Annotated in this window: 46 protein-coding genes and 2 pseudogenes (2 of these 48 running past the window's edge); 26 read left to right on the forward strand and 22 right to left on the reverse strand. The window is 73.2% G+C overall.

The genetic code is table 11. The features are described from left to right. Positions 1 to 196: the beginning of a sodium:solute symporter family protein gene (locus tag LN251_RS39045; RefSeq protein ID WP_458248888.1), read on the reverse strand. Its footprint begins 1,463 nt before the window's first position; only the first 196 of its 1,659 coding nucleotides appear in the window; the start codon lies at positions 194 to 196; the stop codon falls past the left edge of the window. Here LN251_RS39045 and LN251_RS39050 point away from each other — a divergent pair. From LN251_RS39050 to LN251_RS39065, 4 genes and pseudogenes are all read left to right on the forward strand, one after another. Continuing rightward, positions 141 to 749, forward strand: a complete 609-nt coding sequence (locus tag LN251_RS39050) for a class II aldolase/adducin family protein (RefSeq protein WP_458248889.1) — start codon at positions 141 to 143, stop codon at positions 747 to 749. The genes LN251_RS39045 and LN251_RS39050 overlap by 56 nt on opposite strands. A gap of 225 nt (positions 750 to 974) precedes the next feature. After that, positions 975 to 1,460: pseudogene (locus tag LN251_RS39055) on the forward strand (hypothetical protein); the annotation flags it as partial. A gap of 101 nt (positions 1,461 to 1,561) precedes the next feature. After that, on the forward strand, positions 1,562 to 2,218 hold the full coding sequence (locus LN251_RS39060; RefSeq protein WP_458248890.1) for a vitamin K epoxide reductase family protein: 657 nt from the start codon (positions 1,562 to 1,564) through the stop codon (positions 2,216 to 2,218). 47 nt (positions 2,219 to 2,265) lie between these two features. After that, entirely contained in the window at positions 2,266 to 2,982 is a 717-nt protein-coding gene (locus tag LN251_RS39065) for a response regulator (RefSeq protein WP_458248891.1), read from the forward strand. An 11-nt stretch (positions 2,983 to 2,993) separates the two neighbouring features. Here the strand turns inward: LN251_RS39065 and LN251_RS39070 are convergent, their stop codons facing one another. Continuing rightward, positions 2,994 to 4,607, reverse strand: a complete 1,614-nt coding sequence (locus LN251_RS39070; RefSeq protein WP_458249521.1) for a GAF domain-containing protein — start codon at positions 4,605 to 4,607, stop codon at positions 2,994 to 2,996. A 325-nt stretch (positions 4,608 to 4,932) separates the two neighbouring features. Between LN251_RS39070 and ctaD the strand changes: the two genes are divergently transcribed. Together ctaD and LN251_RS39080 are read left to right on the forward strand one after the other, a co-directional pair. Continuing rightward, a complete protein-coding gene (gene ctaD / locus LN251_RS39075; protein WP_458248892.1) occupies positions 4,933 to 6,630 on the forward strand; it encodes an aa3-type cytochrome oxidase subunit I in 1,698 nt (565 codons plus the stop codon). 1 nt (position 6,631) lies between these two features. After that, entirely contained in the window at positions 6,632 to 7,198 is a 567-nt protein-coding gene (locus tag LN251_RS39080; protein WP_458248893.1) for a hypothetical protein, read from the forward strand. 28 nt (positions 7,199 to 7,226) lie between these two features. Here LN251_RS39080 and LN251_RS39085 read toward each other — a convergent pair whose 3' ends face one another. Together LN251_RS39085 and LN251_RS39090 are read right to left on the reverse strand one after the other, a co-directional pair. Beyond that, the gene (locus tag LN251_RS39085; protein ID WP_458248894.1) at positions 7,227 to 8,357 is read right to left on the reverse strand and encodes an SGNH/GDSL hydrolase family protein; all 1,131 of its coding nucleotides are present in this window, start codon (positions 8,355 to 8,357) and stop codon (positions 7,227 to 7,229) included. Positions 8,358 to 8,864: 507 nt separating this feature from the next. Continuing rightward, positions 8,865 to 10,673 carry a stealth family protein gene (locus LN251_RS39090; protein ID WP_458248895.1) on the reverse strand — a complete coding sequence of 603 codons (1,809 nt, stop codon included), beginning with the start codon at positions 10,671 to 10,673 and terminating at the stop codon, positions 8,865 to 8,867. Positions 10,674 to 10,912: 239 nt separating this feature from the next. On the opposite strand from LN251_RS39090, the gene LN251_RS39095 reads away from it, so the two are divergent. Continuing rightward, on the forward strand, positions 10,913 to 11,494 hold the full coding sequence (locus tag LN251_RS39095) for a hypothetical protein (protein ID WP_458248896.1): 582 nt from the start codon (positions 10,913 to 10,915) through the stop codon (positions 11,492 to 11,494). A gap of 63 nt (positions 11,495 to 11,557) precedes the next feature. Here LN251_RS39095 and LN251_RS39100 read toward each other — a convergent pair whose 3' ends face one another. Continuing rightward, positions 11,558 to 13,549 carry a hypothetical protein gene (locus LN251_RS39100; RefSeq protein WP_458248897.1) on the reverse strand — a complete coding sequence of 664 codons (1,992 nt, stop codon included), beginning with the start codon at positions 13,547 to 13,549 and terminating at the stop codon, positions 11,558 to 11,560. A gap of 288 nt (positions 13,550 to 13,837) precedes the next feature. On the opposite strand from LN251_RS39100, the gene LN251_RS39105 reads away from it, so the two are divergent. The 3 genes and pseudogenes from LN251_RS39105 (at position 13,838) to LN251_RS39115 (ending at position 17,589) form a co-directional block, all read left to right on the forward strand. Further along, positions 13,838 to 15,592 carry a SpoIIE family protein phosphatase gene (locus LN251_RS39105; RefSeq protein WP_458248898.1) on the forward strand — a complete coding sequence of 585 codons (1,755 nt, stop codon included), beginning with the start codon at positions 13,838 to 13,840 and terminating at the stop codon, positions 15,590 to 15,592. A gap of 56 nt (positions 15,593 to 15,648) precedes the next feature. Beyond that, positions 15,649 to 15,864 carry a hypothetical protein gene (locus tag LN251_RS39110; protein WP_458248899.1) on the forward strand — a complete coding sequence of 72 codons (216 nt, stop codon included), beginning with the start codon at positions 15,649 to 15,651 and terminating at the stop codon, positions 15,862 to 15,864. Positions 15,865 to 15,872: 8 nt separating this feature from the next. Next, a pseudogene (locus LN251_RS39115) lies at positions 15,873 to 17,589 on the forward strand (RecQ family ATP-dependent DNA helicase). 24 nt (positions 17,590 to 17,613) lie between these two features. On the opposite strand, the gene LN251_RS39120 reads toward LN251_RS39115, so the two are convergent. The 3 genes from LN251_RS39120 to LN251_RS39130 form a co-directional block, all read right to left on the reverse strand. Then, the gene (locus tag LN251_RS39120; RefSeq protein ID WP_458248900.1) at positions 17,614 to 19,077 is read right to left on the reverse strand and encodes an aminotransferase class I/II-fold pyridoxal phosphate-dependent enzyme; all 1,464 of its coding nucleotides are present in this window, start codon (positions 19,075 to 19,077) and stop codon (positions 17,614 to 17,616) included. A 137-nt stretch (positions 19,078 to 19,214) separates the two neighbouring features. After that, positions 19,215 to 19,946 (reverse strand): ANTAR domain-containing protein, encoded by a 732-nt coding sequence (locus LN251_RS39125; RefSeq protein ID WP_458248901.1) that lies wholly within the window; start codon positions 19,944 to 19,946, stop codon positions 19,215 to 19,217. Positions 19,947 to 20,257: 311 nt separating this feature from the next. Next, positions 20,258 to 20,950: an ANTAR domain-containing protein gene (locus LN251_RS39130; RefSeq protein WP_458248902.1), complete on the reverse strand. Its 693-nt coding sequence runs from the start codon at positions 20,948 to 20,950 to the stop codon at positions 20,258 to 20,260. 196 nt (positions 20,951 to 21,146) lie between these two features. Between LN251_RS39130 and LN251_RS39135 the strand changes: the two genes are divergently transcribed. Beyond that, on the forward strand, positions 21,147 to 21,446 hold the full coding sequence (locus LN251_RS39135; RefSeq protein ID WP_458248903.1) for a hypothetical protein: 300 nt from the start codon (positions 21,147 to 21,149) through the stop codon (positions 21,444 to 21,446). Between the two features lie 78 nt (positions 21,447 to 21,524). Further along, the gene (locus LN251_RS39140) at positions 21,525 to 22,268 is read left to right on the forward strand and encodes an SAM-dependent methyltransferase (protein ID WP_458248904.1); all 744 of its coding nucleotides are present in this window, start codon (positions 21,525 to 21,527) and stop codon (positions 22,266 to 22,268) included. A gap of 92 nt (positions 22,269 to 22,360) precedes the next feature. Here the strand turns inward: LN251_RS39140 and rph are convergent, their stop codons facing one another. After that, on the reverse strand, positions 22,361 to 24,958 hold the full coding sequence (gene rph / locus LN251_RS39145; protein WP_458248905.1) for a rifamycin-inactivating phosphotransferase: 2,598 nt from the start codon (positions 24,956 to 24,958) through the stop codon (positions 22,361 to 22,363). 264 nt (positions 24,959 to 25,222) lie between these two features. Further along, positions 25,223 to 26,098 (reverse strand): LysR family transcriptional regulator, encoded by an 876-nt coding sequence (locus LN251_RS39150; RefSeq protein WP_458248906.1) that lies wholly within the window; start codon positions 26,096 to 26,098, stop codon positions 25,223 to 25,225. 83 nt (positions 26,099 to 26,181) lie between these two features. Here LN251_RS39150 and LN251_RS39155 point away from each other — a divergent pair, with 83 nt between their 5' ends. Further along, on the forward strand, positions 26,182 to 26,907 hold the full coding sequence (locus tag LN251_RS39155; protein ID WP_458248907.1) for an SDR family oxidoreductase: 726 nt from the start codon (positions 26,182 to 26,184) through the stop codon (positions 26,905 to 26,907). 148 nt (positions 26,908 to 27,055) lie between these two features. Here LN251_RS39155 and LN251_RS39160 read toward each other — a convergent pair whose 3' ends face one another. The 3 genes from LN251_RS39160 to LN251_RS39170 form a co-directional block, all read right to left on the reverse strand. Continuing rightward, positions 27,056 to 28,714 carry a serine/threonine-protein kinase gene (locus LN251_RS39160; protein ID WP_458248908.1) on the reverse strand — a complete coding sequence of 553 codons (1,659 nt, stop codon included), beginning with the start codon at positions 28,712 to 28,714 and terminating at the stop codon, positions 27,056 to 27,058. Between the two features lie 146 nt (positions 28,715 to 28,860). Continuing rightward, positions 28,861 to 29,634 (reverse strand): polysaccharide deacetylase family protein, encoded by a 774-nt coding sequence (locus tag LN251_RS39165; protein ID WP_058927951.1) that lies wholly within the window; start codon positions 29,632 to 29,634, stop codon positions 28,861 to 28,863. 187 nt (positions 29,635 to 29,821) lie between these two features. Then, positions 29,822 to 30,961 (reverse strand): endonuclease/exonuclease/phosphatase family protein, encoded by a 1,140-nt coding sequence (locus tag LN251_RS39170; RefSeq protein WP_458248909.1) that lies wholly within the window; start codon positions 30,959 to 30,961, stop codon positions 29,822 to 29,824. Positions 30,962 to 31,047: 86 nt separating this feature from the next. Here LN251_RS39170 and LN251_RS39175 point away from each other — a divergent pair, with 86 nt between their 5' ends. From LN251_RS39175 to LN251_RS39190, 4 genes are all read left to right on the forward strand, one after another. Further along, complete coding sequence (locus LN251_RS39175) at positions 31,048 to 31,743, forward strand: response regulator transcription factor (protein WP_458248910.1); 696 nt, start codon at positions 31,048 to 31,050, stop codon at positions 31,741 to 31,743. 10 nt (positions 31,744 to 31,753) lie between these two features. Continuing rightward, entirely contained in the window at positions 31,754 to 32,926 is a 1,173-nt protein-coding gene (locus LN251_RS39180; protein ID WP_458249522.1) for a sensor histidine kinase, read from the forward strand. 63 nt (positions 32,927 to 32,989) lie between these two features. Further along, positions 32,990 to 35,320, forward strand: coding sequence for a heavy metal translocating P-type ATPase (locus LN251_RS39185; RefSeq protein ID WP_458248911.1), 2,331 nt, complete (start codon positions 32,990 to 32,992; stop codon positions 35,318 to 35,320). A gap of 127 nt (positions 35,321 to 35,447) precedes the next feature. Further along, positions 35,448 to 35,714, forward strand: coding sequence for a 2TM domain-containing protein (locus tag LN251_RS39190; protein WP_458248912.1), 267 nt, complete (start codon positions 35,448 to 35,450; stop codon positions 35,712 to 35,714). Between the two features lie 21 nt (positions 35,715 to 35,735). Here LN251_RS39190 and LN251_RS39195 read toward each other — a convergent pair whose 3' ends face one another. From LN251_RS39195 to LN251_RS39230, 8 genes are all read right to left on the reverse strand, one after another. Then, on the reverse strand, positions 35,736 to 37,244 hold the full coding sequence (locus LN251_RS39195) for a hypothetical protein (protein WP_458248913.1): 1,509 nt from the start codon (positions 37,242 to 37,244) through the stop codon (positions 35,736 to 35,738). 169 nt (positions 37,245 to 37,413) lie between these two features. Next, entirely contained in the window at positions 37,414 to 38,298 is an 885-nt protein-coding gene (locus LN251_RS39200; protein WP_458248914.1) for a metallophosphoesterase family protein, read from the reverse strand. A gap of 65 nt (positions 38,299 to 38,363) precedes the next feature. Next, positions 38,364 to 40,805 (reverse strand): ABC transporter permease, encoded by a 2,442-nt coding sequence (locus tag LN251_RS39205; RefSeq protein ID WP_458248915.1) that lies wholly within the window; start codon positions 40,803 to 40,805, stop codon positions 38,364 to 38,366. Between the two features lie 21 nt (positions 40,806 to 40,826). Beyond that, a complete protein-coding gene (locus LN251_RS39210; protein ID WP_458248916.1) occupies positions 40,827 to 41,576 on the reverse strand; it encodes an ABC transporter ATP-binding protein in 750 nt (249 codons plus the stop codon). 155 nt (positions 41,577 to 41,731) lie between these two features. Then, positions 41,732 to 44,446, reverse strand: a complete 2,715-nt coding sequence (locus tag LN251_RS39215; RefSeq protein ID WP_458248917.1) for a cation-translocating P-type ATPase — start codon at positions 44,444 to 44,446, stop codon at positions 41,732 to 41,734. 2 nt (positions 44,447 to 44,448) lie between these two features. Then, positions 44,449 to 45,330 carry a universal stress protein gene (locus LN251_RS39220; protein WP_458248918.1) on the reverse strand — a complete coding sequence of 294 codons (882 nt, stop codon included), beginning with the start codon at positions 45,328 to 45,330 and terminating at the stop codon, positions 44,449 to 44,451. A 180-nt stretch (positions 45,331 to 45,510) separates the two neighbouring features. Beyond that, positions 45,511 to 46,398 (reverse strand): universal stress protein, encoded by an 888-nt coding sequence (locus LN251_RS39225; RefSeq protein WP_458249523.1) that lies wholly within the window; start codon positions 46,396 to 46,398, stop codon positions 45,511 to 45,513. A 436-nt stretch (positions 46,399 to 46,834) separates the two neighbouring features. Continuing rightward, complete coding sequence (locus LN251_RS39230) at positions 46,835 to 48,094, reverse strand: MFS transporter (RefSeq protein WP_458248919.1); 1,260 nt, start codon at positions 48,092 to 48,094, stop codon at positions 46,835 to 46,837. An 89-nt stretch (positions 48,095 to 48,183) separates the two neighbouring features. Between LN251_RS39230 and LN251_RS39235 the strand changes: the two genes are divergently transcribed. Beyond that, positions 48,184 to 48,861, forward strand: coding sequence for an ArsR/SmtB family transcription factor (locus tag LN251_RS39235; protein WP_458248920.1), 678 nt, complete (start codon positions 48,184 to 48,186; stop codon positions 48,859 to 48,861). A gap of 102 nt (positions 48,862 to 48,963) precedes the next feature. After that, positions 48,964 to 49,485 carry a DinB family protein gene (locus tag LN251_RS39240; protein ID WP_458248921.1) on the forward strand — a complete coding sequence of 174 codons (522 nt, stop codon included), beginning with the start codon at positions 48,964 to 48,966 and terminating at the stop codon, positions 49,483 to 49,485. A 2-nt stretch (positions 49,486 to 49,487) separates the two neighbouring features. Here the strand turns inward: LN251_RS39240 and LN251_RS39245 are convergent, their stop codons facing one another. Continuing rightward, entirely contained in the window at positions 49,488 to 50,171 is a 684-nt protein-coding gene (locus tag LN251_RS39245; protein ID WP_458248922.1) for a DUF2202 domain-containing protein, read from the reverse strand. Between the two features lie 174 nt (positions 50,172 to 50,345). Between LN251_RS39245 and LN251_RS39250 the strand changes: the two genes are divergently transcribed. The 7 genes from LN251_RS39250 to LN251_RS39280 all read left to right on the forward strand — a co-directional run. After that, positions 50,346 to 51,041, forward strand: coding sequence for a response regulator transcription factor (locus LN251_RS39250; protein ID WP_458248923.1), 696 nt, complete (start codon positions 50,346 to 50,348; stop codon positions 51,039 to 51,041). Beyond that, entirely contained in the window at positions 51,031 to 52,563 is a 1,533-nt protein-coding gene (locus LN251_RS39255; protein WP_458248924.1) for a sensor histidine kinase, read from the forward strand. The genes LN251_RS39250 and LN251_RS39255 overlap by 11 nt, the downstream gene beginning before the upstream one ends. Before the next feature lie 68 nt (positions 52,564 to 52,631). Beyond that, a complete protein-coding gene (locus tag LN251_RS39260) occupies positions 52,632 to 52,958 on the forward strand; it encodes a rhodanese-like domain-containing protein (protein ID WP_458248925.1) in 327 nt (108 codons plus the stop codon). Between the two features lie 59 nt (positions 52,959 to 53,017). Beyond that, a complete protein-coding gene (locus LN251_RS39265) occupies positions 53,018 to 54,244 on the forward strand; it encodes an FAD-dependent oxidoreductase (RefSeq protein WP_458248926.1) in 1,227 nt (408 codons plus the stop codon). Between the two features lie 136 nt (positions 54,245 to 54,380). Continuing rightward, positions 54,381 to 55,766 carry a rhodanese-like domain-containing protein gene (locus tag LN251_RS39270; RefSeq protein WP_458248927.1) on the forward strand — a complete coding sequence of 462 codons (1,386 nt, stop codon included), beginning with the start codon at positions 54,381 to 54,383 and terminating at the stop codon, positions 55,764 to 55,766. A gap of 75 nt (positions 55,767 to 55,841) precedes the next feature. Continuing rightward, the gene (locus LN251_RS39275) at positions 55,842 to 56,447 is read left to right on the forward strand and encodes a class I SAM-dependent methyltransferase (RefSeq protein ID WP_458248928.1); all 606 of its coding nucleotides are present in this window, start codon (positions 55,842 to 55,844) and stop codon (positions 56,445 to 56,447) included. 130 nt (positions 56,448 to 56,577) lie between these two features. After that, positions 56,578 to 57,671 carry the 5' portion of an aminotransferase class V-fold PLP-dependent enzyme gene (locus tag LN251_RS39280; RefSeq protein WP_458248929.1) on the forward strand. The gene runs 628 nt beyond the window's last position, so the window shows 1,094 of its 1,722 coding nt (coding positions 1-1,094); the start codon lies at positions 56,578 to 56,580; its stop codon lies beyond the right edge, outside the window.

Genomic DNA, 57,671 nt, shown 5'->3' on the forward strand with positions numbered 1-57,671 from the left:
CCGCCGCGGGTACGGCGACGAACGTGTAGGCGGTGTAGACGTCGCCGCCGAGCAGGAACCAGGTGATCCAGGTGTCGAACGACCGTCCGCCCAGGCCCCATTCGTCGAGGGCGTGTTCGCTGGCCGGGGGAACCGTCCTGGTGACCGGCTCCGGGCGCCGACTGCGCCAACTCGCCGGGGACCCGCCGGCCGGCATCGGCGCCGTACGCATCCACCCGGACGGGTCGACGGCCACCCTGCGCACCTCGGCGCACCGCCGCTTCACCCGCCTGACCAGCGAGCTGAACTCGCATCTGGCGGTCCACCAGGACCAGGTGGCGCGGCGTGGCACGGCCTTCCACGCCGCGGTCCACGCCCAGCCCCCGCACCTGACCTATCTCAGCCACATCCCCGCCTACCGCGATACGGCGGCCCTCACCTCCCGCATCCTGCGCTGGGAGCCGGAAGCGGTGGTCAGCCTGCCGGAGGGGGTCGTGGTGCTCGACTTCATGGTCCCCGGCTCGGCGGAGCTCATGGCGGCCACCGTCGAGGGGCTGCGCGAGGCGCAGGTGGTGCTGTGGAGCAAGCACGGGGTGATGGCCCGCTCCGACGTGTCGGTCACCCACGCCGTCGACCGGATCGAGTACGCCGAGACCGGTGCGCGCTACGAGTACCTGGACCTGGTGGCCGGGCGCCGGGCCGAGGGCCTGACCGCGGACGAGATCAAGCGCGTCGCCACCACCTTCTCCATCGCCTCGCCCTGGGCCTGAGCACGCGTCCACGCCGGCCGTGTCGCCGGACGGCGGCGCGAGGACCTTCGGCCCTTGTCGGCCTCTAGTCGCGCTGGCTTCACTGAGCCCGCGGGCCTGTCCATGGGACTCGTCCGCCGCCCGTGAGCAGAGCCCGGCGGCTCCTGCGCCAGGCGGTGGCGAGCGGGGCCGCGCGGTGCGAGGGCACCGGGACACGTGAACGTCGCAGGGCGGGAGGCTGGCGGAATGATCGCGGCGGTGGGGCACACCGATCTGACCGGGGACACGCTGGAACGGGTGGAGTCCGAGCTGCGGGCGGCCCTGGCCCGTCTGCCCGGTCCCGCGCAGGGGCTGGTGCGGGCGGGGGCCGGTGTGCCGGTGGCGTTCGGCCGGGCCGCGCGGGCGAGCGGACACGACCTGGTCGTCGTGACGCCCACCCAGGGGCTCGTTCCGGCGCTGCTGCCCGAGCGGGACCGGCCGGCGACCGGCGAGTTGCTGCTGCTCGCCTGCCAAGTGCGGCTGCTGCCCTACGACCCGGCGGACCGGGACGCCTGTGTCGCGGCGGACGAGCGGATGATCGCGGAATGCCGGCACCTGTTCGCCGTCTGGGACGGCTCGCCCTCCAACGGCCGCGACGCCACCGCCCACTTGGTGGCCTACGCCCGCGCCCACGGCATCGAGGTCGAGGTCGTCTGGCCCGAGAACGCGGCCCGCGAGACGACGCCCGTCTCGTCGCCGAGGCCCGTCGGCAGGCGTCCGCACGCGGTCGCCCGCCCCGCCGCCGTCGTGGGCTCGGCGCCCGTCCTGGCCACCGGCAGGGCGGAACACCGTCGATGAGCAGCACCACCACCGCCGCCCCCGAGGCCCGACGGGCGCGGGAGGCCGACCGGCGGATCGCCGCACGCGGCGCGAGTGGTTCCTCGCGTGCCTTCGCGTGGCTGCTGATCGTCTCCGGCGCGCTCGGCTCCCTCGTCTCCTTCGTGATCACGATCGACAAGATCCGGCTTCTGCAGGACCCCCTGTTCTCCCCCTCGTGCGATCTCAGCCCGGTTCTGTCCTGCGGCAGCGTCATGAAGAGCGCCCAGGCGTCCGTGTTCGGCTTCCCCAACCCGGTGCTCGGCCTGCTCGCCTACCCGGCGGTGGTCACCGTCGGCGTCGCGCTGCTGGCCGGCGCCCGTTTCCGGCGCTGGTTCTGGCTGGGGCTGAACGCCGGCACGCTGCTGGGCGCGGCCTTCTGCATGTGGCTGATGACGCAGGCGCTGTACGAGATCGGTGCGCTGTGCCTGTGGTGCTGCCTGGCCTGGGCGGCCACCATCGCGATGTTCTGGTACACCACGGCGCACAATCTCCGGCACGGCGTGATCGGCGCTCCGCGCGCGGTGGTCGCGGGGGTGCCGGAGTTCCACTGGGTGGTTCCGGTCACCTGGTGTCTGAGCATCGTGATGCTGATCGCCACCCGCTGGTGGGACTACTGGCAGTCCCTGCTCTGACTCCTCCGCACGCCCGCCCCGTCGTCCGACCCTCCGTGGAAGCTCCCATGCACACCGACTCCGCCCGCTCCCCCGCACCCGCCGCACCGCTGCGCGTGTTCATCCTCGACGACCACGAGGTGGTACGCCGGGGGGTGCGCGACCTGCTGGAGGCCGAACCGGACATCACCGTGGCCGGGGAGGCGGCGACCGCCCAGGAGGCGCTCGCCCGGGTGCCCGCCGTCCGCCCGCGCGTCGCCGTGCTGGACGTGCGGCTGGGCGACGACGGCAGCGGCGACCGCGCGGGGGTCGAGGTCTGCCGGGAACTGCGGGCGAGACTGCCCGAGTTGGCCTGTCTGATGCTGACCTCGTTCGACGACGACGAGGCGCTGTTCGACGCGATCATGGCGGGCGCGGCCGGGTACGTGCTCAAGCGGATCGACGGCTCCGACCTCGTGGACGCGGTGCGCAAGGTGGCGGGCGGGCAGTCCCTGCTGGACCCTCGGGCGACCGCGCGGGTGATGGCGAGGCTGCGGGCCCCGCTGCCGGAACCGGAGCCGGCCGTGTCGCCCGAGTTGGAGCGGCTGTCACCGCGCGAGCAGGAGATCCTGGACCTGATCGGCGAAGGGTTGACGAACCGTCAGATCGCCGAGCGGCTGTTCCTCGCCGAGAAGACGATCAAGAATCGGGTCTCGTCCATCCTGGCCAAACTGGGCGTCGACCGCCGGGTCCAGGCGGCGCTGCTGGCCGGCCGGCTGCGCGAGCGACAGGGGCCCTCGCGGTAGGTGGCGGCCGTTCAGTCGGCGGGCAACTGCCGATGCCACACCAGTCGGTTGCCGCTGTCCGCCGAGGACTCGACGCTCAGCGTCCCGCCATGGTGCTCGGCACCCACGGGCGGCCCGTCACCGGCCGTGTCCGCGGGCGGGGCCGTGCCGTCGTCCGTCACGGTGAGGGTGAGGCGGTCCCCGGTCATCGGCACCGCCAGGACCACATCCGCCCGGGTGGCGCCGGTGTGCCGGGCGACGCCGGCGAGCGCCTCGCCGGTCACGGCGAGCACCTGCTCGGCGACCTCGGCGGGAACCGTGGAGTCCACCGGGCCCTCGATCCGCAGAGCGGGGCTGAACCCGAGGACCCCGGCCGCGAGCCGCACGGTCTCGGGCATACGGCGGCGCAGCCCCGCTCCGCCCCGGTCGTCACCGGCGGACCGCAGTTCGAAGATGGCCGTACGGATGATCTCGACGGTGGTGTCCAGGTCCCGCACCGCCCGTCCCACGCGTTCGGCGGCGTCCGCGCCGCCCAGGGTGCGCGTGGTGCTCCGCAGGGTCATGCCGGTGGCGAAGAGCCGCTGAACGGCGAGGTCGTGCAGGTCGCGGGCGATGCGGTCGCGTTCGCGCAGGACGGCGAGTTCCCCGGACTCGGCGCGGCGCCGGGCGAGTTCGAGGGCGAGGGCGGCCTGGTCGGCGAACCGGGAGACGAGCTGGACCTCGGATTCGTCGAAGGCCGCCCGTCCGCTGCGCCGGCTCAGCCGCAACGCGCCGCCGGCCGCGCCGTCGAGAGGCAGCGGGACCGCGACGACGGGCCCGTACAGAGCCGTGCCGTCCGCGGCGGCGAGTGGCCGTACCCGGGGGTCGTTCTCGGCGTCCGCGGTGGCCGCGGCTCTGCCGGTGCGCGCGGCCTGCCCGGCGAGGGAACCGTCCGCCGGGAAGGACCGGCCGCGCAGCCCCTCGGCGTCGGCGCCGTGCGCGGTCTCGACGGTGAGCCGGTTTGCGCGGGGGCCGGACGGGAGCAGGACGACGGCCTGGTCGGCGTCGGCCAGCTCACTCGCGCGCCGGGCGATCAGTCCCAGGACCGCGCGCGCCTCGGTGCCGGCGAGCAGACTGCGGCTGATCTCGCCGAGCGCCTCCAGCCACTGCTCCCGGCGACGGCTGTCGTGATACCGGCGGGCGTTGTCGATGGCCACCCCGGCCGCGTTGGCCAGCGTCGTCAGGACGGCCTCGTCGTCGGCGTCGAAGTCCGCGCCGCCGCGCTTCTCGGTCAGATACAGGTTGCCGAACACCTCGTGCCGCACGCGGATGGGCACACCCAGGAAGCCGCGCATCGGCGGATGGTGTTCGGGGAGGGGGACGCTGCCGGGGTGCCGGGTCAGGTCGGTCAGGCGCAGCGGAGCCGGGTGGCGGATCAGTTCGCCGAGGAGGCCCCGCCCGCGAGGGGGCCGGCCGATCCGGTCCGCCGAGTTCTCGGAGATGCCGACGGTCAGGAACTGCGACAGCCGCCGTCCCTCGCCGATCACGCCCAGGGCGCCGTACCGGGCGTCGGTGAGTTCGACGGCCGCCTCCACGATGCCGCGCAGCACCTGGGACAGCTCCAGCCCGCGCCCCAGGTTCATGACCGCTCTGAGAAGACCGTGCATGCGTTCCGGCACGTCGAGGCGTGGGTGCGACGGCGGCGCCGCCTGCGCTGGTGATTCGGACATACCCGCCGTTCCTGGGCCGGTGTGGTGCTCAGCAGCGTACGACAGGCGAGGTCCTGACCCGGGGGTCCGCAGGCCCGCCCGTGCGAAGAGGGGCCGTTGGGCCCCCTCGGGGTCCCTGGCGCGGGGGCCTTTGGACCCTATCGGGACGGGGTACCCCTCGGTCGATCATGTGGCGGCGGCCCGGAAGGCCCGGTCACATCCCTCGTCCGTGGCCCTTCCCGGCCCGTCGCACGACATGAGCAGATCGGGAGGACGCCGTCCGGTGGACGAGGCACAGATACAGCAGGTGGCAACCGCGCGCCCCAAGGCCGTGGTCGCCGTGGCGGGACGGCCGGCCGGACCGGCGGAGAGCCGGCCGTCCTGGACGGAGTGGCTGACGACCACCGACCACAAGAAGATCGGGACGATGTACCTCGTCACGGCCTTCGTGTTCTTCCTGGTGGGCGGTGTGATGGCGCTGCTGATGCGCGCGGAGCTCGCGCGGCCCGGGATGCAGATCATGTCGCAGGAGCAGTTCAACCAGGCGTTCACGATGCACGGTTCGATCATGCTGCTGATGTTCGCCATGCCCCTGTTCACCGGCTTCGCCAACTGGATCATGCCGCTGCAGATCGGCGCCCCGGACGTCGCCTTCCCGCGGCTGAACATGCTGGCCTACTGGCTCTTCCTGTTCGGCTCCTCGATCGCCGCGTTCGGCTTCCTCACCCCGGGCGGTGCCGCCGACTTCGGGTGGTTCCTGTACGCCCCGCTGTCCGACGCGGTCCACTCGCCGGGGCTCGGCGCCGACCTGTGGATCATGGGCGTGGCGCTGTCCGGCTTCGGGTCGATCCTGGGCGCGGTCAACTTCATCACCACCATCGTCTGCATGCGCGCGCCGGGCATGACGATGTTCCGCATGCCGATCTTCGTGTGGAACGTGCTGCTGACCGCGGTGCTGGTCCTCATCGTGTTCCCGGTGCTGGCCGCCGCGCTGTTCGCGCTGGAGGCGGACCGCAAGTTCGGCGCACACGTCTTCGACGCCGCGAACGGCGGGGCGCTGCTGTGGCAGCACCTGTTCTGGTTCTTCGGCCATCCGGAGGTGTACATCCTGGCGCTGCCGTTCTTCGGGATCGTCTCCGAGGTCGTCCCGGTCTTCTCCCGTAAGCCGATGTTCGGCTACATGGGCCTGATCGGCGCGACCATCGCGATCGCGGGTCTGTCGGTGACGGTGTGGGCGCACCACATGTACGTCACCGGCGGTGTGCTGCTGCCGTTCTTCTCGTTCATGACGTTCCTCATCGCCGTACCCACGGGCGTGAAGTTCTTCAACTGGATCGGCACGATGTGGAAGGGGTCCTTGAGTTTCGAGACCCCGATGCTGTGGACCACCGGCTTCCTCATCACGTTCGTCTTCGGCGGCCTGACCGGCGTCATCCTCGCCTCGCCGCCGATGGACTTCCACCTCTCCGACTCCTATTTCGTGGTCGCGCACTTCCACTACACGGTCTTCGGCACGGTCGTGTACGCGATGTTCGCCGGCTTCCACTTCTGGTGGCCGAAGATGACCGGCAAGATGCTCGACGAGCGCCTCGGCAAGATCACGTTCTGGACCCTGACCATCGGCTTCCACACCACGTTCCTGGTGCAGCACTGGCTGGGCGCCGAGGGCATGCCCCGCCGCTACGCCGACTACCTGGCGGCCGACGGCTTCACCGCCCTCAACACGGTCTCGACGATCGGCTCGTTCCTGCTCGGCATGTCGATCCTGCCGTTCCTCTACAACGTGTGGAAGACGGCCAAGTACGGCAAGCCGGTCGGCGTCGACGACCCCTGGGGCTACGGCCGTTCGCTGGAGTGGGCGACGTCCTGCCCGCCCCCGCGCCACAACTTCGCCTCGCTGCCCCGCATCCGGTCCGAGTCCCCGGCGTTCGACCTGCACCACCCGGAGATCGCCGCGCTCGAGGCCGAGGCGGTGAGGTGACATGGCACAGGCCGTCCTGGCGGTCGGCACCGCCCTGGTGACCGCGTCCGGCTGTGTCTGGTACGTCCCCGCCCTCGTCGACCTGCGGGCGGGAGCCGACCGCCCGGACTCCCGCCGCCTGGCCGCGGCGGCCTGTCTGAGCGGCTGGGGCACCGCGGGCCTCGTCGCCGTCCTGCTGTTCGTGGTCGAGACATGGTGGCTGGTGGCCGGGACGGTCGCGGCGGGCGCGGCCGTCACGGCCGGCTTCCGCGTCCGTGCACTCGTCCGGCGCCGGGACGAGCGGCGCGAAGTGGCCCGGCAGTGGGCGGCGTTGAGCCCGGGCCCGCCCCGGCACGGCAGAGGTGACGACAGCGCCCGGTATGTCTTCGCCGTCCTTCTGGGCTCCGCCCTGGCCGTCGCCGCGGTCGCCGCCGCCGTCACGGTGAGCCCGGCGACGGGCGGCGGGATCGACTGGCTGGTGGCCGCGGCGCCGGTCGCGGTCGCGGGCCTGATCCTCGTCCTCGCGGCCACACACGCGCGGACGGCCCGCCGCCGCCCGGCGCCAGGCCGCACGCACCCCCCGGGTTGAAGGGCGTCCGGGACGGGCGGCTGTCCGGCTACCAGCGCAGCGGAAGAGCGGCGAGATGCTCGTCGAGCAGACCGGAGATGATCCGGTGGTCGTGGACCGAGGGGTGCCAGTCGCAGCCCAGGTAGTCCAGGCCCGCGCCGTCGTAGTACCAGTGGCCGACCCGGTCGTCGCCCCGGTCGTTGCGGGTTCGTACGATCCGCCGGGTCGTCTCGGCGAACACCGTGGTGTCGGCGAGCCGCGTGGCGCTGACCAAGAGGAACGTCCCGGGGCCGTACTGGGCGCGCAGTTTGTCGAGGAAGCCGTGGTACGCGCGCTCGTAGTCGGCGACGAGCTCGGCGGCCGTGCTCCAGCGCTCGCCCGGGTTGAGGGGGGTGGAGAAGTCGTTGATGCCCAGTCCGATCACGACGACCTGCGGCCGCCAGCCGGCCGGCCTGGTCCAGACGTCGCCCTCGACGTTCAGCAGCGCACGGTCGTAGTAGGTGCGGAAGTCGGTGCCGGGGCTGCTGCCGTTGTAGTTACGGACCATGCCGCGGCCGGAGAAGGCGTTGATCTGGTGATCGGCGTCGAGGCGGCGCGCGGTCAGGGCGCCGAAGGCCAGGTCGGCGTCGCTGTTCCGGTTGACGCCGCCGTTGCCCGAACAGTCGCGCGTGCCGGAGAGGTTGCCGTAGCCGGCGGTGTACGAGTCGCCGATGAACTCGATCTGCCGTCTGCGGGGGCGGGGCGCGGGCAGGACCGCGCCTTCGGGAACGGCGACGAAGCCGCCGAACCGGCCCGCGGCCCACGGGCTCTCGGTCCGTTTGACGAGCCGTACGCTGTGCACGGCGTCCGCCAGGCCCCGGATCCAGAAGGTGGTCCGGCCCGGGGTGACGAGTGTGGCCGCGGTCCTCGCGTCGATCGACACGTCGTAGTCGTTGTCGGCGTCGTCGAGGACGATGCCCACACCGGTGCCGCGGAACCGTCCCTCGAACCAGACGCCGGGCCACGTGTACTGGACGAAGCCGTCGGCGGCCTGCTCGACCCGGCCCGCGGTGTGGAAGCGCGCCGGTGCGGTGTCCGCCGATGCGGTGTCCGCCCGCGCGGGAGACGCGACCGCGGCGGCCAGGCCCGCGGCGACGCCGGTCAGCAGGGTCCTGCGGGATAAGCAGGGTGTCGAAAGCATCGGCATGAGGGCATCCTCCGGTCGGTCGGTGACGGCGGTCCGAGCGAGCTGGGACGCCACGGTGGGAGCGCTCCCATAGTGGCGTCGTCCCACGGTGACCGTCCCACCGGCCCGGGTCAACCCCTTGTGAGCGGCCATCGACTTCGAGGAGGGACCCTCGGGGAAGGCAGGCAGGGCCGCATGGCCCTGTCCAGGGCGGGGCGCCGATGATTGGGTTGAGGGGACGGGGAGGGCCCCGTACAGAGACGCGGAGGAGCAGCGGGGGGCTGCGCACCGCGTAATCAGGGACCACGAGAAGTGGTCGGGGCCCTCCCCGTCGACGTCATGGGCGGCCCGGACCGGACCCGGCTCGTGCGGGGAATGGGCGGGGCGGCGCACGACCTCCCCAGGACCGCGCCGCCCCACTCCGGTGACACGGCGCCCGTATACCCCGGCCCGCCGCGATCAATCCCCCGATCGGAACGCGATCGTCCGGCGAACTTCAAGTGGGCTGCTGGACAAGGGAGTTCAGCTCCGATTCTCGTAGGGACCGGGAAGCGGGAAGTACGCCTGCAGGAACCGGACCAGCAGGTCCTCCTGGGCCGGCAGGTCCTGTGCCTGGGAGACGGTGTCGTTGAGGCAGAACACGTGCCGGTCCCGACGCGCCAGCAGGCTGCCCAGGCGGGCGGCGAGCGCCGGGTGGGAGAGGTCGAGGTAGGCGTAGCGAAGGCGGCCGGGGACGGCACGGGCGGTGTGGAAGGCGTAGTAGTGGTGCAGGGAGGAGACGATCGACACGTCGTCGAGGCTGCGCACCCGGTGGCTCGCGGTGGCGTGGTGCTGGACGGGGAACCGCTCCTCGATCTCGTACAGGACGCTGCGCCGCAGCGCGTGCGGGGTGTGCTTCATCTTCTGGCTGATCGTGGTGCCGAACGCGGCCTCGATCAGGGCCCGGTTGTTCTTGCCCGCGGCGGCCACGGGCGGGTCCTCGTCCGTCGGCGGGCCCTGCGGGATGAGGGCGGTCGAAGGGAAGAACTTGGTGAGGCCGTTGGCGAGGAAGAAGTCCTGGGGCGTGGTGGGCCGGCCGAGGAAGACGTCGTCGTTGAAGTAGAGGAAGTGCTCGGACAGGCCGTCGAGGTGGTGCAGTTGGCTTTCGATGGCGTGCGAGTTGTACGTGGGCAGCAGGCTCGGGTCGTCGAAGATGTCCTTGTGGCTGACGACGCGCAGACCGGGCACGCCGAGGTCCAGCCAGGAGGGGCTCTGCTCGTCGGTGACGAGGTAGACGGTGCGCACCCAGGGCGCGTAGAGGTGCAAGGACCTGAGTGAGTAGCGCAGTTCGTCGCGGTTGAGGTAGCGCGCCGCGTTCGCGGCCTCCTCGTGGTAGCCCTGCCCCGTGCAGGCCGCGCGGCGGCGCAGCCACTCCGGGTCGTCGCCGTCGACCCAGGTGTACACGGCGTCCACGGGGAAGCGGATGTCGTCGGGCGCGGGGCGGGCGAACTCCCTGCGCGTACGCACCCGCGGCAACGGCGGTTCGGCGGGGGCGAGCCAGGTGAACAGGGAGTCGGAGGCGTACACCGGGGCGTCCGTGCGCGGTACCCGGTCGGCCGTGTGGTTGGGGCGCGGGGCGAGCAGCACGTCGCCTTCGCGGGGCCAGAACTCCACGTCGCAGCCGTATTTGGGCCCCAGCGTCAGCCGACCGTCCGGGTCACCGTGGTACCAGGTCACGCGGATGACGTCGGCGAGGGCCAGGCGGCGCCAGGCGGCACGGTGGAAGCCGGGCCGGGTGGCCCTGCGGTCGTTCCACCGCGTGTCGAGGGAGCAGACGTAGCCCGGCCGGGCACGGCACGCCGCGGCCAGGGCGCGCAGGACGGGCCGGCGGTCGTCGGCTGCGACCGCGACGGCCGCCGCGGTGTGGCTGCGGCCGCGGACGCAGAAGTAGTCGATGCCCGCGTCGTCGAGGGTGCGGCGCACCGCCGCCGCGTTGGCGTCGCGTGCCGCCAGCGGTGAGACGTCCGGCAAAACGAAGACCGCCTTGGGGACGTCCCGGACCAGACGCACGGCGCGGTCCGGGCCGCGGTACAGGCTCGGTCGCAGGCACCGCAATACGTACGCGCGCGTCCTGCCCAGAAGGTGCCGCAGGGACGGCACCACCGCGAGGTACTGCTTCATCCGCGCACGGGCCGCGAGGGACGTACGGGCCACGACGGCGCGTCTGACCCGGCCGGGAACGAGGCGGCGGTATGCGCGCAGCAGGGCGGAGCCCTCGAGACTGCGGTGGACCGCGAATCCCGCCGGCGCCGCCTCGGACGTCCTGCGTCTGTGGGGAGTTGCCGTCCTCATGATGTTGTCCCCCCATGCGTCACATGTTCTCCCTGCTCACTGTCCCGCCGTGGAGGGCGCCGGCGCGGGGGCCCGCCGTCCTTGATCGAGGGCCGGACGGGCAGACAACCGGGGGACGTTCGGATGCTCACGGCCCCGCGGGCCGTGCGTGTCGTGCGGGCGCGGTCGGACGTCTGGCGGCTTCGTCGGGGAACGCGGAGCATGCTGGGAGGAACACGAACGAGCCGGGAGGTACGCGCATGCGGTGGTGGACCGGAGCGTGGATGCTCGCCGCGGTGCTGGCGCTGGCCGCGTGCGGCTCGTCGGACGGCGGTGGGCGGCCGTCCGGCAGCCCCTCGGGCAGCCCCTCCACGGGGCCTTCGTCCGGCACCCCGGCGCGGCCCTCCCCGACGCCCTCGTCCTCCGTACCGTCCTCGTCCTCCGTACCGTCCTCGTCCTCCGCACCGCCCGCGTCGGCGGCCTCGCCCTCGCCGTCGGCCACCGGCTGTGTGGCGGGGCTGACCAGGGTCACCGTCGAGCCGGGCGACCCGGTTCAGCGGCGGTTGTGCGTACGACCGGGGACCGTGATCTCCCTGGTGCTGCGGCCGCGGGTGGACGACAAACGGTGGACGGACGTGCGCAGTTCGGCGCCGGTCTTCGTCGTGGTGACCGGCTGGCGTCTGGACGCCGACGGCACCGCGCACGCCACCTTGCGGTGCGCCGGGACCCGGGGCGGCGGCGCCCGCGTCACCGCGCCGGCGAAGGCACCGGACGTGGCGGGCGCGGCGCGGGTCGCCTTCACCCTGGACGTGACCGTCACCCCGTACCCGCGCGAGGGCTGAGCCGGGCGGCGCCCAGGACCGGCCCTGCGTCGGCCGGCCCTGAGGCGTGTATGCCCTGTTCACTCACCCGACGAGGTCGGTGGATTCCCACAGTGTCCGGTCTTCGGCGAGCTCCGCCGCGCCCTTGTCGGCCAGGGCGTCGACGGCGGCGTTGAACCGCGCCATGGAGGTGGGGTGGTCCGGGCCCAGGACGTACTCCTTGAGCGTGCGGCGCTCAGGGGCCATGAGGTCCAGCCGCGGCTCACGCACCGCGCGCAGGATCTCCGGGAGGCGATCGCAGGCACGGTCCAGCAGATAGGCGCCGCCCGCCGTGGTGTAGGCGGCCCTGAACTCCTCGTCCGGCAGGTCGTGGGCATTGGTCAGCACGTACGGCTTGAGACTGGCGACGAAGTCGGCGACGACCGACGACACGTCGCTGATGAGCACGTCGGCCTGGTTGAAGCACTCGTACAAGGAGGGCAGTTGCTCCACGACCACGTGGTGCGCGACCGGGCCGCGGCTCTCCCAGAAGAGCCGGTGCCACTCGGCGTGCAGGGCGTGCCACTCGGCCGCGTCGTCGTGCTCGGGCGGACGCGCCTGCCGGGTCTGCTGGGCGTCGTCGCCGGCCTGCCGTCCGGTCAGTTCGTCGATCCGGGACCGGATCGAGGCCAGCCGTGAGCGGACCGCGGCGGACGCCGCCCGCGACGGCGCGGCCTCCCGGCGCTCGTTGTCGGCGTCCAGCAGTTCACGGATCGCCCGGTCCGCGGCGGCCGCCTCGGCCGAACGCCTGCCGGTGAGCGGATGCGGCTTGTAGAGGATCCGGACGTCGTCGGCGAGGAGCTTCTCGATGAGGGGAACGCCCATCGGGATCAGGGAGGTGTGGCAGTCGTCGTCGCTCCAGCCCTCCCAGGTGGGGGCGTACATGACGACCGGCCGCGGGCCCGGTGTGTGGTCGGCGTGCAGCCGGATCGGCGCCAGCTGCGGGCGCCCCACCTCGACGATGGCCTCCTCGCTGATGGCGTGCCGGACGCGCCGGTAGCGGTCGCGTCCGGCCCGGCCGGCCACCCAGATCTCGTCGTAGACCTTGCTGACCCGGTTGCTGCTGGCCAGCTTGTCGCTGTCGCCGTGGCCGATGAAGACGTGCTTGGCCTCGGCCACGCGCAGCATGTGCACGTTCTTGCCGGCGTTGCCGGGATACAGCACGACCCGGATTCCGGACAGGTCGAGCTCGGCGAGGTCGTCGGCCTTGGGCACGCAGAGCACCGGGAGCCGGGTACGGCTGAGATGGTGGAACGAGGCCCGCTCACGCAGGATGATCAGCGGGCGCCGGTCGAGCCGCTCCAGCGTCTCGATCCACATGTTGACCTGGTACATGAAGTCCCGGGACACCGCGGCGAAGCTGAAGTACAGGGCCACCTCGGGGCGGTGAGCGGCGAGTCGGCGATCGACCTCGGCGAGGATCTCCTCTCGCGAGGGCATCCGGCGCACCCGGACGTACTGCCCCAGCAGCGCGGTCACCGCCGCCGCGGTCACGCCGACGGTCACGGCGAATCCGGCGTACGCCGGCTCCCAGGTGCCGGTGGCCAGCGCGGCCAGGAGTCCGGCGTGGGCGGCCAGGTCCAGATGGAGGAGCTTGCGCAGGAAGCGCCGGAACAGGAAGGCGGGCGGCTGCTTCGGGATGGGCAGCGCGCTCATGTCGAGGTTGCGCACCACCAGCGGCAGCACCCGCCGTCTGCGGATCGCGTGATGCAGCGCCGTGAACAGCATCACCAGCGCGAAATGAGCGCTGAAGACGGCGAGCGCGGTGATCAGCACGGCGTCGGGCGCGTCCATCCGGTCGGCGAGGGCGAGCAGCATCACCGTGCGGACGGCGAACCGCAGCGTGCGGTCGAGCTGCAGCGTCGCCAGCCGGCGGACGAAACCGGGAGCACGGACGTGCAGCGCCTCGTCCGCGAGATAACTCACGGTCGACGCCACGGCGAAGCCGCCCAGCGACGGCACCAGCGCACAGACGGGCAGGGCCGCGAAACCGGCGGCCAGCAGAAGAACGAGAAGCAGGTCAGTCGTCCCGCGCACGCGCAGGACACCACACAACCGACGGGCCATCATGGACAAGGTTCCCCCCACGGAACTGACTACGGGCGGTAGCACCGCGCATGCCAGTTCGACCTGGACCGAGGGCGCAGGGTTGTGCACCCGGAGATCGGAATTTGTTCACCGTCGATTCACACCGGTTCTCACTCCGCTTCGCGCGGGCTTCGGGCAGGAGTTCGAAGCGGTGTGCACTTCCGCTCCGGAAGGGCATACGGGAAGGGCACCCGGGGCCGGGGGCAGCTGCGGCGCGAACGACGAGAAGGTGAAGACATGGCCGAGCCGGTGAACAGGCGGACCGCACGGCGCGAGGCCGTGCCGGCGCCGTCCGCCGAGCTGACCACGGCACTGGAGGCCATCGGAGCCGGGGCCTACGTCGTGGACGACGAGGGACGCATCATCGCCGCCAACGTGCTCGCCGAGCGGATGCTGGCCTGGCCGGCCGAGGATCTGCTGGGCCACGACGCACACGAGCTGCTGCACCGCGGACCGCGCGGCCAGACGCTGCCGAGGACGCAGTGCAGGATGCGCCAGGCGTTCCACGACAGGCGCCCCGCCCAGGCCGACATCGACTACTTCGCGCGCGCGGACGGCACCCTGCTGCCCATCTCCTGGATGATCACGCCGTACGACGTCGCCGCCGACGGGGGCCGCACCCTCATCGTCTTCCACACCGCCGAGGACCCGCTGGAGCCGCTGCCGCAGCCGCAGCCGGCGGCCGGGCCGATGCCGGAGCTGGAACGGCTGGCCCTGCTGGCCGAGACCACCGCGCGCCTCACGTCCACGCTGGACACCGAGGAGACGCTGCGCCGGCTGGTGGAGCTGGTCGTGCCCCGGCTGGCGGACTGGGCGGTCGTCGACCTGATCAGCGAGCGCGACGAGGTGTGGCGCACGGTCGTGGTCCACGCCGAGGACGACGGCACCCTGGTCGACCGGGAGGACCTGCAGGGCCCGATGCCGCCGGTCCCCGAGGAGTCCCCCATGCCGCTCTCCCGCGCCCTGCGCGGGGTCGCCTCGACCCTGGCCGACCAGCAGACGTACCAGAAGCCACCGGACGCCGGCATCGCGGTCGAGCAGCGCCGCCTGTTCGAGGCCACGGGCATACACTCCGCGGCCATCGCGCCCATCCGCAGCACACGCGACGTACTGGGCGCCCTGACGGTGGGCCGCTCCGAGAACCCGGTGGCCTTCACCTCCGCCGAACTCCCGCTGATCGAGGACATCGCCCGCCGCGCCGGTCTCGCGCTGGACAACGCCCGCCTCTACCAGCGACAGCGCAAGGTCGCCGAGACCATGCAGAACCATCTGCTGCCCCAGATGCCGGGCGTGCCGGACCTGCAGATGACGGTTCGCTACCTGCCCGCGCCGCACGCCTCGCAGGTGGGCGGCGACTGGTACGACGCCTTCCGCCTGTCGGACGGCTCCACCGCCCTGGCCATCGGAGACGTCGTCGGCCACGACCTGGAGGCCGCGGCCGGCATGGCCCAGGTCCGCAACATGCTCCGCGCCTACGCCTGGTCCCAGCAGGAACCGCCCAGCCGTATCGTCGAACGGCTCGACGAGGCGATCCAGCACATCACCGACGTCTCCATGGCCACCGTGATCTTCGGCCGGCTCGTGGCCGCGGAGGAAGGCCACTGGCGGCTGTCCTGGACCAACGCGGGCCACCCGCCGCCGTTGCTGATCAGCCGCGACGGCCTGACCCACTACCTCACCCAGGGCCACGGCCTCCTCCTGGGCACCGGTGCCCGGACCAACCGTTCCGACGCCACGGTCTCCCTCCCTCCCGGCTCCACCCTGGTGCTCTACACCGACGGACTGGTCGAAGCGCGCGGCCACACCCTGGACGTGGGCCTGAACCGGCTGCGCCGGCACGCCGCCGCCCTGGCCCACCGCCCCCTCGGGCCGTTCACCGACCAGCTGCTGCGCCGCGTCCGGCCGGCCGAGAACGACGACGACGTCGCCCTGCTGGCCCTGCGCACCCCCGGCCACGCGACGGACTGGAGCGCTTCCGGCCACCGGCGGTGAGCCGCCCCGGTTCGGGTACTCGCGCCGCGCCGAGTTCTTCGACCGGAGGTGACCGCATGACCGACCCCGACGACGGACGGCCCGACCGGGCACGCGAGGACCAGGGCGACGAGCCCACGACCGCGGACGGCGCCGGCGTCATGGAGGAGGAGCCCTCGGTACATGGGGCCATCGAGCACGACACGAGCGCCGCCGCGTTCACGGTGCACGACGCCGAGGACCGGGGACCGCTCGCGCCCGAGTTCCGGGAACCGACGGAAGACTCCGAGTGAGAGAGCGCATGACGAACGAGAGCGACGACCGAGCCGGGGAACGGCTGCGGCGGACGGCCGCCGAGGTGTTCGGCTGGCCTGAGCTGCGGCCGGGCCAGCAGACCGCGATAGGGGCCGTCCTCCAGGGGCGCGACGCCCTGGTCGTCATGCCGACCGGTGCCGGGAAGTCGGCGGTGTACCAGGTGGCCGGGTTGCTGTTGCCCGGTCCCACCGTCGTGGTCTCCCCGCTCATCGCCCTCCAGCGGGACCAGATCGCCGGCCTGCTCGGCCACCGGCGGGCGCCGGGCGCCGTCGCCGTCAACTCGGCGCAGGGCCGCCGGCGAGACGGCGGCCGCCTGGGACGCCGTACGCCACGGCGACGCCGAGTTCCTGTTCCTCTCCCCCGAACAGCTGGCCAAGGACGACGTGGTCGAGCGGCTGGCCGCGGCCGGGCCGTCCCTGTTCGTCGTGGACGAGGCCCAGTGCGTGGCCGCGTGGGGGCACGACTTCCGTCCCGACTATCTGCGCCTGTCCCAGGCGATCCAGCGCGTGGGCCGGCCCGCGGTCCTCGCCCTGACGGCCACCGCCGCGCCCCCCGTACGCGAGGAGATCGTGCGGCGGCTGGACATGGACGACCCCGCGCTCGTCGTCGCCGGCTTCGACCGGCCGAACATCGCGTTGGAGGTGCGCCGCTTCCAGGAGGACGCGGACAAGCGGCGGGCCGTGGTGGAGCGCGCCGCGGCGGAACCCAAGCCGGGCATCGTCTACACCGCCACGCGCCGCGACGCCGAGGAGTACGCGGCCGACCTCGCCGGACTCGGCCTGTCCGCCGCCGCCTACCACGCCGGTCTCGCGTCCGGTGAGCGCTCCCGGGTGCACGACGCCTTCCTGGCCGGTGAGACCGATGTGGTGGTCGCCACCAGCGCCTTCGGCATGGGCATCGACAAGGAGTACGTGCGGTTCGTGCTCCACGCCTCCGTGCCGGGGTCGCTCGACGCCTACTACCAGGAGATCGGCCGCGCGGGCCGCGACGGGGAGCCCGCGGTCGCCGTCCTGCACTACCGGCCCCAGGACAGCGCCCTGCAGCACCTCTTCGCCCACCGCGTGCCCGACGAGGAGACGCTCGGCACCGTGGTGGAGAAGGTCCACGAGCACGGCGGGTGGCTGCCGCTGGACGACATCGGCGAGCGGACCGACCTCACGCACCGGCGGGTGACGGCCGCGGTCAACCTCCTCGACGAGGCGGGTGCCGTGCGGGCCGACGACCAGGGGCGGGTGCACGTGGTCGACGGCACGACGCCCGAGGACGCCACCGCACGCGCCGCGGAGGAGGCCCGCGCCCGCGGCCGGCTGGAGCGGTCCAGGCTGGAGATGGTGCTGGGATACGCCGAGGCGACGGGCTGCCGCCGGCGTTTCCTGCTCGGCTACTTCGGCGAGCCGTACGAGGCGCCCTGCGGCGCCTGCGACGTGTGCGCGCCCGCATCGGGCGCTGCCTCCGCCTCCGCGGAGGACACGGTCGTCGACGGGGTCGGCGAGAGCGACGGCGACCGGCCGGCCCATCCCGCGGCCCCGTCCTATCCGGCGGGCGCCCTGGTGCGGCACAGGGAATGGGGCGACGGCACGGTGATGAGCGAGGAGGGCGACCGCATCACCGTGCTGTTCGACTCCATGGGCTACCGGACGCTGTCCCTGGCCGCGATCGCCGACCAGGAACTGCTCACGGCGCGCGAAGGCGACCAGCGCTGACCTGGCCCGGTCCCGTGAGCGGCGTCAGCGCCGCGCCACGACGCGCAGTGTCTTCACCGTGGGGTCCGCGGCGTCGGGGATGAGCACCCCGTGCTCGACGCCGCTGCGCAGGTAGTCGAGCACGTCGGCGGTGATGACCTCGCCGGGGGCGATGGCCGGCACGCCCGGCGGGTAGGGGCTGATCATCTCCGCGGCGATGCGTCCGGGGGCCTGTTCCGCCGGCACGTGGTCGACCTCGGCGAAGAAGGCCTCGCGCGGCAGAATGGCCTGCTCCAGCTCCAGGGTGGAGGGCTCGGGCAGGTGCACCGGAGGCCGGCGCTCGATGGTGTGGGCGCGGTCGACGAGGGCGCGCAGGGCGTCCAGCAGCACCTTCTCGGTCTCGTCGTCGTCGGCGTGTGTGATGGATGCGCTGATGCGGCAGGTGTCGGAGCCGCCGACGTCCACGTGCCGTTCGGCGCGCAGCCACTCGGCGGCCTGCATGCCGCTGACGCCGAGTTCGCGCACGTCGATCACGATCTTCAGCGGATCGAAGTCCGCGGCCAGCCCCTCGTCCACGATCTCCCCGCCCATGGGCCGCAGGCCCGGCAGGTCGCCGGCCGCCGCGCGCACGCGTTCCGCGCGGCGCAGGGCGGCGTCCAGGAGCTCGTGTCCCTGCTCGACCATCTGGCGCCGCCAGCCGTCGAGGGTGGCGTACACCAGGGTCGAGGCACTGGTGGTGCCCAGCAGGTCCTCACGCTGTTTGAGCGCCTCGGGCGAGACCCGGTCGTACTGGAGGTGGAAGACCGAGCTCTGCTCGATCGCACCGCCCATCTTGTGGACGCTGGTGAGCACCAGATCCGCCTCGGCGTCCATGCCCCAGGCGGGCAGCTCGGGGTGGAAGGGCAGGTGGGCACCCCATGCCTCGTCGACGATGAGGGGGACGCCGGCCTCGTGACACACCCGGGCCACACCCCTGATGTCGGCGCAGGTACCCCAGTCGGTGGGTGTGATCAGCAGCATGCCCTTGGCGTCCGGGTGCTCCTGCAGACGCCGCCGTACGTCGTCGGGCTCCGGCGGATGGGCGATGTGCCGCTCACGGTCGAACTTGGGGTGCACCCAGATCGGCTCGACACCGTTGACGACGACGGCCGAGATCACCGACTTGTGGGCGTTGCGGGACAGCAGCAGCTTCTCCCCGGGACCGGCCACGGCGAGCATGGCCGTCTTGACCGACAGGGAGCTGCCGCACGTGGAGAAGAACGCCTGCTCGGCGCCGACGGCGTCCGCCATCAGCTCCTGCGCCTGGCTGAGCACGCCCTGGGACTGGCGGCGGTCGTCCAGGCCGTTGAGGGACAGCACGTCCGACCGGAACACGTCCATGCCGACGATCTCGGCGACCCGCGGGTCGGCGCCTCGGCCCTGCTTGTGGCCCGGCGGCCCGAAGACCACGTCTCCACGGCGCCGGAATTCCTGCAGCGCCTCCAGGACGGGTACCCGCGAGTGATCCATGGCTCCTCCACGTCCATCCACCTGCTCCGGGGACCGGCCGTACGGCCTCGCCCCCTGGACACCGTGTAGACCGGGCCCGGGTGCTCAAACGCCGCGCCCGCCGTCAGGAGCCGTGCGGCCGGTGTTCCCTCACGGCATCAGCGCCGGGGGCGCAGCGGTGGCCTCGGCGTCGGAGGCCGTCCGGCCAGGTTGGTCAGCAGGCGCGTGCAGACGTCCCGGAGCTTGACGTTCGTCTCCTGCGACAACCGGCGCAGCAGGTCGAAGGCCTCCTCCTCCGTGCACCTGTGCTGCTCCATGACGCTGCCGATGGCCTGGTCGATGAGACGGCGGGAGACGAGCGCGTTCTGCAGCTCGCGCGTGAAGTCCTCCGTGTCGGCCAGCCGCTGCGCCAGCGCGATGGCTCCGCCGGCCTGGGCGGCGAACGACGCCAGGGTGGCACGGTCGCCCTCCGTGAAGGCGTCCGGCTGGGTGGCGTAGAAGTTCAGCGCCCCGGCGGTGTGCGTGCCCACCGGTACCGGCAGGGACAGCGAGGAACGGATGCCCAGGTCGGCCGCGAACGACGGGTAGGAACCCCAGCGGCTCTCGTGCAAGGTGTCCGGCACATGGACGACCAGGCCGGTGCGCAGGGCCTGAAGGCAGGGGCCGTCGTCCTGGCCGTACTGCTTCTCGTCCAGTTTGTCGGCCACTCCCCCGGTGCTGACCACGGTCAGTGGCCGCTCGCGTCGCTGGAGCGTCACCCCGCAGCCGTCCGCCCCCGAGTTGCCCACGGCGTCGTCCACCAGGTGCTGCAGGAAGTCGCGCACGGAGGCGGTCTCCGTCAGCCAGTCGATCATGTCGAGCGCGCGCTGGTCGCCATCCAGCCGATCCACCGCCCGTCACCTCCCGTGTCAGGGCTTCTCCAGGGCTCCGGAACGTGCGGTTACCCGCTGAGCGGCGTGATGCGACGCGGACCGAGGTCTTCGTTCCGAGGGCTTCCGCTCGGAGGAGGTCGTGCGGCAGGACTCACCGGCGGCGGGGCCCGTGTGACACATGCGGTGCGTCGTGCGCTGTAACCGGTGGGCCGTGATCAAGGCCCGCAAGGCCCGCTTCCCCCGTGCGGGTCCTTGCCCACGGGCCGGGCGGGTGCGATTCCCCCCGACACCTGCCCGCCCGTGGCCCCGCCCTCGCGGGCGACGAGAGATCAGGTCTGCCGCGGAGGGTTGTTGCGGACCCGCTGGGCCACGTCGCGCAGCTTGACGTTGTGCTGCTGGGAGATGCGGCGCAGGACGTCGAAGGCGTCGTCCTCGCTCAGCTTGTGGCGTTCCATCAGGATGCCCATGGCCTCACCGATGGCGTGCCGGGTCTTCATGGCGTCCTCGAGCTGGTCGATGGTGCGGGCGTCGGCCAGGGCGACGGCTGCGTGCGAGGCCAGCAGCCAGCCGGCGGTCTCGATGTCCTTCCCGAACGCGCCGGGGCGGCGAGCGTACAGGTTCAGCGCGCCGAAGTCCTCGTCGTGGGTGTACAGCAGCACCCCGGTCATGCTGCCGATGCCCAGGTCGCGCGCCGCGGCCGCGAACCGGGGCCAGGCCTCCTGCGGCTGTGTCATGTCCTCGATCCGGAAGACCCGTTCCCCGTTCGCCCGCTGGGCCAGATCGAAACAGGGGCCCTCGGCCAGCTCGCCCTGCAGACGGTCGGAGGCCTCGACCACATCCCCGCAGGCCGACAGGGTGACCGCCCGGCCCTTGCGCACCGCCAGGATCCCGGCGGCGTCACAACCCTCCACCAGACGCACGGCCGCCTGCGCGATCTCGTCGAGCGTCCCCTGCACCGACTCCTGGGCCAGCAGGCTCCGCGCGAGCTGGGCCATCGCCTCGGCGAACTCTCGCCACTCCACCGCCACCACCCGCCTCGATCCCCGGTTCGGCCAGCCTACCGCCCACCCACTCGCGCGCCCCGGCCGTGCGGGGCGATGAGGCCCGCGAACGGTGAGGGTGCTGTGACCATGCGCTCATCGCCCCATCGAGCCGGTGATTGCGGGTAGAAGAGCGTTCCCGGTCTCACGCCAAGGCGGTCGTATGCACGTTCCCAGATTGGAATCACGCGTCCTCAACCTTCACCCGGCGCCGTCGGAGGACGCCCAGCTCCGTCGCGCCCTCGCGGCACAGTCCGCCGTCCACATGGCGGAAGGCGCTCTGGCCGTGCTCGGGCCGGTGCCCCTCGCCGAGGCACGGCAGGTGCTGGTGGATCTGGGCCGCGCCGTCGGGATGGATGTCGCCACCGTGGCGGAACACCTGCTGAACGTGGTCCAGCGGCGGGAAGCGCCCGTCGCCGTGACCGAGGAGCTGCATCGCGTGCTGGCGCCGTACCGGCGGGACGAGCCACTCGTCTGAGAGAACCGCTCGCTCAAGTCATGCGCGCCGCACGCTAAATGAGGTGCGGGCGCGCTCCGCGGTTGGCACGCTGCCCCGGTGAACCGCGAACAGATCTCCCGGATCGCTCATACCGAACACCCGATCAAGTCCCCGCTCGCCGACGACTCGGTGCGCCGCCTGCTGGAACGCGGCCTGCCCAGGGGCGACGAACGGGTCCTCGACCTCGGCTGCGGCACCGGGGAATGGCTGCTGCGCGCCCTGGCCATGCGGCCGGAGGTACGGGCCGAAGGGGTGGACATCTCCGAGGAGGCCCTCGCCGAGGCGGCCGCCCGGGCGAGCGATCTCGGGGTACGGGACCGGCTCGTCCTGCACCACCGCAAGGCCGAGGAGTTCGCGTCCGAGGAGCCGTTCGACGTGGTCCTCAGCTTCGGGGCCGCGCACGCCTTCGGCGGCCTGCTCCCCACGCTCGCCGCGGCCCGTCGGCACCTGGCTCCCGGCGGCCGGGTCCTCGTCGGTGACGGCTTCTGGGACGGGACGCCCTCGCCGGAGGCCGTCGAGATGCTCGGGGACTTCACCGACCTGGCGACCACCGTGGAGCGGGTCGTCGCCGAGGGCTGGACCCCCGTCGACGGGCACGTCAGCACGCGCCAGGAACTGGACGACTACGAATGGGCCTGCTGGGGCTCCCTTGCCGCCTGGGCCCTGGATCACCCCGACGACCCGGACAGTGCGCAGGCACTGCGGACGGCCACCACCCGGCGCACGGAGTGGCTTCGCGTGTACCGGGACGCCTTCGGCTTCTTCTCGCTGGTACTGCGTCGCACACCCGGCTCCGACTGAGCCGGCGGTCAGGGGCAAGGGGTCGGGTGCCAGGGCCCAAGGGGCACGGGTCAGGGGTCAGGGGTCAGGGGTCAGGGGTCAGGGGTCAGGGGTCAGGGCAGGATCTCCACGTAGCCGTCGGTGCCGTGCACGCGGATGCGCCGGCCGTCCGGGATCAGCCGGGTGGCACGCTCCACGCCGACGACGGCCGGCAGCCCGTACTCCCGGGCGATCACCGCGCCGTGCGTCATCAGACCGCCGACCTCCGTCACCAGGCCCGCGATACCGACGAACAGCGGCGACCAGCTCGGGTCCGTGCAGGCGGTGACCAGGATGTCGCCCGCCTCGAGATCGGCCTGCGCCATGTCGAGGATGACGCGGGCGCGTCCCTCGACGGTCCCCGCGGAGACCGGCAGACCGATCAGCGCGCCGGCCGGTACGTCGTCGCGCCGGTACGCCCCGTTGAGGCACTCGCCGTCCGACGTGAGCACGCGTGGCGGCGTGAGCGCCTGGTACGCCCGGAACGCCTCTTCGCGCCGCCGGACGAGCGCCTCGTCCACCCGCATCGTGCGGACGGCCTCGTGGAACTCGGGGAAGGTGAGGTAGAAGACGTCCTCCTTCTTTCGCAGCACGCCGGCCCGCACCAGGCGCTCGGCCTCCTGGAGCAACGCCTGCTTGTAGACGAAGTAGCGGCTGACGATGGCGTACTTGGGGTACTCCCGGTACCCGATGAAGGTCCGCACCCGGTCGATCATCCGCTGGGTCTCGTCGGCTTTGCGGTCGCCGTCCGGCAGCGCCCGCAGGCGGGACAGCACCTCCTGCTCCTTCTCCCGAGCCCTGTGCCGTCCTTCCTCGAACCGCCTTTGCGCGGCCCCCCGTTCGAAGTTCCTGACGTTGTCCAGGATCAGCGGCAGGAGCGTGTCGGGGCGCTCGCGCCACCGGGGCCTCGTGATGTCGATCTCGCCGACGCAGCGCATGCCGTACCGGTCGAGGTAGGTCTCGATGGCGGCGCGCGCCTCCGGCCCGCCCGGGAGGCCGGCCAGGTCGTCCAGGAAGTTCTCGTCCCCGACCGACCGCAGGAACGCCACCACCTCCGGATGCGGTCGGACGGCGTCCGCGACGTCGAGCAGCGCCAGGCCCATCTCCGAGGTGACGTTGCCGGGGGCGGACAGCGTGAGCGTGTCGGCCGCGTTCTTCTCGCCCAGCCACTCCCGCAGCTTGTCGTTGAGCCACCAGGTGGCCTCCATCCCCGCCATGATCGCGGGGAGGTTGAGCGGATCGGTGAGAACCCGCTTGTGCTCCTCGAAGGCCTCCAGCAGGAAGTCGAACAGCGCCGGTCCGCTCCGGCCGCGGATGTCGTGCTCGAGGGCGGCGAGGAACTCCTCGTTGCGCTTGATCAGGCCGGTGACGACGGCCGGATCGGTCTCGACCGACGCGGGCGCGCGCCTGGCCGGCGGTCCGCCGGGGCCCGGGTCCGGCAGCGTCGGGACGAAGCCGTCGTGGTCGAGGACGGTCTCCAGCGCGTCCCTGGTCAGCGGATCACCCCGCCCGATGAGGTCCAGCAGAGCGGCACGGCCCGTGGGCGAGGACAGCTGCCGGGTGACGTCGACGAACAGCCTCCCTCCGGCCACGTGCATCGGCGCCATGGACGTCAGCCGCCACACCGAGAGCCCCAGCGGCTTCATGGCGTCGGTCATCATCTGCTGGTGGCCGACGGAGACGTAGACGTGGTTCTCGCCGTCGTCGGTCTCGGGTACGGGGAACAGCGTCGTGACGGGACGGCTCTGGACGATGCGGAAGTCGTCGTCGACCAGGCACCACTCGATGTCCTGGGGGCGGCCGAAGTGCGCCTCGACGCGCCGGCCGAGCCGCACCAGCCGCAGGACCTGCTCATCCGTCAGCGCCGGCTGCTCCCGCGACCGCTCGTCGACGGCGACCTCCCGTGTACCGCCGTCCGGCAGGGCGTGGACGGCGCGCTCCTTGGCGGCGATCGTCCTGGCGATCACCTCGCCGTCGCGCACCTTGAAGACGTCCGGGTTCACCAGGCCGGAGACCAGCGCCTCGCCGAGCCCGAAGCCGGCGTCCACCGTGGCGACCTTCCGGTTGCCCGTGACGGGGTCGGCCGTGAACAGGATGCCGGCCGCCCGGGGGAAGACCATCCGCTGCACGACCACGGCCATGTGGACCGTGCGGTGGTCGATGCCGTTCCGCCGGCGGTAGGTCACGGCCCGCTCGGTGAAGAGGGAGGCCCAGCAGCGGCTGATGTGCGTCAGGACCGCCGCCGTTCCTACGACGTTCAGATATGTGTCCTGCTGGCCCGCGAAGGACGCCGTCGGCAGGTCCTCCGCCGTCGCGCTGGACCGGACGGCGTAGGCGGCGTGCTCGCCGTGGCGGGCGATGGCGCCGGTGAGTTCGGCCGCGATGTCGTCCGGGATCGGCATTCCTTCGATGGCACGGCGGATGCGTGCGCTGAGGGTGCCGATCCCCTCCCGGTCGCCCGGGTCCAGGCGGGACAGTTCGTCGAGCCGGTCCGCCATCGAGGGGACCCGCGCCATGATCTGCCGGAAGGCGTCCGTCGTCACACAGAAGCCGCCCGGCACCCGGACGCCCTCGATCCGTGCCAGGCCGCCCAGGTGGGCGCCCTTGCCGCCGACGACCGCGACCTGCGTCTCGTCGAACTCCTGAAGATCCAGCACGTACTGCTCGCTCATCGCGACTCCTCCGTGGCAGCCGTGCCCTCTCGCACCGCACTGGCCGGCCGAACGCCTGCCCCGGCTAACGGTCCACCCATGTCGTGCCCCTCGTTTGCCCAGGTCGTGACCTCGGCGGACGATTCTGCGGGGTGATGGGGGCCTTGCCGCAAGCCCCCCACCGGGTTATAAGTTGAAAGTGGCGAGGAGAGCACTCCTCGCCTTCGTCGTTCCGCGGCCCCTCCGGCCGCCGAAACGGATCGGCCGTGGGCCGGAACAGAACGCTCAGGCGTCCGCCGGCGGCGCCGTGTCGCGGAGTGCGGCCGCCGACCTCACGAGGGAGGCCACGGCCAGGGAGTGGCTCCCGGACGGCCAGGCGAGCACCGTGGTGACGCGGGGGGCGTCGACGACGGGGACGGCGACGTGTTCGGGCCACTGCCAGGCACGGCTGGACGCCGGGATGACGAGCAGCGTCCGGCCGAGCGCCACGAGTTGGGCGAGCGTCGACTGCGTACGCACCTCCGGGCCGGGGCCTTCGGGGTACGAGCCGTCGAGGCGGGGCCAGCGGGCGATCGGCAGGTCCGGGACGTCGCTCACGTCGGCCAGCGTGAGCCGGTCGCGGGAGGCGAGCGGATGTCCCGCGGGAAGGATGGCGACCTGGCCCTCGACGTGGAGGTCCTCGGTGTCGAATCCGGCGAGGTCGTCGTACGGGCGGTGCATGAGCGCCACGTCGGCCTGCCCGTCGCGGAGCAGTCGGGCCTGCTCACCGATCTCGCAGAGGAGGACCTCGACCGGTGCGGCACCGGGTTCCGCCGCCTGCGCGTCGAGGAGCCGTCGCAGCAGTTCGTGGGAGGCCCCGGCCTTGGTGACCAGGACCAGGGGCCGCTGCGGGTCCGCGGCGCGGCGCGTCCGGCGCGCCGCGGCCGCCACCGCGTCGAGGGCCGTCGCGGCCTCCCGGAGCAGCACCCGGCCGGCCTCGGTGAGCGCCACACCGCGCCGGTCCCGGTCGAGGAGCTGGACGCCGAGGCGCCGCTCCAGCAGCCGGATCGCGCGCGACAGAGGCGGCTGCGCGATGCCGAGCCGGTCGGCGGCGCGTCCGAAGTGCAGTTCCTCGGCGACGGCGACGAAGTACCGAAGCTCGCGAGTCTCGAGATCGACCACGCCGGCAGCCTACTGACAGATACCCGCCGGGTATCACAGCGGCCCGAACCGGTATTGGACGGTGCACGGGCGGCGCGCCGAGCATGGGCCGGGTGAACGACACGAAGACCGCGCTGGTCACCGGCGCGAACAAGGGAATCGGCTTCGCCATCGCCCAGGGGCTCGGGGCGATCGGCTTCACGGTCGCGGTGGGCGCCCGCGACGACGGCAGGCGCGAGGAGGCCGTCGCGCGCCTGCGTGCCGGGGGCGTCGACGCGTTCGGGGTCGCGCTCGACGTCACCTCCGACGGCAGTGTGACGGAGGCGGCGGCCGCCATCGAGGAGACGGCGGGGCGACTCGACGTGCTCGTCAACAACGCGGGCATCTCCGGGCGGGCCGACGGCGGCGCGCAGGATCCGACGACGCTGGACCTCGACGTCGTCCGTACGGTCCTCGACACGAACGTCTTCGGCGTCGTGCGGGTGACGAACGCGATGCTCCCGCTGCTGCGCCGCGCCGCCTCGCCGCGCATCGTCAACATGTCGAGCAGCATGGGATCGCTGGCCCTGCAGCCGGGCCCGGTGCTGGCCGCGTACGCGCCGTCGAAGTCGATGCTCAACGGCATCACGACGCAGTACGCCCGGCAGCTCGCCGACACGCACGTCATCGTCAACGCCTGCTGCCCCGGCTATGTGGCGACCGACTTCACCGGTTTCGCCGCACCGCGAACGCCCGAGCAGGGTGCCGCGATCGCGATCCGGCTCGCGACCCTGCCGGACGAGGGCCCGCGCGGCGGTTTCTTCGACGACGACGGCGTCGTCCCGTGGTGATGCCGCGCGGTGCGCATGGCATCGGCGGCGCGAGGGGCGACGCCATGGAACTGTGCGACGAGCGTCTGGCTCCTGTACGTGGCGGAACCGCCCCGGCCCGGCCCGGCGGCGTGCCACCGGGCCGGGCCGGGGCACCGCACTCGCGCGGTCAGCGTGCCGGCGGCTCCGACGCGGTGAAGCGTTCGAAGCCCGCGTGGAAGGCCGTGCCCCGCGGGTCGGTCGCGCTGTAGTGGAAGGCGGCCACGCCGCAGCCCCGCCGGTCGAATGCGGCTCCGGTGTAGGAGGCCACGTGCTTGCCGTCGACGGCCAGGTCGACCTTGATCAGGCCGGCGCCGGCCGACGAACAGTTCATGGCCATGTCGACCAGCTGCCGGCTGTCCACCCGCAGTCCCACGTCCGCGAGGTTCACCTCGACGACCCTGTCGTGCTGGAAGGCGCCCTTGAACCGGAACTCCCGCACGATCAACGCCTCCTGATCGGTGGTCAGGTAGGTCGCCCAGCGGGAGCCGGTGCGGTAGTCGCCCGAGCCGTCGCACCACAGTCCGACCCCGCCCTCGCCTCCGTACCAGGCCGTCTGCGTGCTCAGCCGGACCGCGAAGGACGACGGCCGGAACGGCGCCTGCGGCCACACCTCCAGCTCGGACCGGGGATCGACCAGCATGGTCCCGCCCTGGTGCGTGATCCTGGCCAGCGCCGGGTCCTTGTGCGTCCAGTCACCGGAGTCGGTCAGATCGTCCGTGTACGACTGGAGTGGGGAGCCCGCCGCTCTCCTGGAGCTCCCGGCCGACGCGGAGAGGGAGCCGTCGGCCCGCGAGCCGCCCTTGCCCGACGATCCGCCCGAGGTGGCGAGGAGGACGACGGCGAGCAGCACCGCCACCGCCGCGCTGCCGGCCGCGAGCCCCCACAACCGCAACTGCTTGCCGCTCGCGCCGCCGACCGGGTCGCCGCTCCCGCGCACCGGTGCCGGCGGCCGCGGTGGTGCCGGCGTGGCCACCTGGGCGTGGGCGCTTTCCGTCGCCTCGGCCGCCGCGGCGAGCCGGGCGACGAGTTCGGCGGCGGTGGGGCGTCGCGCCGGGTCCTTGCGCAGGCAGTCGGCGACGGCCGAACGGACCGGCTCCGGCACCGCCGTGAGGTCCGCCTCGCGCTCGCACACGGCGACCAGCACCTCGTAGTCGCTCTCGCCGTCGAAGGGATGCCGGCCCGTGGCGGCGAAGTACAGCGTGCCGCCGAGGGAGAACACGTCGGAGGCGCTGGTCACCCGGTGGGACTTCACCTGCTCCGGCGACATGTACGCGGGCGAGCCCAGCACGCTGCCCGGGGTGGTGAGCGCCGACTCCAGCAGCCGGTCGTCCCTGGCGATGCCGAAGTCGATGATCCGCGGGCCGTCCGGGGAGAGCAGGATGTTGGACGGTTTGATGTCCCGGTGCACCACCCCGACGCGATGCACCTGGGCCAGCGCGTGGGCCACGGCCAGGGCCACGGACTGCAGCCGCCCGGAGGTCAACGGGCCGCCCGCCGCCACGTGCTGGTGGATGGTGGGCCCGGGGACGAACTCGCTGACGATGTACGGGTGCGGGCCCGAGAGGTCGGCGTCCAGGACCCGCGCCGTGGCCAGTTCGCCGACCCGGCTCGCCGCGCCGAACTCGCGGCGCACCCGGGCGAGTGCGATCTCGTCGTACTCCTTGCCCGGCAGCAGGAACTTCACCACGACCTGGCGTCCCGCCCGGTCCCGGGCGAGCCACACCACCCCCTGCCCGCCCCGTCCGAGCTCGCGTTCGTAGACGTATCCGCCCACCGACAACCGCATCCGAGGATCCATGCCCCCGCCCCCCAGCCCCCGGCTCATGGCCGTCCTTCAGCGTATGGGGTTTGCGGTGCCGTAACAGGACTTTTGGCAAGGTCTGATGACAAAGGGCCATCAGGCGCGGTCGCGGTGGCCGTCCACCGCGCGGGTCAGCGCACCGGGAAGCCGAACGAATAGCCCTGCTGCTTGAGTTCGGGCAGGATCCGGCGCAGCGCCTCGACGGTCTGGGAGCGGTCGCCGCCGGCGTCGTGGAAGAGCAGGGTCGGCCCGTTGGGCAGCTCGCGTTCGACGGTGGCGACGATGGCGTCCGTGCCGGGCCGTTCGAAGTCCTTGGAGTCGACGTTCCAGCCCAGCGGGCGCATGCCCCGGGAGGCGGCGAGCTTGCGGCTGTACGGGGTGAACGCGCCACCGGGCGCCCGGTAGTACATGGGCCGTACGCCCCCGGACGCCTCGGTGATCATGCGCTCGGCGTCGAGGATCTCCCGGGACTGGTAGGCCTCGGGCTTCTTGTCCATGCCGGTGTCGTGCGACACCGAGTGGTCGCACAGCCGGTGTCCGGCCGCGACGACCTTCTTCACGAGGTCCGGGTGCGCCTGGGCCTGCGTGCCCACCATGCAGAACGTGGCCTTCACGCCGTACTGGCGCAGCACGTCGAGGACTTGCGGGGTCCACTCGGGGTCGGGGCCGTCGTCGATGGTGATGTTCACGCCGCGCGCGCCCTTGTCCGAGGCGTGCACGATGGTCACGGCCACAGGCTTGACCTCGCTGCCGTGCGCGGCCGAGGCGGCCGCCTTGTGCGACGCTCCGCCCACGACGCCGGCCTGCGCGGTCCACACCGAGGCACCGGCGGCCAGTGCGGTCACCCCGACCGCCGCCACGACCACCTTGCCGTACCAGCCCCGCCCGCCGCCGTGCCGTGCCATGTCCGCCCCGCTTCCGCGCAGTTCCTCGCCGATCACCTGGTCGACTTCCGACCACCTCACGAGACGAACGGCGGCGGCCCGGGGATGCGTCCGTTACCGATCACGGACAATTCCGGGGGCGTTCGCGGACAACTCGTTCAAGCGGCGGGCCGGACGGGGCGGTTGAGCGGGGCAGGAGCGTCCGCGTTCACCAGTCGATCCGGGCCGCCACCGGCAGGTGGTCGCTGCCGGTGGACGGCAGCACCCACGAACGGTGCGGCTCGACCCCCCGGACGAGGATCTGGTCGATCCTCGCCACCGGGAACCTCGCCGGCCAGGTGAAACCGAAGCCGTCCCCGGCCACCTCCTGGGCGGAGCGCAGCCGCGAGGTGAGGGCGTCGAACGCGCGGTCGTCCGTGGTGCCGTTGAGGTCTCCGAGCAGCACCACCCGACGGTTCGGCTCGGCGGCGAGGGCCTTGCCGAGCGCCTTCGCGTTGCGGTCCCGGCTGCCTGTCCAGAAGCCGGTGCTCGGCAGCACGCGGACGGACCCGAGGTGCGCCACGTACACGGCGACGGGCCCCTTACCGGTGGTCACGGTGGCGCGCAGCGCCCGGTTGCCGGCCAGCTTGACGTCGGCCGGTTCGGTGGCGGCGAGCGGCCCGTAGTCCGTCTCGATGTCGACCGGTCCGGTGCCCGACAGCGGCAGCTTGCTCCACAGCCCGACCGTGCCCAGCACGGTGTGGTGGCGGTACGCCTTCGCCAGGCCCCGCTCGTACACGCCCCGGTCCTGCGGGGTCAGCTCCTCCAGGGCCAGCACGTCCGCCCCGGAGGCGGCGAGTTCGCGTGCGGCACCTGCCGGGTCGGGGTTGCCGGCGTCGACGTTGTGGCTCACCACGGTGAGGTCGCCGCCCGGGCGGGACTTGTCGCCGAGCAGCCCGCCGAAGAGGTTCAGCCACACCACGGCCGGCAGGAGCAGCGCGGTCACCGCGGAGACGGAGCGGCGCCACAGCGCCCCCGCCAGCAGCACCGGCACGAACAGGCCGAACCAGGGCAGGAAGGTCTCCACCAGGCTGCCGAGGCTCCCGCGGTCCGTGATCCGCGCGTGCAGCAGCATCACCAGGCCGAGCGGCAGCGCCAGCACCGCGAGCACGGAGCCGCGCCTCCAGGGGCCCGGCCGGGCGAGGGCACGGGCCGCCCGGCGGATGCCCGCGCCTCTGGTGGCGGGGCTGGTGTCACGGCGGCCCGTGCGGCCCGCCGTCGCGGCATCGCGGTGCTCGTCGTCGCCGGGCGGGCCGGACGGATCGTTCGGAGGGGACGTCTTCCGTGCTGACGGTGCGGACCAGATCATGCCGGCAGTCAAGACGGCGTGATGTTGCGGGCCCGTATGCGGTTTTCGATATGCCGCCGATATGCGCCGGTTCGTAGCATCGAGGCATGCGTGTGCTGATCGTCGAGGACGAGCCCTATCTGGCGGAAGCGATCCGCGACGGCCTGCGCCTGGAGGCGATCGCCGCGGATGTCGCGGGCGACGGCGGCACCGCTCTGCGGCTGCTGGGCGTCAACGCCTACGACATCGCCGTCCTCGACCGCGACGTCCCCGGACCGTCCGGTGACGAGATCGCCCAGCGCATCGTCGCCTCCGGCAGCGGCATGCCGATCCTGATGCTCACGGCCGCCGACCGCCTCGACGACAAGGCCTCCGGTTTCGAGCTCGGCGCCGACGACTACCTGACCAAGCCCTTCGAGCTGCGCGAGCTCGCGCTCAGGCTCCGGGCACTGGACCGCAGACGCGCCCACAGCAGACCCCCGGTGCGCGAGATCGCCGGTCTGCGCCTCGACCCGTTCCGCAGGGAGGTCTACCGCGACGGCCGTTTCGTCGCGCTGACCAGGAAGCAGTTCGCCGTGCTCGAAGTCCTCGTCGCCGCCGAGGGCGGGGTCGTCAGCGCCGAGGAACTCCTGGAGCGCGCGTGGGACGAGAACGCCGACCCCTTCACCAACGCCGTGCGCATCACCGTGTCCGCGCTGCGCAAGCGGCTCGGCGAGCCCTGGATCATCGCCACCGTGCCGGGCGTCGGCTACCGCATCGACGCGCCGGCGAAGGCCGCGGACGAGGGAGGCGACCGTGGATAGGGCGCCCGGTGTGAGCGTCCGCCTCAAACTCACCCTGAGCTACGCCGGGTTCCTCATGGTCGCCGGCGTCCTGCTGCTGGCGGCGGTGTGGGTGTTCCTGCTGCGCTACGTGCCCGACCGCGCGATGCTCATCAATCCCGACGAACGGCCCACGGGCGGCGTCTTCCCCATCCGGTCCGCCCTGCTGGACGTCTTCGCTCCAAGGGGGGCCGCGGTACTGGCGTTCCTGCTGCTCTTCGGGCTGGTGGGCGGGTGGATCCTCGCCGGGCGCATGCTCGCCCCGCTGACCCGCATCACGGACGCCACCCGCAGGGCCACCAGCGGCTCGCTCTCCCACCGCGTCCGGCTGCCGGGCCGCGGGGACGAGTTCCGCGAACTCGCCGACTCCTTCGACGCGATGCTCGCCCGGCTCGAGGCGCACGTCGCCGAACAGCGCAGATTCGCCGCCAACGCCTCGCACGAGCTGCGCACCCCGCTCGCCGTCTCCAAGGCCCTTCTCGACGTGGCCCGCGCCGATCCGCACCACGACACCGGCGCACTCATCGACCGCCTGCACGCCGTCAACACCCGGGCGATCGCCCTCACCGAGGCGCTGCTGCTGCTCAGCCGCGCCGACCAGCGGTCCTTCGTCCGCGAACCCGTCGACCTCTCCCTCGTGGCGGAGGAAGCCACCGAAACGCTCCTGCCCCTCGCGGAGAAGCACGGCGTCACCGTCGAGACCTGCGGCGACATCGCCCCCACGACCGGATCGCCCGCGCTCCTGCTGCAGCTGACCACGAACCTGGTGCACAACGCGATCGTCCACAACCTGCCCGAGCAGGGCACCGTGCGGGTGCGCACCGCGGTCCGCCCCGAGACGGTGCTGCTCACCGTCGAGAACACCGGAGAGCACGTCGCTCCGGGGCTGGCCGAGACGCTCGCCGAACCGTTCCAGCGCGGCACCGGACGCACCCACGGCGACCACGCGGGCGTCGGGCTCGGCCTGGCGATCGTCAGGACCATCACCCACGCGCACGACGGAACGCTCACCCTCGCACCGCGCCCGGCCGGCGGGCTCCGCGTCACCGTGGAACTCCCCCGGCACGGCCTCGCGCCGGGTGCCTCCCCGGCACCCCCGGCAGGCGTGGGCACCGGTCGTTCGGCCCCGACGCAGGGCCGGACGTCCCCTCCCGCGGGGCCCTGAGCCGCGATGGGATGAGAAGAGACCGGTGTGGCGGCCGCCGCGCCGGCCCCACCGAGGTGTGTCATGACCCACTCCGATCGCATCCCACGCTCGCGCCGCCTGATGGCCGCGGTGGCGTCCCCACGGCTCGAGCCCGTCCTCCTGGTCGTCACGACCGCCGCTCTCACCGGCGGTGTCGTCGCCTGGCTCGCGGACGCCGGGGGCCTCGCCGACCTGTTCTGGGGCCTGGGCACCGCTGCCGCCGTCGTCCCCGCGGTGGGGTGGGTGCTCAGCGCGCTGCGGCGCGGGCAGGCGGGTGTGGACCTGATCGCCGTCCTCGCGCTCGGGGGCACGCTGGCCGTGGGCGAGTACCTGGCCGGCGCGCTGATCGCGCTCATGCTCGCCACCGGCCGCACCCTGGAGGCGGCCGCCCAGCGGCGGGCTTCCCACGACCTGCGCGCGCTGCTCGAACACGCCCCGCGTTCGGCACACCGCCGCACGGACGCCGGGGTCGACACCGTGCCGCTGGCGGAGATCGCCGTCGGCGACCTGCTCGTCGTGCGCCCCGGCGAGGTCGTCCCCGTCGACGGCCGCGTGGAGAGCACGGCCGCCGTCCTCGACGAGTCGGTGCTCACCGGCGAACCGCTCCAGGTCGAGCGGATCGAGGGCGAGGGCGTGCGCAGCGGCGTCGTGAACGCCGGCGGCGCCTTCGAGCTGCGGGCGACCGCCACCGAGCAGGACAGCACCTACGCCGGGATCGTCCGGCTGGCCCAGCAGGCGGGGGCCGAGTCCGCCCCCGTCGTGCGGCTCGCCGACCGCTACGCCGCCTGGTTCCTGCCCCTTTCCCTCGCGGTCGCGGGCCTGGCGTGGCTGATCAGCGGATCGGCGGTACGGGCGGTGGCCGTCCTGGTCGTCGCCACCCCCTGCCCCCTGCTGCTGGCCGCCCCCGTGGCCATCGTCTCCGGTCTGTCCCGGGCCTCCCGTCTCGGTGTGGTCATCCGCGACGGCGGCGCCCTGGAGAACCTGGGCCGCGCCCGCACCCTGCTGCTCGACAAGACCGGCACCCTCACCCGGGGACGCCCGCGTGTCCTCGACGTCACCGCCGCCCCCGGCCTGAAGCCGGCCGAGGTGCTGCGGCTGGCGGCCTCGCTCGACCAGTACTCGCCGCACGTCCTGGCCCAGGCCATCGTCGACACCGCCCGGGAACGCAGGCTGGAGCTGTCCGCCCCGACCGACGTCACCGAGGAGCCGGGCCGCGGCGCCACCGGCGTCGTGGACGGACACCGTGTCTCCATCGGCCGCCTCGCCCCGGGGGACGAACCGCCCGTCTGGGCCAAGGCCGTCGACAACCGTGCGCTCCTCGACGGCGCGGCCATCGCCTGGCTCACCCTCGACGGTGAACCCGCCGGCGCCGTCCTGCTGCGCGACCCGCTGCGCCACGACGCCCCGCGCACCCTGCGCCACCTGCGGGCCGCCGGCATCGAGCGGCTGCTGATGCTCACCGGTGACCGCGCCGCGCCGGCCCGGGAAGTCGCCGCCGTCCTGGGCCTGGACGAGGTGCGCGCCGAACTCGGACCGGCCGACAAGGTCGCCGCCGTGCGCGCCGAGCGCGAGCGCGCGGTCACCGTGATGGTCGGCGACGGCGTCAACGACGCCCCCGCCCTCGCCGCCGCCGACATCGGCGTGGCCATGGGAGCCCGCGGATCCACCGCCTCCTCCGAAGCCGCCGACATCGTCCTGACCACCGACCGCGTCGACCGTCTCGCCGACGCCGTGACCATCGCCCAGCGGGCCCGCCGCATCGCCGTACAGAGCGCACTCGGCGGCATGCTGATGTCCCTGGCCGCCATGGCCGCGGCCGCCGCCGGGCTGCTCCCGCCCGCCGCCGGCGCCCTGCTCCAGGAGGGCATCGACGTCGCCGTCATCCTCAACGCCCTGCGCGCCCTGCGCGTGGACCAGACGGCCCGCCCGCCGCTGACCCCCGCCGCCGAAGCCCTCATCCACCGCTTCTCGGCCGAACACGACGACCTGCAGGACGTCCTGGAGGCCGTACGGGCCGCCGCCGACCGCCTCTCCGACACACCGGGCCCCAAAGACCTCGCCGCCGTCGAGGAGACCCACCGGTTGCTCACCGAACGTCTGCTGCCGCACGAGTACGCCGAGGAGCACGAGCTCTATCCCGCCCTGGCCCCCACACTCGGCGGTCCCGAGGCGACCGCCACCATGAGCCGCGCCCACACCGAGATCGAACGCCTCTCCCGCCGCATCGCCACCCACCTGGAACTCGCGCACGCCGAAGGCGGCCTGGCACCCGAACAGCTCGACGATCTGCGCTCCTGCCTGTACGGCCTGAACACCGTCCTGCGCCTGCACTTCACCCAGGAGGAGGAGAACTACTTCTCCCTCGCCCCGTAAAGACCCGTCGCACGACCGCACCGGTGCCGGGGACCAACGTCCCGCCGGTGCGGGACGAACGGCCCCGAACCGCTCGCGCCGACGGCGGGACGATGAAAGTGAGGCATCTTCCCAAGGGGGTGACGTCATGACTCACACCAGCGCGTCACCGGACTACGAGCGGGCGCGCACCCGCGCCCAGAAGAAGCGGAAGTGGCGCGGCGATCTGGTGGCGTACGCCATCATCAACGCCTTCCTCATCGGCGTCTGGGCGATCACCGGCCTCGGCTACTTCTGGCCGGGCTGGGTCCTGGGCGTGTGGGGTCTGTTCCTGATCCTGTCCGCATCGGACGTGTACTTCCGCCACGACGTGACAGCCGAGGAGATCGAACGAGAGCTGCACAAGCACGCATGACCACGTGCCCCGAACCTGCTTCTACGGGTTCGGGGCCGGGCTGAGATAGGCGTACACCGGTCCGTCCAGGTGGACCGAGCGCCAGCCGCGCGCGTAGGAGGGCGGACGGCCGGTGGCGCCGGTGAGGACCGCGACCGGCGTGCGCCGCGCGGTCCGCGCGAGCTGTGCGGCCGTCGTGTTGGCGTTGTGGCCGCTCGTGGCGGCGGAGGAGCACCCGGCGTAGAACGCGACCGGTATGGGCGGCGTGTCGGTGCCATGACTCGCGACCACGCACGGTGGCCGGACGCCCGCGCGATGCAGCGCGGTGGCCGTGCGGGCCCAGGCGCGATGGCTTGCGGTGGCGCGGTCCACGGTGCGTTCCAGCACCACGTACTGCACCGCCAGATGCCCGGCCAGTCCGATGACCACGAGCACCGTCGCAAGCCGCCGCCAGGGCGCGCTCGGCGCCGTCACCAGCCACACGAGGGCATCGGCGACCGCGATCGCCACCAGGGCGTAGGCGGGCAGGAGGAAGCGGGGCGCCGCGTAGTCGATCATGAACAGGTACGGGATCGCGGCCGTCGCGGCGCAGGCCAGCGGCAGCAGCGTGGGCAGGGCGCGGCGGGCGCGAACGGCGATCAGCAGTCCGACGGCGGCGAGCACGGGCAGCGCCAGCCACCAGGCGTACACGGCCGGATGGGGCGCCGCTCCGGTGCATGGGCGGCACAGCGACCGGCCGCCGAGACTGCGGATCTGGTCGTCGACGGCGATGTTCCAGCCGAGGCCGCCCTGGATGTCGGAGCCCCGGGACAGCCGCTCCGCGACACCGCCGAAACTCACATACGCCTCGACGACCCACTGGGCCGCCCCGGCGACCAGCCCCCCGACCAGCGCGAGCAGCAGCAGCGGCTGCCGGAATCGCCGCACGGCCAAGGGCAGCACGAGCATCGGCAACGCCGCCCACACGGCGTCCGTGGGCCGCATCAGGGCCATCAGGGCCGCGCTGAACGCCAGCCCCCACAGCGGGGCACGGCGGGTGCGGTCGGCCGCGGCCCGCAGGAAGCAGCCCACGGCGGCGAGCGCGCCGAGGGCCACCCACAGGTTGGCCATCGCCTGCGGGCCGTAGAACAGCGTCACCCACAGACTGGCGAACAGCGCGCCGCCCGCGGCCAGGACGCGCGCCGGGAACAGCCCGCGCCAGCAGCGCAGGGCCAGGTACAGGCCGAGCCCGGAGAGCAGCGCCAGGTACACCCGCAGCAGCGGCGTCGACGTCGACCAGGCGGCGACCGGCGCCACCAGTACGGAGACACCGCGCGTGCGGGGCGCGCTGAAGAAGGCGGCCGGGGCCTGGGGGCTGACCTGGCTGACGTACACCGTCTCGTCCCAGCCCAGTCCCATGCCGGGGCGGACGAGCAGCAGCTGCGCCAGGGTGAAGGCGGCCGCCACCAGCGCAGGCCACGCGCGCCCGTCCCGGCGGCGCCACCAGGGCTCGTCGGTTGAGGGCACTTCCCTCCGGACGGCGGTGGTGTCCGCGTGCAGGTTTCCGGTCATGTCCCCGCTCCCCCTTGCAAGATGGTGACCTTCCGCTGCCGCACAAGGCGCAGGACACAGCGAACAGCCCACGAACGGCAGGGAACGACACGGCCAACCTAACGCGCCCCCGGCGCGGACGCGGGGCGGGGCTCGGCCGGACGTGTCAGCGCGACGCGCCGTGCGGGCCTCATGGCCGCGGTACGGGCAGGACGACCCGGTCCAGGACAGCGCCGTCGTCGCTCACGGCGGTGACGGTCACGCGGGTCGCGGTGACCTCGACGGCGGTGAAGTGGTGGCGCGAGGCGGCGGCCGCGCGGTGCGGGGTACGGCAGCCCGAGCCGACGGGGTACAACGCGGCGCCGCCCCCTCCCGTCACGATGTAGGTGACCCCGTGCGCGGAGGTGAACCGCTGGTAGTTGTGGTCGTGGCCGTTCAGCACGAGCGTGACGCGGTGGCGTTCCAGGACGGGAACCCAGCGGGCGTCCACGGCGGGTGTGGACCCGTGCCGCGAGCAGGACCAGGCCGGCTGGTGGAAGACCACCACGCGCACGGGCGGTCCGGCGGCGGACAGGCGGTCCTCCAGCCAGCGGGTCTGGCCCGCGTCGGGGCGGTCGGCGTCGAGGAACAGCAGCTGCACGCCGGGCAGCCGCTTCGCGTACGGCAGCCGCGGCAGGCCCAGATGACGCAGTTCGGCGCCGCCATGGCCGTTCAGGACGTCGTGGTTGCCGAGGGCGATCCACATCGGGCGCCCCAGGGCGCGGTAGGGCCGGTCGAGGCGGGGCCCGAACAGGCTCGGGCTGCCGTCGGGGTAGACGTTGTCCCCGGTGGTCACCAGGGCGTCCACCCGGTGCCCGCTGCGGGCCCAGGTGGCCATGGCCCGGGCCACCGCGCGCTGCGCCGAGTCGCCGGTGCCGAAGTCCCCGAACGCGACGAAGCCCGCCCGTACGTCCGCCGCTCGCGACGCCGATGTGGAGGGGGCGGGGGGTGTCGTACCGGCGGCCGGTCCGGACGGCCCGCCGCACGCGGCGACCGACAGCGTGATCACGGCGGCGGCGAGGGCCGCGCGGCGCACGCGCCAGGAGCGCCGGAGGGCGGCCCTCCCACGGGGACGGCAGCTGTTCGTCAACCTGTGCCCGGTCATTCGACCACCCGCAGGGTCGCGGGAATGTTCATGCGCCGCAGGCGACGGGCGGTGAGCAGCGGGGTGAGAGCCACGGCGACGATGCCGAGCAGGAGCGCGGTGAGGTACGTGCCGGGGGCGAGGGTGACGTCGAAGCCGATCTCCGGCATGGTGCGGGCGAGTTGCACCCGGATCATCCAGCGGTCGATGCCCTCGCCGAGCACGATCCCGGCGGCGGTGCCGAGCGTGCCGAGGAGGGCGCTTTCGGCGACGGCCATGCCGAGGACGGTACGGACGGGCAGTCCGAAGGCGAACATGGTGGCGTTCTCGCGGGAGCGTTCGTCGGCGGAGATGCTCGCGGCGTTGAACGCGATCAGCACCGCCAGGGCAAGGGTCACCCCGGCGGCTATGTCGAGGATGCCGGTGAGCTCTCCGACCCCCTCGCGCAGCGCGTCCACGCCCTCGGTGGCCGTCTGCACCCCGGCCACCCCGGGTGTGGCGAAGAGGGTCTGTTCGAGGCGCCCCGGGTCGGTGCCGGGGGCGGGCAGCACCTCGACGGCGTTGGCCGTCGCGGCCAGTCCGAACAGGCCGGCCCGCGACCGGTCGAGGTAGGCCACCGTGCGCAGTGGATCGGGGTGGACGGCGGCCACCGTGACGCGGCTGTCGGTGAGGGTGAACGCCTGTCCCGAGCGCCGGGGGTGACGCAGCAGCAGGAAGTCGCCGGGCCGGACGCCGAGGTCGTGCGCCGCCTTCTCCGAGAGCACCAGGCCGCCGGGGTGGCGGGCGAGGCTGCCCGCGGTGAGGGTGGGCCGCCACACACCGGCGCCGAGGTCGCGCAGTTGGACGATCAGGGACACGCTTTCGCCTTCGGCGCGGCGCGCGGTGGCGGGCACGGTCAGCAGGGGTGTGGCCCTCTCGACGCCGGGCGCGGCGGCGATCGCCCGTACCTGGGCGGAGTCGTCGGCGTGGTAGCCGTCGAGCTGGGTGACGATCCGGCCGGCGCCGCCCCGGTTCGCCTCGTGCTCGCTGTCTCCGAGCATCGCGTCGAAGGAGTCCAGCGTGCCGAAGACGGTGATCATGATGGTGACGGCCGCGCCGATGCCGAGCGAGGTGAGCACCGTCCGGCGCGGGGTGCGCAGCACGTTGCGCAGGGGCAGTTGCCTGTAGCCGCGTCCGGGTACGCGGAGCCGGCGCAGCAGCGGGGCCAGGCCGCCGCCCCGTGCGGCCAGGTGGCCGACCCGGATGGCGTCGACGGGACGGACCCGGACGGCCCGCCACACCGGCCAGGCCACGGCGAGCAGCGGCAGGGCGAAGCCGAGCAGCGCGGCGAGCAGGAAGGTGCGGTACTGGAACGGGGTGTTCCAGACGGGCAGGGGCAGCAGGTCGGTCAGTAGTCCGGCCATGGCCCGGCTGACGACCGTGCCGACGCCGAGTCCGAGCGCGACACCGAGCAGGGCGATCTGCACGCCCAGCAGCATCGGCCGGGCGGCGATGCGGGTCCGGGGCACTCCCAGCGCCATGCCGATGCCGATCTCACGGCGTTGTGCCTCGACGACCCTGCTGGTGAGGTTGAAGGCGCCGAACGCCGCTCCCAGCAGCAACAGCAGCGCGATGATGTCGAAGAACCTGGCGTCGCCGTTGATGTCCTCGTACAGCGCGTGATAGCCGATCTCGTCGGCGCGAACGGTCACGGTGCCGGACAGCGGGGTGGGACCGCTGCCCAGTGCCCGCTCCAGCTGGCCGGCGACCGTTGACGGGTCCGTGCCGGGGGCGAGGGTCAGGACGGCCTCGTCGACCCGGCCCGGGGCGCCGGCCAGTCGCTGCGCGGTGGCGAGGGGCACGAACAGCACGGCGAAGCCGGATTCGCCGATCATGGGGATGCCGCTGTCGGACGCCGGGCTGAAGTAGTCGGGTGCGCTGCCTTGGCCGACGTAGCGGACTGGGGTGCCGCCCGAGATCCGTACGGTGCCGGAGGCGGGCAGGTCGTAGTGGCGGGCGAAGGCGCGCTCGAGCACCGCGACCGCGCGGCCGCTCTCGCCCGCGGCGACCTGCCTGCCCGCGTAGACGTGGACGCGGTCCACGGCTGTGCCGGGGGCCGCTCCCACCAGCCGGCCCGCCACGAGTATCCGGCGCCCGCCGTGCGAGGCGGCGACCTGGGTGGGTACTACGAGGCGTTCGGAGACCGCCCGGACGCGGCCTGCCGACGGTATGCCGGCCACCAGTCGCCGCAGGGTGCCGGCGGGGGCCGTCGTGCCCTTGGTGAGGGTCACCCGCACGTCGTGCATGCGGAGCTTCGCGTAGCTGGCGTCGTAGGACCGGGTGCGCCAGTCGGCGGTGCCGGTGAAGCCCGCGTAGGCGCCGGTTCCCAGGGCGATGGTGAGGGCGATGGCCAGCACCAGCACCCACCGCTGCCGCAGATCCCGCCAGGACCAGCGGAGCCACATCAGCCGGCTCGTCATCAGCGCATCGCCGCCCCACCGCTACCAGTGCAGCTCGGAGACGTCCGCGCGGCCCGCCGACGGCGGGCCGTCGGCGACGACGCGGCCGCTGGAGAGCTCCACCACCCGGTCGGCGACCCGGGAGATCTCCCGGTTGTGCGTCACCACCAGCACCGTCTTGCCCGCCCGGGCCTGCTCCCGCAGCAGCCCCAGGATCTGCACCCCGGTCCGGAAGTCCAGTTCGCCCGTCGGCTCGTCCGCCAGCAGCACCGGGTTGCCGGTGGCCAGCGCCCGGGCGATGGCGACCCGCTGCTGTTCCCCGCCGGACAGTTCGTGCGGGAAGTGCCGCACGCGGTCCCCGAGGCCGACCTGCGCCAGGGTGTCCGCGGCGAGCCCGCCCGCGTCCTTCCGACCGGCCACGTCCGCCCCGAACTGGACGTTCTCCAGGGCGGTGAGGCCGGGAAAGAGGTTGAAGCTCTGAAAGACGAAGCTGACCGTACGACGGCGGAAACGCTGCAGTTCACGGGGGCCGGCGGCGGTGATGTCCCGTCCGGCGATCCGGATGCGGCCCGCGCTCGGCGCGTCGAGCGCCCCCATCAGGTTGAGCAGTGTGGTCTTGCCCGATCCGGAGGGGCCCAGAACGACGACGAACGCGTTCTCGTCCACGTGCAGATCGACGCCGTCCAGCGCCGTGACGGTGGTGCGGCCCACCCGGTAGCGGCGGCACACTCCGTCCAGGTCGATCCTCGTGCCCGTCGCCGCACGGCCGGCCGTCCCGACTGCGGTGTCCACGTCGGCCACCTCCTGACCTCGCTCCCCTTCGGCCCGTGGCGTGCCACCCGCTCTGCGGCCGACGCTATGCCCGTCGACGGCGGCTCCCAAGGGCCGTTGGGCCCGGACGTCATGCCGATGAGCCTCTCGGCAGGAGGCCCGGCCCGCGTCGACGGTCAGCCGCGGCGCGGGACGCGCGACGCCGGGAACCACCGCCCCCGCAGCGCACGCCAGACGTGTTCGGTCAGGATCACGGTGGAGGCGGTCGCCAGGCAGATCGTCCACTGGGCGGCGTCGAGGGAGACGGTGTCGAACACGCCGTGGGCGAACGGCACTTGTACGGCGATGAACTGCAGGACGAGCACGACGGCCAGGCAGCTCCACAGGACGGGGTTGTGCAGCTGGTGGCGGCCCAGGACGGGGCCGTCCTCGCTGCGGGCCGTCAGCGCGTTGCAGAGCTGGTAGAGCACGAAGGTGGTGAACGCCATGGTGGCGGCGGTCGTCTCGTCGGTCAGTCGGCGGGCGGCGGCGAAGACGGCGACCGTGCCGAGGGCCATGACGGCGCCGGAGCGGGTGATGGCGATCAGCCTGCGGGCGTTCAGCATGCGTTCGTCGGGTGCCCGGGGCGGGCGGTCCATGACGTCGGCCCGGGGCGGGTCGACGCCCAGGGCCATGGCGGGCGGCCCGTCCATGATGATGTTGATCCACAGCAGCTGGATCGCGGACATCGGGGCGGGCAGTCCGGCCAGCACGGTGACCAGCAGCGTCATGATGGCGCCGATGTTGGTGGACAGCTGGAAGCGGACGAAGGTCACGATGTTGTCGTAGAGGGAGCGGCCCTCGCGCACCGCTCGGACGATGGTGGAGAAGTCGTCGTCGGTGAGGACCATGTCGGCGGCCTCTTTGGCGACGTCGGTGCCGGTCCCGCCCATCGCGACGCCGATGTGGGCGGCGCGCAGGGCGGCGGCGTCGTTCACGCCGTCACCGGTCATGGCCACGATGTGGCCGCGCCGGGACAGGGCGCGGACGATGGCGACCTTGTGCTCGGGGGCGACGCGCGCGAAGACGCCGATGTCCTCGATGCGGTCGGCGAGTTCCTGCTCGTCGATGCGGGCAAGATCGGTGCCGGTGACGACGTCACCGGTGATGCCGAGTTCACCGGCGACGGCGGCGGCGGTGTCGGCGTGGTCGCCGGTGACCATCTTGACGGCGACGCCGGCGCCCCGGGCGAGGGCGACGGCCTCGCGGGCCTGCGGGCGGGGCGGGTCGGCGATACCGGCGACGGCGGTGAGGGTCAGCCCGGTCACCTCCCGGGCGTCCGCGTGGTCGGCGGTGGCGGCGGCGAGGACCCTCAGGCCCCGGCTGCCCATCCGCCGGGCCGCTTCGGTGACCTCGCGTCGGCGCTCGGCGGTGAGGGGCACGGGGCCGTGTTCGGTCAGGACGTCGGTGCACCGGTCCAGGAGGACGTCGACGGCGCCCTTGGCGTGCACTCGGGTACGGCCGCCGGGGCCGGTGTGGAAGGTGGCCATGTACTTGTCGGCGGGGTCGAAGGGCACCTCGCCGTCGCGCGGGGTGCGGGCGCGCAGTTCCTCGACGTCGAGCCCGGACTTGACGGCGAGCACGACCAGGGCGGCCTCGGTGGGGTCGCCGATGGGGCCGTCCGGGGTGAGGCGGGCGTCGTTGCACAGCGCGAACGGCCGCACCGCGTCGAGCAGTTCGGCCGGCCGCCCGGGTTCGCTGGAGCGGACGGTGCCGGCGGTGCCGTATCCCTCGCCGGTGACGTCGTAGTGGCGGCCGGCCGCCCACAGCGCGCGGGCGGTCATCTCGTTCAGGGTCAGGGTGCCGGTCTTGTCGCTGCACACCACGGTCGCGGAGCCGAGTGCCTCGACCGAGGCCAGGCGTTTGACGATGGCGCCATGGCCGGCCATGCGGTAGACGCCCAGGGCGAGGGTGAGGGCGATGACGGCGGGCAGCCCCTCGGGGATCGCGGCGACCGCCAGAGCCACGGCACGCAGGGCCAGGTCCGCCAGGTCCTCGCCGCGGATCAGGGCGACGAGCGCATAGGCGGCCACGGCGACACCGCTGACCAGGGCCAGGCGCCGGCCCAGACTGTCCATCTGGACCGTCAGCGGGCTGGGCGGTTCGTCCTCGGTGCGCAGTGCCTCGGCGATGGCCCCGACCTCGGTGCGCATGCCGGTGGCGGTGACGATCATCTCGGCGCGGCCCCGGGTCAGCGCGGTGTTCAGGAAGAGCATGCCGGTGCGCTCCGCGACGGGGACGGCCTCTTCCCCGGCGGCACTCGGCGCCGTGGTCTTGGCGACCGGCTGGGACTCTCCGGTCAGCGCGGCCTCGGCGGCCTCGACCGACGCGGCGACCACGAGACGGCCGTCGGCGGGGACGCGGTCGCCCGCTTCCAGCAGCACGATGTCGCCGGGCACCAGGACGCGGGCGGGCACCTCCCTCACCCGGCCGTCGCGGCGCACCCGGGCGGTGGGCACCAGCATCTGCCGCAGGGCCTCCAGGCTGCGCTCGGCCCGGCGTTCCTGCAGGTAGCCGAGGACGGCGTTGATGAGCAGGACGATGGCGACGACGACGGCGTCCCTGATGTCGCCGATGATCCCGGCGACGACGGCCGCGGCGAGCAGGACGCCGATCAGGAAGCTGCGGAACTGGTCCAGCAGGCGCAGCCACTGGGAGCGGCGGGCGGGTTCGGCCAGTTCGTTGGCGCCCCATGCCCGGGCGCGTCGTCCGGCGTCGGCCGTGGTCAGGCCGAGAGCCGGGTTCACCCCCAGCAGGGCGGCCACCTCGTCGCCCTCCCGCCGGTGGGCGTCGGTCACCGGTTCGGCGAGGGTCTCGTGGAGCGCCGGCGTGGACGGTGCCTGCTGAGGCATGGTCACTCCTTGCCACGGACGACGGTGACGGGGCAGTGGGCGTGGTGCAGCAGGGCCTGGCTGACCGAACCGAGCAGCAGTCCGCCGAAGCCGCCGCGGCCCCGGGCCCCGACCACCATCAGCTGGGCCTCCCGGCCGGCGTCGATCAGGGCGGGGCGGATCCGGGAGCGCACCAGGCGCCGCTCGACGGTGAGGTGCGGCCGGCCCCGAAGGCCGCGGGCGACCGTCTCGTCCAGCAGGCGCTGCTCGACGTCACGCAGGTGGTCGACGTCCGACACGACGGCGATCGGCGGGTCGCCGGGATCCTCGTGGGCGCGCGCACTCCAGGTGTTCCACACGTGCAGTGCCAGCAGGGGTGCGTCGCGCAGGGCCGCCTGTGCGAAGGCGAACTCCACCGCCGCCTCCCCCGCCGGGGAGCCGTCCACCGCCAGCAGCACCGGGCCGGCCGGGGCCGGGCGACCGCGTACCACCATCACGGGACAGCGGCCGTGAGCGGCCAGCTGCACCGCCGTCGAGCCCAGCAGCAGCCCGGCGAACGCGGACCGCCCGCGGCCGCCGACCACCACCAGTGCCGCCGACCGGGAGGCGACCTCCAGCACTTCGAGCGGCTCGCCGGCCACCACCGACGGCAGGACGTCGATGTCCGGCGCCGCCTCGTACGCCCGTTCCTCGGCACGTGCCAGCACTCCTTGCACCAGGGGCTCCAGCAGGGGGTCGAACGGCGGCCAGGGCGCCGCGCCGGGCGGCGGGAACGGTACGGGACGGTCCGCGGCGTACACGATCCGCAGGGGCGCGCCGCGAAGGTGCGCCTCGCGGGCCGCCACGTCGACCGCGCTGAGGCTGGAGGCGGAGCCGTCCACTCCGACGACCACCGGATCACTCATGGCGCGCTCCCGTCCCGCAGGATCACCGAGGAGCCGACGCTCCCGGCTACCGCCTCCCAGCTTCGCCGCGGCCGGCGCCCACGGGCAGGGGCCGTCCGACCGCCACGGGGACCGGTCGGCCCCCTGCGGCGCCGACGCGCGAGAGGCCCGCCGAGGCTCCCGAGCCGGCGCAGGCGGGTGTCAGTGGTGTGCGTCCTCCGCGCGGACCACCGCCACCGGGCAGTGCGCGTGATGCAGCAGGGCCTGGCTGACGGACCCCAGCAGCAGGCCCGCGAACCCGCCGCGGCCCCGGGCCCCGACCACCGTCAGCTGGGCGGACCGGCTTGCCTCGATCAGCGTCTCGCGCGTCCTGCCGTGCACCACCCGATGCTCCACCTCGACCTCCGGATACCGCTCCCGATGGCCGGCGAGCGCCTCGAACAGCAGCCGCTCCTCCTCGGCGGCCAGCGCGCCCGGCGGGTTCGCGTACGGCAACGACGCGTCCGGTGGCGGAGGCAGCGGCGCGTTCCATGTGGTCCAGGCGTGCACCGCCACCAGACGGGTGTCCCGCAGCGCCGCCTCGGCGAAGGCGAACTCCACGGCCGGCTCACCCGCGGGCGAGCCGTCCACACCCAGCACGACCGGCCCGTCGGCAGCCGGCCCTTCGCGCACCACGAGCACCGGACAGCGGCCGTGCGCCACCAGGTGAACCGCCGTCGATCCCACCAGCAGCCCGACGAACCCGCCCATCCCACGGGACCCGACCACCACCAGCTCGGCGGCGCGCGACTGGGCCTCCAGGACGGTCAGCGGCTCACCGGTCACCACGACATGGCTGACCTCGACCTCCGGTGCCGCCTTGTGCGCGCGCTCCACGGCCTCGTCCACCAGGTGCTCGACCATGTGCCGCATCCCGCCCTCGGGCGGCCCCAGCGGCCACGATCCCAGGGGTACATGGGTCGCGGGCCACACGAACGCGTGCACCACCCGCAGACCGGCCTCGCGCGACCTGGCCTCCCGGGCCGCCGCGTCGACCGCGGCGAGGCTCGAGGCCGAACCGTCGACACCCACGACCACCAGACGGCTCACCACCATGGCTCCCACCTCCAGACATGAGAGCGTCTCCACTGTCAGCCTCACCCGGCGGGCGGCTTAGCCATAGGGCCGTTCGGCCACCACGGCTGCCGATCGGCGCCCAGGGTCTGTCGCTGAGATCAACCCGGCGTCGCGGGCACTGGCCCGCACTCCCCCAGAGGTGGCACCCCCAGCCGCGTTGTCGTCACTCGCCGACTCCCTCCTCTGCCGTGCAGCTGCATGCACCAGACCCCGCTCGGGTCGGCCAGGACGCACCGCCCCCTGCAGCCGACCTGATCCAAACGACAAGCCGTGGCGGTGCTCCTGCTGCGCCGGCCGGAGACTGCCCGCGTAGGCACCGTCCGTGAGCGTGATCCCGACCCAGCCCCGCTTGCCGCAGGCGTCGACTCCCAGGACCTCCATGCCCCCCACCTCGCGCAGGTGGCGCAGACTACCGTGGCCGCTCCGCGTGCCGCTCGGTGATCCAGCGGGCGGCGAGCAGCCCGGAGCCGGCGGTGAGGACGGCGGCCGCGACGACGGTCGCGTTCAGGCCGAAGGCGTCGGCGAGAACGCCCGCGACGAGGGCACCGGCGGCGTAGCCGATGTCGCGCCAGAAGCGATAGGTGCCCAGGGCGTTGGCCCGCCAGCTCGGGTGGGCGTGGTCGGAGACGGAGGCGATGAGGGCGGGGTAGACCATGGCGGTGCCCAGGCCGAGGACGACGGCGGACAGGATGCCGGCCGCCAGCGGCCGCGACAGCAGGACCAGGGCGAGCACGAAGCCGCCGGCCTGGACGAACATGCCGGCGACGATGAGCGGTTTGCGGCCGACCCGGTCGGCGAGGTGACCGGTGGGGATCTGCCCGAGGCCCCAGAGGATGGGGTAGAGGCCCTTGATCAGTCCGACGGCGGCGATGCCGAGGCCGTGGTCGGTGAACAGCAGGGGGAAGACGCCCCAGGTCAGCCCGTCGTTGAGGTTGTTGACGAGTCCGGCTTGGCTGGCGCCGCGCAGGGAACGGTCGTGCCAGGAGGTGCGCGCGAAGACGGCTTTCAGGCCGGTGTCCTCGCGGGCGGGCGCCGGCCGGGTGTGCCGGGCGAGTTCGAGTGCGACGTGGGCGGCGGTGTCGCGGACGACGAGGGAGAGGGCCAGTCCGGCGGCGACGAAGACGACGCCGATGAGTTCGGGGGCCGGGCGCAGCCCGTAAGCGGTGGCGAGGTAGCCGGTGAGCAGGGCGGTGGCGCCGACGGCGGTGTATCCGGCCGCCTCGTTCAGGCCGGTGGCGAGGCCGCGGCGGGCCGGACCGACGAGGTCGATCTTCATGTTCACGGTCATCGACCAGGTCAGGCCCTGGTTGACGCCGAGCAGCACGTTGGCGGCGACGATCCATCCCCAGGAGGGCGCGTAGGCGAGCGCGAAGGGGACGGGAATGCCGAGGAGCCAGCCGGCGACCAGCAGGTGCTTGCGGCGGAAGCGGGCCGTCAGGGCTCCGGCGGCCAGGTTGGTCAGGGCCTTGGTGAGCCCGAAGGCGATGATGAAGGAGAAGACCGCCAGGTCGCTGGTCAGCCCGAAGGTGCGGGCGCCGATGAGCGGGACGGTGGTGCGCTCCAGCCCGACCAGGCCGCCGACGCAGACGTTGACGATGACGAGCAGGGTGAACTGCAGCCGGTTCTCGCGCAGCCCGAGTCGTACGGGGCCGGTTGCGGTGCGGCTCACGGCAGTCCTCCAGGGGCCTTCGGGGGTGTGGCGAGGCGGTCGTCTTCCCGCCTCATCTACACTATTCCATGGAACAATGGAGGATGCCGATGGCGGACGATAGGACGACGGGTGCGAAGGCGCGGCTCTACGACGCGTTCGCGGTCAGCGGCAAGGCGCTGGCCAGCGGAAAGCGTCTGGAACTGCTCGATCTGCTGGCCCAGGGCGAGCGCACCGTCGACGCCCTGGCGAAGGCGGCCGGTCTCCACCTCACGACGGCCTCGGCGCATCTGCAGATCCTGAAGCAGGCCGGATTCGTCGCCACCCGGCGCGAGGGTGTGCGCATTCACTACCGGCTGGCCGGGGACGACGTGGCCCGGCTCTTCGCGCTGCTGCGCGCGGTCGCCGAGCGCCACCAGGCCGCCGTACCCGCCGCCCGGGACGACTACCTGGGTACGGACGGAGCCGGGGAGATGAGCCGCGAGGAGTTGCGCGCCCTCGTGCCGGCGCGAGAAGTGGTGGTGCTGGACGTGCGGCCGCCGGAGGAGTACCTCGCCGGGCACATTCCCGGCGCGCGTTCCATCCCGGTCGGCGAACTGGTCGACCGCATCGACGAGTTGCCGGAGGAGTCGGAGATCGTCGTGTACTGCCGGGGCGAGTACTGTGTGCTGGCCCACGACGCCGTACGGCTGCTCGCCGAGCGTGGACGGCGGGCGATCCGCCTCGCCGACGGCATGCTGGAATGGCGGCTGGCCGACCTGCCCGTCGAGTCGGGGCATCCGGTCTGACCCATGCCGGCGAGGCGTTCTCCTCGAATCTCGTCGAGCGGGATGAGCGACGCCCCGGCGAGCGCCATCATGGGGGCTCGGCGGAGACGTCCGGGAGGCGCCATGGACCGGGAAGTCGTACACGAGGAGCTCCGGCAGGCCGCTGCGGCGTTCCACGCGCTGCTGGACTCGGCGAGCGCCGACGACCTGCGCCGCCGCAGCGACGGGACCCGCTGGACCAACGAGCAGCTGCTCTACCACATGCTGTTCGGCTACCTCGTCGTCCTGGCCCTGCTGCCCCTGGCACGGCTGTTCGGCCGCCTTCCGCCGGGTGCGAGCCGCGCCTGGGCGCGTCTGCTGAACGCCGCGACGCGCCCGTTCGACGTGATCAACTACTGGGGGTCCGTGGTCGGCGCCCGGGTGTACGGCCACCGCCGCATGGGCGCGAAGTTCGACCGCACCGTCGCGGCCCTCTCCCGCCGACTGGATGCCGAGCGGGACACGGAGCCGGCGCGGACGATGCACTTCCCCGTGCGGTGGGACCCGTTCTTCGCGGAGACCATGACCCTCGAGGACGTCTACCGGTATCCCACCCGGCACTTCGACTTCCACCGCGCCCAGCTCACCCTGGGTTCCTCCTCCTGAACTCACTCGTCGGCGATCCAGTGGTCGAAGGCCTCTTGGTGGCGCTCCGAGGCGGCGAGCAGCCGGCCGTACACCTGGCGCGCGTCCGGTGCGGTGAGCCCCGACAGGGCCTTGGTCAGTGCGGCGATGTCGTCGGTCTCGACCGTGCGGCCGGCCTTCAGGGCCGCGTCCAGGCCGTCGTGGCCCTCCTTCAGGAGCCGGTCGTAGGTGGCCTGGACCGCCGGGTCGGCGAAGACCCCGGCCTTGTGTCCCGCGGTCGGGTCGGCGACGTCGTAGCGGTCCAGGAGGGTGCGCACGGCGCTCAGGTGCTGGGTCTCGGCCGCCGCGATGTGCGCGAAGACCGGCGCGTCGTAGCGTCCGGCGAACGCCGTGTACAGGTCGTGCGCGAGCTTCTCCTCCTCGGCCATGCCCGCCAGCGTGGTCTTCTGCGCGGCCGTCAGCGTGCCTCGCGCCGCCAGGCCGGTCCCGGTGCAGGTCCCGTCGTGGTGCCGCATGCCGAGGGCGTCGTCGCCGTGCCCGTGCGCCCGGTGCTCGCCGTACCCCGGCCCGCCGGGCGACATGGTCCGGGCGGCCACCGGTACGGCCCCGCCGCCGGAGTCCGCGGTCACCGGCCCCACCGCCAGCACGCCGCCGACGGCGAGGACACCCGCGGTGACCGCCGTGGCGATCCTCGTGTTGCGCTTCATGGCGAACCTCCTCGACTCGCGGGAACGTCCCTGCCGTTTCCGCACCGTCACCGTCGCGCCCGGCCCTGCAGCCGCCGTGCGCTGCGTGTGGAGACGGGATGGAGACCCGCCCGGAGCCGGTTGGGGCTGTTCGGCCCCTCGCCGGAAGGGGGGCCCGGCACGTAGGTGTGGAACATGGCCGCCACGGTGCTCGTCGTCGAGGACGAGAAGGAGATCCGCGAGCTGTTGCGCCGCTATCTGGAGCGCGCCGGGTACGGGGTGCTGACCACCGGGTCCGGCGCCGAGGCCGTACGGCTGCTCGGCGAGCGGGGCGTCGACCTGGCGCTGCTCGATCTGGGACTGCCGGACGTGGACGGGGAAGAGGTGCTGCGCGAGGCCCACGACCGGGGGGACGTGCCGGTGGTGGTGCTGACCGCGCGCACGAGCGTCGAGGACCGCATCCACGGCCTCCGGCTGGGCGCCGACGACTACGTGACGAAGCCGTTCAGCCCGACCGAGGTGGTGCTGAGGGTGGGTGCGGTGCTGCAGCGGGCGCGCGGAACGGCCGCGGGGGCGGCGCCGGTCCCGTCGTACGGCGGCGGCCGGCTGCGCATCGACGAGACCCGGCACGAGGCGGTCCTGGACGGCACGGCCGTGGAACTGACGCCCACCGAGTGGGGCCTGCTGACCACGCTGGCCGCGGTGCCGGGCCGGGTGTACTCGCGCTACGAACTGGTCAACCGGGTGCGGGGTTACGAGTTCGCCGGGTACGAGCGGACGATCGACTCCCATGTGAAGAACCTCCGGCACAAGCTCGGGGCCCGCGGTCCCGAGCTGGTGGAGACGGTGCTGGGCGTGGGTTACCGGCTGGGGTGGTCCCGTGACCCGTGAACCCTCGACCGCCGGTTCGGGCGGGCTCGGCCCCCTCGGCCGCCGCCTGTTCGCCGCCTTCGCCGTGGTCGCGCTGGCGTCCGTGGCCCTGCTGACGGCCGCGGCGGTCGTCGGCGCCGGGCGCGGACTCAGCAACGCCCATCAGGCCGACCGGCAGCGCACCGCCACCCGCGTCGCCGCGGCAGCCGCCGACGCCTACCGGGCCGCGGGCGGCTGGTCCACGGCGGATCTGTCGGCGGCGCGCTCCATCGCCGCCGGCGCGGGAGCGGTGCTCACGGTCCGCGACACGGAGGGCGAGATGATGCCCGGCGGCTCCGGGAACGGAGACGGCTCCCCCTCAGGCGATGACCCCGGCTCCGGCAACGGCTCCCGCACCGGTGCCGGGTCCGAGGACGGTCACGGCATGACCGGTTCGGGGCACGGGCAGCACGGGCAGGGCAGCGGCTCGGGACCCGGCGCGAGCGCGGGCGTCGTGGTGGACGGCCGCACCGTCGGCTCGGTGCATCTCGTCTTCGCGGCCGGCTCCGGGTCCGCCGGCCTGTCCGTCGCCTGGGGCTGGGTCGCCGCCGCGGCCGCCGGTGCGCTGGTCCTGGCGCTGGCCGTGAGCTGGTTCGTCACCCGGCGCCTGACCGCGCCGGTGGTCCGGGTGGCCGCGACCGCCCGGGCGCTGGCCGCCGGGGACCGCGCCGCGCGCACCCACGTCGACGCGCCCGGCGAACTCGGCGAACTCGCCGCCGCCTTCGACGCCATGGCGGACGACGTCTCCCACGCCGAGCAGGCCCGTCACCGGCTCGCCGCGGACGTCGCGCACGAGCTGCGCACGCCTCTGGCCTCCCTGCAGGCAGGACTGGAGGAGCTGCGCGACGGCTACGCCGACCCCTCGGCCCGGCGCCTGGCCTCCCTGCACGACCAGGCACTGCGCCTGGGGCGGATCGTCGGCGATCTCGGAGAGCTGGCGGAGGCCGAGTCGGCCCGGCTGTCGCTGCGGCCGACCGAAGTGGATCTGACCGCGCTGGCCTTGGAGGCCGTGGCCGAGCGGGAGGCCGAACTACGCACCGCCGGACTGACCGTCCGCACCGACCCGGGCCCCTCTCCCCTGCCGGTCCGCGCGGACGCCGACCGGCTGCACCAGGCCCTCGGCAATCTGCTGAGCAACACCGCCCGCCACTGCCGTCCCGGCGACACCGTCACCGTCACGACCTCCGCCACGCCCGCCGAGGCGGTCGTCGAGGTGGCCGACACCGGGCCGGGCATTCCCGCCGACGAACTGCCCCATGTCTTCGACCGGCTCTGGCGCGGAGCGCGCGCTCGCGCCGGCGGGGGCAGCGGGATCGGACTCGCCGTCGTCAAGGAGCTCGTCACCGCCCACGGCGGCACCGTCGCCGCGGCCTCCGGCCCGGACGGCGGGACGCGGATGACCCTGCGGCTGCCCAGGGTCGCGTCCCGGAGCGGCTCGCGACTCCTCCGTGGACCCGCCGAGCCGCGGGTTGCCTCCCGGGCAAATACCCCCAGGGGTATTTGACGCTCCCCCTCGGAGCCCCGTACTCTCGCCGACAAGACACCCCCGGGGGTATTTGAGGAGGCAACGACATGGCCCGTGAGGCAACAGTCGACGAGCTGGCGTCCGCCTGGGACGGCGGCGGGCTCGTCATCGACGTACGAGAGCCCGACGAGTACGCGGCCGGGCACGTCCCGGGCGCCCGCCTGATGCCCCTGCGGACCGTGCCCTCCGGGTGCGACGAACTGCCGGTCGGCTGCCCGGTGTTCGTCATCTGCGCCAGCGGCAACCGCAGCAAGAGCGCCGCCGACTGGATGACCGCCCGCGGCATCGACGCCTACTCCGTGGCCGGCGGGACCGCCGCCTGGGCCCGCGGCGGCCGTCCGATCGCCGTCGGCCCCGCCGAACGCGCGGCCTGACACCCGTCCCGAACCCGCACCGAACCCGCACCACCGGCCCACCGGAAAGGAGCACCGCCTTGGCCGCCATCCCCTCGTCCGACGCACCGCTCGACGGCCGTCACCGCGTCGCCGTCATCGGCGGAGGCAGCGCCGGGATCAGCGTCGCAGCCCGCCTCAGGCGTGCCGGCGTCACCGACATCACCCTGATCGAACCGTCCGACACCCACTGGTACCAGCCGCTGTGGACCCTCGTAGGCGGCGGCCAGGCCCCCCTCAGCACCACCCGGCGTCCCGAGGGCTCCGTCATACCCGACGGCGTCCGCTGGATCCGCCGCCGCGCGGTGGCCGTGGACGCCGACGCCCGTACGGTGCGACTGTCCGGCGGCGCCGAGCTGACCTACGAGTACCTGGTCATGGCACCGGGCATCCAGCTCGACTGGAACGGCGTACCGGGCCTGGCCGAGGCGGTCGGGCACGACGTGGTCAGCAGCAACTACCTGCCCGAGTACGCCCCGCGCACCTGGGACCTGATCAAGCGGATGCGGTCCGGCACGGCCGTGTTCACCCACCCGGCCACCCCGCTGAAGTGCGGCGGCGCCCCGCAGAAGATCGCCTACCTGGCCGCCGACCACTGGCGCCGCAAGAAGGTCCTCGACGACATCCGCGTCGTCCTCGTCATCCCCGACCCCGCCATGTTCAAGGTGCCCGCCTGGTCGCAGGTGCTGGAGAAGGTCGCCGCCCGCTACGGCATCGAGGTGCGGTTGCGCTCCGAGATGACGGCCGTCGAGGGCGACGCCCGCGAACTGACCGTCACCGACCACGCGAACGGCACCAAGGAGACGCTCGGCTACGACTTCCTGCACGCCGTGCCCCCGCAGAGCGCCCCCGACTGGGTCAAGGAGAGCCCGCTCGCCGACCCCGCCAGCCCGCAGGGCTTCGTCGCGGCCGACAAGCACACCCTCCGGCACCCGGTCCACGGCAACGTCTTCGCCGTCGGCGACGTGGCGAACCTGCCGACCTCCAAGACCGGCGCGGCCGTGCGCAAGCAGGCCCCGGTGGTGGCAGGCAACCTGCTGGACGTCATGAACGGCCGCTCTCCGTCCCACCGTTACGACGGCTACACGTCCTGCCCGCTGGTGACCGCCCGGGACCGGATGCTGCTCGCCGAGTTCGACTACGACCTCAAGCCCACCCCGACGTTCCCGCTGCTCGACCCGTTCAAGGAACGGCGCACCATGTGGCTGTTCAAGCGGTACGGACTGCCGCCCGTCTACTGGCGCGGCATGCTCACCGGCCGTCTGTGACCGGTCGGCCCGGGCATCCCCCGGCCCGGGCCGACCACCGCCCCGCCCGCCGCGACCCTGTGTCCAGGGCGCACCAGACTCTCTTGCATACCCCCCCCCGGGTATTCAACCCGTTCTTCATGGAGGTCACCCGACCATGTTCTTCGCCCAGTACTACCTCGACTGCCTCTCCCAGGCGTCCTACATGATCGCCGACGAGAGCACCGGCCGGGCCGTCGTCGTCGACCCGCGCCGCGACGTCTCCGAGTACCTCACCGACGCCGCCGCCCACGGTTTCACCATCGAGGCCGTCGTCAACACCCACTTCCACGCCGACTTCCTCGCCGGCCACCTCGAACTCGCCGACCGCACCGGCGCCTGGATCGGCTACGGACAGCGCGCCGAGGCCGAGTACCCCATCCGCAAACTGACCGACGGCGAACGCATCGACCTCGGCGACGTACAGCTGCAGATCCTCGAAACCCCCGGCCACACCCCCGAGTCGATCAGCGTCCTGGTCTGCGAGCACGCCCAGGACGCGGTGCCCTACGGGGTGCTCACCGGCGACGCCCTCTTCATCGGCGACGTCGGCCGCCCCGACCTGCTGGCCTCCATCGGCGTGACCGCCGACGAACTCGGCACCATGCTCTACGACACCATCCAGCACAAGCTGATGGACCTGCCGGACGCGGTCCGCGTCTTCCCCGCCCACGGCGCGGGCTCCGCCTGCGGCAAGAACCTCTCCACCCAGCGCCAGTCCACCATCGGCGAACAGCGCGCCACCAACTACGCCTGCCGGCCCATGAGCCGGGAGCAGTTCGTTCAGCTGGTGACCGCCGGGCAGCCCTCCGCACCCGCCTACTTCGTCTACGACGCCATCCTCAACCGCAAGGAACACTGCCTCTTCGACGCCGCCGCCGCACCCGTGCCACTGTCCGCGCAGGAATTCATGCGACGCCGCGCCGACGGCGCGGTCGTCCTGGACGCCCGCTCCCCGCAGGACTTCGCCGCCGGTCATCTGCGCGGCTCGGTCAACGTGCCCGCCGACGGCCGCTTCGCCGAGCAGGCCGGCATGGTCGTCGCCCCCGAACAGGACGTCGTGGTCATCGCCCCGCAGGACCGCGAGGAGGAGATCGTCACCCGGCTCGCCCGGATCGGCTTCGACAAAGTCGGCGGCTACCTGCGCGAGCCCGAAGGAGCCTTCCCCGCCCTGGCCCAGGAGATGACCCAGGCCAGCCGCCTCACCGCCGACGAACTGCGAACCGCCCTCGCCGGGGCCGAACCGCCGCTGGTCCTGGACGTGCGCAACACCGCCGAGCGCGAGGAGGGCCACATCGAGGGCTCGCTGCACATCCCGCTGGCCGAACTCGCCCGCCGCACCCAGGAGATCCCCACCGACCGCCCCCTGGTCGTCCACTGCGCCGGAGGCCACCGCTCCTCCATCGCCGCCAGCCTGCTGCGCCACACCGGCCGCACCGACGTCTCCGACCTGCTCGGCGGCTACGGCGCCTGGCTCGCCCTGCCCGCACCCGCCGACGTGTGAATCCGGCACGACCGCCCCGGTGTCGGCGACAGTGGGAGCGGGGCTTCCCCACCGACCGAGGAACGAGGTGCCACGGTGGACGCAGCGGACTGGGACCAGCGGTATCGGGTCAGCGAACTGGTGTGGCGGGCCGAGCCCAACCGGTTCGTCGAGGAGGAGCTGCGCGACCTGGAACCGTCCGGGCGTGCGGTCGACCTCGCGGCCGGTGAGGGGCGCAACGCGGTCTGGCTGGCGGAGCGCGGCTGGGAGGTCGACGCCGTGGATTTCTCCGGCGTGGCCCTCGAGAAGGCCGAGCGGCTGGCCGCCGACCGGGGCGTGCGGCTGCGTACCGTCCAGGCCGACCTCACGGCCTGGACGGCCCCGGAGGCGACGTACGGCCTCGCGCTGATCTCCTATCTGCACCTGCCGTGGTCGCAGATGGCCCCGGTGCTGTCCCGGGCCGCCGCCTGCGTCCGCGCGGGCGGCACCCTCCTGCTGGTGGGCCACGACGCGGCCAACCCGGCGCGTGGCCACGGCGGCCCGCAGGACCCGGACGTGCTGTACACACCGCAGCAGGTCGCCGACGTGTGGCGGCCCCGCGCCGACATCGTGCGGGCCGAGACCCTCGCGCGGCCGGTGACCGACGCCGAGGGGACCGGCCGTACGGCCCTCGACGCACTCGTGCGCGCCGTGCGGAGATGACACCCGCCCGGCCCCGTCGACGGACTCCGGCCAGGACCGTCCCGGCCCGGGCGCCGACCGGCCGACTGTGGGAAAATACCCTGCAGGGTATGGGGGGCGCAGTGGCCGGCACCGGCGAAGGGACCCGACGATGAGCGACACCACCCCGCTGACCGTCGGCACGGATCTGGACGCACCGGCCACGCCGACCCTGGTCGAGCGGATCAGATCCGGTCTGGTCGGCGACGACGAGGTGCTGGAGGGGCCGTACGGCCCCAAACGCCTCGTCTACGCCGACTACACGGCCTCCGGCCGCTCACTGGACTTCCTGGAGGACTTCATCCGTGAGCAGGTGCTGCCGCGTTACGGCAACACACACACGGAGAGTTCCAGCACCGGGCTGCAGACGACCCGGCTGCGCGAGGACGCCCGCCGGATCATCCGGGACGCGGTCGGCGGCACGCCGGACGACCTGGTGATCTTCTGCGGCTCCGGCGCGACCGCCGCGGTCAACAAGCTGGTCGGCATCCTGGGCCTGCGCGGCCCCGACCGGCCCGCGCCCAAGCGGCGCCCGGTGGTGTTCGTCGGACCGTACGAGCACCACTCCAACGAACTGCCCTGGCGCGAGTCGGTCGCCGACGTGGTGGTGATCGACGCGGACGCCGACGGCCACATCGACCTCGACCACCTGCGGGCGGAGCTGCTGCGCCACGCCGGGCGTCCGCTGCTGATCGGCAGCTTCTCCGCCGCGTCCAACGTCACCGGCATCCTCACCGACACCGACCGCGTCGCCGCCCTGCTGCACGCACACGGCGCCCTGTCCTTCTGGGACTACGCGGCGGCGGCGCCGTACATCCCGATACGGATGGCCGAGAGCACGCCGGGGGCCGGGGACCACAAGGACGCGCTGTTCGTCTCACCGCACAAGTTCGTCGGCGGCCCGCAGACCCCGGGCGTGCTCGTCGTGCGCCGCCGGCTGGTGCGCAACGCGGTGCCCACCGCCCCCGGCGGCGGCACGGTCGCCTTCGTCGACCCCCTCGGCCACCGCTACCTCGACGACCCCGTCGCCCGGGAGGAGGGCGGTACGCCGGCGATCGTGGAGTCCGTCAGGGCCGGGCTGGTCTTCGCCCTCAAGCAGGCCGTGGGCACCGACGCCATCCAGGCCGCCGAGGAGCGGCACTGGCGCTACGCCCTGGCCCGCTGGGACCGCAACGACGGCATCGAGATCCTCGGCGACCACCACGC

It is taken from the genome of Streptomyces sp. MAI_2237, from assembly GCF_054189285.1.

Coding starts and splice junctions, on each gene's coding strand:
- LN251_RS39070 (WP_458249521.1), bottom strand. CDS start 4,607: ATGCACGGTCTTCTCAGAGCGGTCATGAACCTGGGGCGCGGGCTGGAG.
- LN251_RS39160 (WP_458248908.1), bottom strand. CDS start 28,714: ATGCGGTTGTCGGTGGGCGGATACGTCTACGAACGCGAGCTCGGACGG.
- LN251_RS39205 (WP_458248915.1), bottom strand. CDS start 40,805: ATGACGAGCCGGCTGATGTGGCTCCGCTGGTCCTGGCGGGATCTGCGG.
- LN251_RS39165 (WP_058927951.1), bottom strand. CDS start 29,634: ATGGCACGGCACGGCGGCGGGCGGGGCTGGTACGGCAAGGTGGTCGTG.
- LN251_RS39190 (WP_458248912.1), top strand. CDS start 35,448: ATGACTCACACCAGCGCGTCACCGGACTACGAGCGGGCGCGCACCCGC.
- LN251_RS39235 (WP_458248920.1), top strand. CDS start 48,184: ATGGCGGACGATAGGACGACGGGTGCGAAGGCGCGGCTCTACGACGCG.
- LN251_RS39245 (WP_458248922.1), bottom strand. CDS start 50,171: ATGAAGCGCAACACGAGGATCGCCACGGCGGTCACCGCGGGTGTCCTC.
- LN251_RS39155 (WP_458248907.1), top strand. CDS start 26,182: ATGGGCCGGGTGAACGACACGAAGACCGCGCTGGTCACCGGCGCGAAC.
- LN251_RS39250 (WP_458248923.1), top strand. CDS start 50,346: ATGGCCGCCACGGTGCTCGTCGTCGAGGACGAGAAGGAGATCCGCGAG.
- LN251_RS39170 (WP_458248909.1), bottom strand. CDS start 30,961: ATGATCTGGTCCGCACCGTCAGCACGGAAGACGTCCCCTCCGAACGAT.
- LN251_RS39085 (WP_458248894.1), bottom strand. CDS start 8,357: ATGCTTTCGACACCCTGCTTATCCCGCAGGACCCTGCTGACCGGCGTC.
- LN251_RS39095 (WP_458248896.1), top strand. CDS start 10,913: ATGCGGTGGTGGACCGGAGCGTGGATGCTCGCCGCGGTGCTGGCGCTG.
- LN251_RS39240 (WP_458248921.1), top strand. CDS start 48,964: ATGGACCGGGAAGTCGTACACGAGGAGCTCCGGCAGGCCGCTGCGGCG.
- LN251_RS39270 (WP_458248927.1), top strand. CDS start 54,381: ATGTTCTTCGCCCAGTACTACCTCGACTGCCTCTCCCAGGCGTCCTAC.
- LN251_RS39080 (WP_458248893.1), top strand. CDS start 6,632: ATGGCACAGGCCGTCCTGGCGGTCGGCACCGCCCTGGTGACCGCGTCC.
- LN251_RS39060 (WP_458248890.1), top strand. CDS start 1,562: ATGAGCAGCACCACCACCGCCGCCCCCGAGGCCCGACGGGCGCGGGAG.
- rph (WP_458248905.1), bottom strand. CDS start 24,958: ATGAGCGAGCAGTACGTGCTGGATCTTCAGGAGTTCGACGAGACGCAG.
- LN251_RS39220 (WP_458248918.1), bottom strand. CDS start 45,330: ATGAGTGATCCGGTGGTCGTCGGAGTGGACGGCTCCGCCTCCAGCCTC.
- LN251_RS39260 (WP_458248925.1), top strand. CDS start 52,632: ATGGCCCGTGAGGCAACAGTCGACGAGCTGGCGTCCGCCTGGGACGGC.
- LN251_RS39120 (WP_458248900.1), bottom strand. CDS start 19,077: ATGGATCACTCGCGGGTACCCGTCCTGGAGGCGCTGCAGGAATTCCGG.
- LN251_RS39175 (WP_458248910.1), top strand. CDS start 31,048: ATGCGTGTGCTGATCGTCGAGGACGAGCCCTATCTGGCGGAAGCGATC.
- LN251_RS39065 (WP_458248891.1), top strand. CDS start 2,266: ATGCACACCGACTCCGCCCGCTCCCCCGCACCCGCCGCACCGCTGCGC.
- LN251_RS39110 (WP_458248899.1), top strand. CDS start 15,649: ATGACCGACCCCGACGACGGACGGCCCGACCGGGCACGCGAGGACCAG.
- LN251_RS39090 (WP_458248895.1), bottom strand. CDS start 10,673: ATGAGGACGGCAACTCCCCACAGACGCAGGACGTCCGAGGCGGCGCCG.
- LN251_RS39105 (WP_458248898.1), top strand. CDS start 13,838: ATGGCCGAGCCGGTGAACAGGCGGACCGCACGGCGCGAGGCCGTGCCG.
- LN251_RS39215 (WP_458248917.1), bottom strand. CDS start 44,446: ATGCCTCAGCAGGCACCGTCCACGCCGGCGCTCCACGAGACCCTCGCC.
- LN251_RS39185 (WP_458248911.1), top strand. CDS start 32,990: ATGACCCACTCCGATCGCATCCCACGCTCGCGCCGCCTGATGGCCGCG.
- LN251_RS39195 (WP_458248913.1), bottom strand. CDS start 37,244: ATGACCGGAAACCTGCACGCGGACACCACCGCCGTCCGGAGGGAAGTG.